55 protein-coding genes and 1 tRNA gene (2 of these 56 cut by a window edge) are annotated in these 57,671 nt (G+C 46.4%); 43 read left to right on the top strand and 13 right to left on the bottom strand.

What is annotated here, in order from left to right:
* On the top strand, positions 1-221 hold the 3' portion of the coding sequence (locus tag ACODJP_RS02355; RefSeq protein ID WP_422478070.1) for an AI-2E family transporter. Its footprint begins 943 nt before the window's first position; 221 of the gene's 1,164 nt are visible here — the last part of the coding sequence; its start codon lies beyond the left edge, outside the window; it ends in the stop codon at positions 219-221.
* Positions 187-1,128 carry a DNA repair protein gene (locus tag ACODJP_RS02350; protein ID WP_422478068.1) on the top strand — a complete coding sequence of 314 codons (942 nt, stop codon included), beginning with the start codon at positions 187-189 and terminating at the stop codon, positions 1,126-1,128. Before ACODJP_RS02355 ends, ACODJP_RS02350 begins: the two co-directional genes overlap by 35 nt.
* Here ACODJP_RS02350 and ACODJP_RS02345 read toward each other — a convergent pair.
* Positions 1,117-2,043: a DMT family transporter gene (locus tag ACODJP_RS02345; RefSeq protein ID WP_422478066.1), complete on the bottom strand. Its 927-nt coding sequence runs from the start codon at positions 2,041-2,043 to the stop codon at positions 1,117-1,119. The two genes, ACODJP_RS02350 and ACODJP_RS02345, sit on opposite strands and share 12 nt — an antisense overlap.
* Before the next feature lie 113 nt (positions 2,044-2,156).
* Here ACODJP_RS02345 and ACODJP_RS02340 point away from each other — a divergent pair, with 113 nt between their 5' ends.
* From ACODJP_RS02340 to ACODJP_RS02310, 7 genes are all read left to right on the top strand, one after another.
* Positions 2,157-4,076: a bifunctional metallophosphatase/5'-nucleotidase gene (locus ACODJP_RS02340; protein WP_422478064.1), complete on the top strand. Its 1,920-nt coding sequence runs from the start codon at positions 2,157-2,159 to the stop codon at positions 4,074-4,076.
* A gap of 90 nt (positions 4,077-4,166) precedes the next feature.
* On the top strand, positions 4,167-5,261 hold the full coding sequence (gene cobT / locus ACODJP_RS02335) for a nicotinate-nucleotide--dimethylbenzimidazole phosphoribosyltransferase (RefSeq protein ID WP_422478062.1): 1,095 nt from the start codon (positions 4,167-4,169) through the stop codon (positions 5,259-5,261).
* Positions 5,245-5,793 (top strand): bifunctional adenosylcobinamide kinase/adenosylcobinamide-phosphate guanylyltransferase, encoded by a 549-nt coding sequence (cobU, locus tag ACODJP_RS02330; RefSeq protein ID WP_422478060.1) that lies wholly within the window; start codon positions 5,245-5,247, stop codon positions 5,791-5,793. Before cobT ends, cobU begins: the two co-directional genes overlap by 17 nt.
* Positions 5,790-6,542 carry an adenosylcobinamide-GDP ribazoletransferase gene (cobS, locus tag ACODJP_RS02325; protein WP_422478058.1) on the top strand — a complete coding sequence of 251 codons (753 nt, stop codon included), beginning with the start codon at positions 5,790-5,792 and terminating at the stop codon, positions 6,540-6,542. The genes cobU and cobS overlap by 4 nt, the downstream gene beginning before the upstream one ends.
* Before the next feature lie 23 nt (positions 6,543-6,565).
* Positions 6,566-7,570, top strand: a complete 1,005-nt coding sequence (locus ACODJP_RS02320; RefSeq protein WP_422478056.1) for a Gfo/Idh/MocA family protein — start codon at positions 6,566-6,568, stop codon at positions 7,568-7,570.
* Between the two features lies 1 nt (position 7,571).
* The gene (gene thrH, locus ACODJP_RS02315; protein ID WP_422478054.1) at positions 7,572-8,183 is read left to right on the top strand and encodes a bifunctional phosphoserine phosphatase/homoserine phosphotransferase ThrH; all 612 of its coding nucleotides are present in this window, start codon (positions 7,572-7,574) and stop codon (positions 8,181-8,183) included.
* Between the two features lie 63 nt (positions 8,184-8,246).
* Entirely contained in the window at positions 8,247-8,633 is a 387-nt protein-coding gene (locus ACODJP_RS02310) for a TraR/DksA family transcriptional regulator (RefSeq protein ID WP_422478052.1), read from the top strand.
* A gap of 34 nt (positions 8,634-8,667) precedes the next feature.
* Here the strand turns inward: ACODJP_RS02310 and ACODJP_RS02305 are convergent, their stop codons facing one another.
* Together ACODJP_RS02305 and ACODJP_RS02300 are read right to left on the bottom strand one after the other, a co-directional pair.
* Positions 8,668-9,318: an MBL fold metallo-hydrolase gene (locus tag ACODJP_RS02305; protein ID WP_422478050.1), complete on the bottom strand. Its 651-nt coding sequence runs from the start codon at positions 9,316-9,318 to the stop codon at positions 8,668-8,670.
* A gap of 2 nt (positions 9,319-9,320) precedes the next feature.
* Complete coding sequence (locus ACODJP_RS02300) at positions 9,321-10,889, bottom strand: DbpA RNA binding domain-containing protein (RefSeq protein WP_422478048.1); 1,569 nt, start codon at positions 10,887-10,889, stop codon at positions 9,321-9,323.
* A 135-nt stretch (positions 10,890-11,024) separates the two neighbouring features.
* On the opposite strand from ACODJP_RS02300, the gene ACODJP_RS02295 reads away from it, so the two are divergent.
* The 8 genes from ACODJP_RS02295 to ACODJP_RS02260 all read left to right on the top strand — a co-directional run bounded on the left by ACODJP_RS02295 (position 11,025) and on the right by ACODJP_RS02260 (position 20,659).
* The gene (locus ACODJP_RS02295; RefSeq protein WP_422478046.1) at positions 11,025-12,167 is read left to right on the top strand and encodes a hypothetical protein; all 1,143 of its coding nucleotides are present in this window, start codon (positions 11,025-11,027) and stop codon (positions 12,165-12,167) included.
* Between the two features lie 2 nt (positions 12,168-12,169).
* Positions 12,170-13,639, top strand: a complete 1,470-nt coding sequence (gene mltG, locus ACODJP_RS02290) for an endolytic transglycosylase MltG (RefSeq protein WP_422478044.1) — start codon at positions 12,170-12,172, stop codon at positions 13,637-13,639.
* 61 nt (positions 13,640-13,700) lie between these two features.
* Positions 13,701-13,784 (top strand) — tRNA-Leu (locus ACODJP_RS02285).
* A gap of 164 nt (positions 13,785-13,948) precedes the next feature.
* A complete protein-coding gene (locus ACODJP_RS02280) occupies positions 13,949-15,493 on the top strand; it encodes a diguanylate cyclase (protein ID WP_422478042.1) in 1,545 nt (514 codons plus the stop codon).
* A gap of 429 nt (positions 15,494-15,922) precedes the next feature.
* Positions 15,923-16,948: a rod shape-determining protein gene (locus ACODJP_RS02275; RefSeq protein ID WP_422478040.1), complete on the top strand. Its 1,026-nt coding sequence runs from the start codon at positions 15,923-15,925 to the stop codon at positions 16,946-16,948.
* 14 nt (positions 16,949-16,962) lie between these two features.
* Complete coding sequence (locus tag ACODJP_RS02270; protein ID WP_422478038.1) at positions 16,963-17,991, top strand: rod shape-determining protein; 1,029 nt, start codon at positions 16,963-16,965, stop codon at positions 17,989-17,991.
* 12 nt (positions 17,992-18,003) lie between these two features.
* Positions 18,004-19,050: a rod shape-determining protein gene (locus ACODJP_RS02265; RefSeq protein ID WP_422478036.1), complete on the top strand. Its 1,047-nt coding sequence runs from the start codon at positions 18,004-18,006 to the stop codon at positions 19,048-19,050.
* Between the two features lie 106 nt (positions 19,051-19,156).
* Complete coding sequence (locus ACODJP_RS02260) at positions 19,157-20,659, top strand: EAL domain-containing protein (RefSeq protein ID WP_422478034.1); 1,503 nt, start codon at positions 19,157-19,159, stop codon at positions 20,657-20,659.
* 8 nt (positions 20,660-20,667) lie between these two features.
* Here the strand turns inward: ACODJP_RS02260 and ACODJP_RS02255 are convergent, their stop codons facing one another.
* Both ACODJP_RS02255 and ACODJP_RS02250 read right to left on the bottom strand, forming a co-directional pair.
* On the bottom strand, positions 20,668-20,970 hold the full coding sequence (locus ACODJP_RS02255; RefSeq protein ID WP_422478032.1) for a cupin domain-containing protein: 303 nt from the start codon (positions 20,968-20,970) through the stop codon (positions 20,668-20,670).
* 4 nt (positions 20,971-20,974) lie between these two features.
* The gene (locus ACODJP_RS02250) at positions 20,975-21,451 is read right to left on the bottom strand and encodes a pyridoxamine 5'-phosphate oxidase family protein (RefSeq protein WP_422478030.1); all 477 of its coding nucleotides are present in this window, start codon (positions 21,449-21,451) and stop codon (positions 20,975-20,977) included.
* Between the two features lie 211 nt (positions 21,452-21,662).
* Here ACODJP_RS02250 and argC point away from each other — a divergent pair, with 211 nt between their 5' ends.
* The 7 genes from argC (at position 21,663) to zupT (ending at position 29,451) form a co-directional block, all read left to right on the top strand.
* Positions 21,663-22,721 carry an N-acetyl-gamma-glutamyl-phosphate reductase gene (gene argC / locus ACODJP_RS02245; RefSeq protein WP_422478028.1) on the top strand — a complete coding sequence of 353 codons (1,059 nt, stop codon included), beginning with the start codon at positions 21,663-21,665 and terminating at the stop codon, positions 22,719-22,721.
* A 20-nt stretch (positions 22,722-22,741) separates the two neighbouring features.
* Positions 22,742-23,962 (top strand): bifunctional glutamate N-acetyltransferase/amino-acid acetyltransferase ArgJ, encoded by a 1,221-nt coding sequence (gene argJ / locus ACODJP_RS02240; RefSeq protein ID WP_422478026.1) that lies wholly within the window; start codon positions 22,742-22,744, stop codon positions 23,960-23,962.
* A gap of 2 nt (positions 23,963-23,964) precedes the next feature.
* Positions 23,965-24,825, top strand: a complete 861-nt coding sequence (argB, locus tag ACODJP_RS02235) for an acetylglutamate kinase (protein ID WP_422478024.1) — start codon at positions 23,965-23,967, stop codon at positions 24,823-24,825.
* Positions 24,826-24,846: 21 nt separating this feature from the next.
* Positions 24,847-26,037: an aspartate aminotransferase family protein gene (locus ACODJP_RS02230; RefSeq protein ID WP_422478022.1), complete on the top strand. Its 1,191-nt coding sequence runs from the start codon at positions 24,847-24,849 to the stop codon at positions 26,035-26,037.
* A gap of 32 nt (positions 26,038-26,069) precedes the next feature.
* A complete protein-coding gene (locus ACODJP_RS02225) occupies positions 26,070-28,133 on the top strand; it encodes a patatin-like phospholipase family protein (RefSeq protein ID WP_422478020.1) in 2,064 nt (687 codons plus the stop codon).
* Positions 28,133-28,561: a DUF1893 domain-containing protein gene (locus ACODJP_RS02220; protein WP_422478018.1), complete on the top strand. Its 429-nt coding sequence runs from the start codon at positions 28,133-28,135 to the stop codon at positions 28,559-28,561. The genes ACODJP_RS02225 and ACODJP_RS02220 overlap by 1 nt, the downstream gene beginning before the upstream one ends.
* 77 nt (positions 28,562-28,638) lie before the next feature.
* A complete protein-coding gene (zupT, locus tag ACODJP_RS02215; RefSeq protein ID WP_422478016.1) occupies positions 28,639-29,451 on the top strand; it encodes a zinc transporter ZupT in 813 nt (270 codons plus the stop codon).
* A 55-nt stretch (positions 29,452-29,506) separates the two neighbouring features.
* On the opposite strand, the gene ACODJP_RS02210 is transcribed toward zupT, so the two are convergent.
* Positions 29,507-30,052, bottom strand: a complete 546-nt coding sequence (locus ACODJP_RS02210; RefSeq protein WP_422478014.1) for an epoxyqueuosine reductase QueH — start codon at positions 30,050-30,052, stop codon at positions 29,507-29,509.
* A 104-nt stretch (positions 30,053-30,156) separates the two neighbouring features.
* Between ACODJP_RS02210 and ACODJP_RS02205 the strand changes: the two genes are divergently transcribed.
* Together ACODJP_RS02205 and cls are read left to right on the top strand one after the other, a co-directional pair.
* Positions 30,157-31,245: a tetratricopeptide repeat protein gene (locus ACODJP_RS02205; RefSeq protein ID WP_422478012.1), complete on the top strand. Its 1,089-nt coding sequence runs from the start codon at positions 30,157-30,159 to the stop codon at positions 31,243-31,245.
* A 6-nt stretch (positions 31,246-31,251) separates the two neighbouring features.
* Positions 31,252-32,790 carry a cardiolipin synthase gene (gene cls / locus ACODJP_RS02200; protein WP_422478010.1) on the top strand — a complete coding sequence of 513 codons (1,539 nt, stop codon included), beginning with the start codon at positions 31,252-31,254 and terminating at the stop codon, positions 32,788-32,790.
* Here cls and ACODJP_RS02195 read toward each other — a convergent pair.
* On the bottom strand, positions 32,774-34,075 hold the full coding sequence (locus ACODJP_RS02195) for an FAD-dependent oxidoreductase (protein WP_422478008.1): 1,302 nt from the start codon (positions 34,073-34,075) through the stop codon (positions 32,774-32,776). The two genes, cls and ACODJP_RS02195, sit on opposite strands and share 17 nt — an antisense overlap.
* Positions 34,076-34,175: 100 nt before the next feature.
* On the opposite strand from ACODJP_RS02195, the gene ACODJP_RS02190 reads away from it, so the two are divergent.
* Positions 34,176-35,711: an N-acyl-D-amino-acid deacylase family protein gene (locus ACODJP_RS02190; RefSeq protein ID WP_422478006.1), complete on the top strand. Its 1,536-nt coding sequence runs from the start codon at positions 34,176-34,178 to the stop codon at positions 35,709-35,711.
* On the opposite strand, the gene ACODJP_RS02185 is transcribed toward ACODJP_RS02190, so the two are convergent.
* The 3 genes from ACODJP_RS02185 to ACODJP_RS02175 are packed head-to-tail and all read right to left on the bottom strand — an operon-like array spanning position 35,708 to position 37,948.
* The gene (locus ACODJP_RS02185) at positions 35,708-36,469 is read right to left on the bottom strand and encodes an amino acid ABC transporter ATP-binding protein (RefSeq protein ID WP_422478004.1); all 762 of its coding nucleotides are present in this window, start codon (positions 36,467-36,469) and stop codon (positions 35,708-35,710) included. The two genes, ACODJP_RS02190 and ACODJP_RS02185, sit on opposite strands and share 4 nt — an antisense overlap.
* A 16-nt stretch (positions 36,470-36,485) precedes the next feature.
* Positions 36,486-37,121 (bottom strand): amino acid ABC transporter permease, encoded by a 636-nt coding sequence (locus ACODJP_RS02180; RefSeq protein WP_422478002.1) that lies wholly within the window; start codon positions 37,119-37,121, stop codon positions 36,486-36,488.
* A 17-nt stretch (positions 37,122-37,138) separates the two neighbouring features.
* Positions 37,139-37,948 (bottom strand): amino acid ABC transporter substrate-binding protein, encoded by an 810-nt coding sequence (locus ACODJP_RS02175; protein ID WP_422478000.1) that lies wholly within the window; start codon positions 37,946-37,948, stop codon positions 37,139-37,141.
* Between the two features lie 198 nt (positions 37,949-38,146).
* Between ACODJP_RS02175 and ACODJP_RS02170 the strand changes: the two genes are divergently transcribed.
* From ACODJP_RS02170 to ACODJP_RS02160, 3 genes are read left to right on the top strand one after another with little or no spacing between them, the layout of a single operon-like run.
* Positions 38,147-39,286: a sodium ion-translocating decarboxylase subunit beta gene (locus ACODJP_RS02170; protein WP_422477998.1), complete on the top strand. Its 1,140-nt coding sequence runs from the start codon at positions 38,147-38,149 to the stop codon at positions 39,284-39,286.
* 15 nt (positions 39,287-39,301) lie between these two features.
* A complete protein-coding gene (locus tag ACODJP_RS02165; RefSeq protein WP_422477996.1) occupies positions 39,302-39,427 on the top strand; it encodes a hypothetical protein in 126 nt (41 codons plus the stop codon).
* 60 nt (positions 39,428-39,487) lie between these two features.
* Positions 39,488-39,889, top strand: coding sequence for a metal-dependent transcriptional regulator (locus ACODJP_RS02160; protein WP_422477994.1), 402 nt, complete (start codon positions 39,488-39,490; stop codon positions 39,887-39,889).
* 18 nt (positions 39,890-39,907) lie between these two features.
* Here the strand turns inward: ACODJP_RS02160 and ACODJP_RS02155 are convergent, their stop codons facing one another.
* Positions 39,908-41,365: a hypothetical protein gene (locus tag ACODJP_RS02155; RefSeq protein WP_422477992.1), complete on the bottom strand. Its 1,458-nt coding sequence runs from the start codon at positions 41,363-41,365 to the stop codon at positions 39,908-39,910.
* Positions 41,366-41,591: 226 nt separating this feature from the next.
* Here ACODJP_RS02155 and ACODJP_RS02150 point away from each other — a divergent pair, with 226 nt between their 5' ends.
* From ACODJP_RS02150 to ACODJP_RS02135, 4 genes are all read left to right on the top strand, one after another.
* The gene (locus ACODJP_RS02150) at positions 41,592-42,887 is read left to right on the top strand and encodes an ABC transporter substrate-binding protein (RefSeq protein ID WP_422477990.1); all 1,296 of its coding nucleotides are present in this window, start codon (positions 41,592-41,594) and stop codon (positions 42,885-42,887) included.
* Positions 42,888-42,983: 96 nt separating this feature from the next.
* Entirely contained in the window at positions 42,984-43,898 is a 915-nt protein-coding gene (locus tag ACODJP_RS02145) for a carbohydrate ABC transporter permease (RefSeq protein WP_422477988.1), read from the top strand.
* Positions 43,899-43,901: 3 nt separating this feature from the next.
* Positions 43,902-44,753 (top strand): carbohydrate ABC transporter permease, encoded by an 852-nt coding sequence (locus ACODJP_RS02140; protein WP_422477986.1) that lies wholly within the window; start codon positions 43,902-43,904, stop codon positions 44,751-44,753.
* Positions 44,754-44,757: 4 nt separating this feature from the next.
* Entirely contained in the window at positions 44,758-45,381 is a 624-nt protein-coding gene (locus ACODJP_RS02135) for an HAD family hydrolase (protein WP_422477984.1), read from the top strand.
* Here ACODJP_RS02135 and ACODJP_RS02130 read toward each other — a convergent pair.
* Both ACODJP_RS02130 and ACODJP_RS02125 read right to left on the bottom strand, forming a co-directional pair.
* The gene (locus ACODJP_RS02130; protein WP_422477982.1) at positions 45,332-46,096 is read right to left on the bottom strand and encodes a response regulator transcription factor; all 765 of its coding nucleotides are present in this window, start codon (positions 46,094-46,096) and stop codon (positions 45,332-45,334) included. The two genes, ACODJP_RS02135 and ACODJP_RS02130, sit on opposite strands and share 50 nt — an antisense overlap.
* A gap of 6 nt (positions 46,097-46,102) precedes the next feature.
* The gene (locus ACODJP_RS02125; RefSeq protein ID WP_422477980.1) at positions 46,103-47,833 is read right to left on the bottom strand and encodes a cache domain-containing sensor histidine kinase; all 1,731 of its coding nucleotides are present in this window, start codon (positions 47,831-47,833) and stop codon (positions 46,103-46,105) included.
* Between the two features lie 458 nt (positions 47,834-48,291).
* Here ACODJP_RS02125 and ilvN point away from each other — a divergent pair, with 458 nt between their 5' ends.
* The 9 genes from ilvN to ilvD all read left to right on the top strand — a co-directional run.
* Positions 48,292-48,804, top strand: a complete 513-nt coding sequence (gene ilvN, locus ACODJP_RS02120; RefSeq protein ID WP_422477978.1) for an acetolactate synthase small subunit — start codon at positions 48,292-48,294, stop codon at positions 48,802-48,804.
* 30 nt (positions 48,805-48,834) lie between these two features.
* Complete coding sequence (gene ilvC, locus ACODJP_RS02115; protein WP_422477976.1) at positions 48,835-49,827, top strand: ketol-acid reductoisomerase; 993 nt, start codon at positions 48,835-48,837, stop codon at positions 49,825-49,827.
* Positions 49,828-49,893: 66 nt separating this feature from the next.
* On the top strand, positions 49,894-51,552 hold the full coding sequence (locus ACODJP_RS02110) for a 2-isopropylmalate synthase (protein WP_422477974.1): 1,659 nt from the start codon (positions 49,894-49,896) through the stop codon (positions 51,550-51,552).
* Positions 51,545-53,176, top strand: a complete 1,632-nt coding sequence (cimA, locus tag ACODJP_RS02105; RefSeq protein ID WP_422477972.1) for a citramalate synthase — start codon at positions 51,545-51,547, stop codon at positions 53,174-53,176. Before ACODJP_RS02110 ends, cimA begins: the two co-directional genes overlap by 8 nt.
* Positions 53,177-54,445, top strand: coding sequence for a 3-isopropylmalate dehydratase large subunit (leuC, locus tag ACODJP_RS02100; protein ID WP_422477970.1), 1,269 nt, complete (start codon positions 53,177-53,179; stop codon positions 54,443-54,445).
* Positions 54,446-54,448: 3 nt separating this feature from the next.
* Entirely contained in the window at positions 54,449-54,943 is a 495-nt protein-coding gene (leuD, locus tag ACODJP_RS02095) for a 3-isopropylmalate dehydratase small subunit (RefSeq protein WP_422477968.1), read from the top strand.
* Positions 54,940-56,004, top strand: coding sequence for a 3-isopropylmalate dehydrogenase (leuB, locus tag ACODJP_RS02090; protein WP_422477966.1), 1,065 nt, complete (start codon positions 54,940-54,942; stop codon positions 56,002-56,004). The genes leuD and leuB overlap by 4 nt, the downstream gene beginning before the upstream one ends.
* 40 nt (positions 56,005-56,044) lie before the next feature.
* On the top strand, positions 56,045-56,929 hold the full coding sequence (ilvE, locus tag ACODJP_RS02085; RefSeq protein WP_422477964.1) for a branched-chain-amino-acid transaminase: 885 nt from the start codon (positions 56,045-56,047) through the stop codon (positions 56,927-56,929).
* Positions 56,926-57,671, top strand: the start of a protein-coding gene (ilvD, locus tag ACODJP_RS02080) for a dihydroxy-acid dehydratase (protein WP_422477962.1). 925 nt of this gene lie beyond the right edge of the window; 746 of the gene's 1,671 nt are visible here — the first part of the coding sequence; it begins with the start codon at positions 56,926-56,928; its stop codon lies beyond the right edge, outside the window. The genes ilvE and ilvD overlap by 4 nt, the downstream gene beginning before the upstream one ends.

The following is a 57,671-nucleotide window of genomic DNA, read 5'->3' as shown; positions in this document are numbered from 1 at the left end:
TGTTCCTAGCGGTTCCTATCACCAGCGTACTCCAGATTGTTTGTGCAAACGTGAATTCCCTCAAACCGGTAGCAGTCATGATCGGTAGTGGAAAATCCTACAGGAAAGTAGTTGAGGAGGAGCGTCGAAGGGCACGTGAGCGGGCAAAGAGAAGGGCAGCACGGGAAAAACGCAGAAACGGACGTCATGAAGCCAAAGAACCCACGAAAATCTCCGACTAAACCAACAAAGGAAACCGATTCCTGGCTCTTCGACCCGGTTTCTTATACATCGCTCAAAGAATCGGATCGACAGGAAGCTTTGCAGTATTTCAGTGATCGGATCTGGGTATATTATGATCTCCATGGCCGACAATTCCCGTGGCGTGAAACGACAGATCCCTACCGGATACTCCTTTCCGAACTCATGCTCCAACAGACACAGACCGAACGTGTCCTCCCCAAGTACCAGCTGTTCCTTGAGAAGTGGCCTGACTTCCACGCTATGGCAAATAGCGGACTATCGGATGTGCTCGCCGCTTGGCGCGGACTGGGATATAACAGACGGGCTCTGGCAATCCGGAATATTGCTTTGAAAAGTGAAGATTACGGTTGGACCCTACCTGCCGATTATGAGCAGTTGCTACAGTTCCCAATGATAGGACCTGCGACGGCAGCGGCAGTAATGGCTTTTGCCTATGGAAAGGAGTCGATCTACTTAGAAACAAATATCAGGCGGGTATTGATCCACCAATTTTTCCCATCCATGGATAAGGTCGCCGATAGGGATCTTCAAAAGATCTTGCGCGAGCTGCTTACTTTCCAATCAGACGTAAAGCAATGGTATTATGCACTTATGGATTACGGAGTCTATTTGAAAGGTCATCTGGTAAATCCGAACCGAAGGAGTGCACACTACCAGAAACAAGCAACATTTGCCAATTCTAACCGTCAGATCCGGGGTCTTCTTCTCGTGGTGTTCACCGAACAGGGATCACTTTCTCTTCCTGATGTGCTACAGCGCTTGCCATTTCCACAGGATCGGGTGCTCTCCTGTCTGAATGCCCTTGTTGAAGAGGGTTTCATAGAGGAGCATGCCAAGATATCGGAGGAGAGCCCCCCAGATTTTGGTATACCGTCAAACCACTGAAGGTTTACCCCGAGCGGTCTTGTCCTGCCAATCTACCCAGACATTACCCATCATTCCCAATAGGATGATCACTGCACCCAGCAATAGCCTTCCGCTGAAAAGATCGTATAGGTAGTAATCGATTACGATCGAGGTGATGATTTGTGCACTGCTGAGCAATAGGGCTGAGTAGAGGGCTGGAATCCGGGGAATGACATGATTTGTTCCTGAGACGACTACAATAGCAAGCAGCCCCCCTCCGAGCATCAGATAGATTGGAACCTCGGCTAGTGAGGAAAATGCGTTGACCGTCTCTTCAGCTGCAGTGAACAGGTATATAGTTATGGCGATGAGTAAACCTGAGAGAACATTGTTCCGGGCACTGAAGAATACCCCTTTATAGGCTGCGAAACGTGAATTGTAGACCATTTGAATCATTGTGATCACACCGGTGAGGATACCGATTACAACGTAGGGAATAGCGAATGTTCCACCTTGCGATGCCATAATTGCGATACCGATGAAACTTACCGATAGGGTGAATGCTTTTTTTCGGCTGATTGGATATGTCTTTCTTCCCATGAATCCGGTTAGATCGAACATGAGTGATCCGAGAGATTGTCCGAACACAGCCGTAGCCATTGCCAGTGATGCTCCAATATTCACAATAGTGATGAAGTTCGCATTCAGGATGAGAAATCCAAAGGCTCCTCCGAACCAAAGGTACCATGGGGCTTTTTGCCGTACTGCTGGCGTACCGCGTCGGATCCGTAGGAATGCCATGATAATGGTAATGATGATAATTCCGATAGAGTGGTTGAAAATGAATGACACAGGCATAGATGCAACTTCGCCGAATCGAGTATTGAACACGACCATAAATGAGATGGTACTACCGATGCCGGCTGCCATGAGATAATCGATTGCCCTATGCATGAAAGTATCCTATCATAAGAGTGTTCTTTGAGAAAGCGGCTTGAGAATATTCCATGGCGGGGATACACTTGTCGTGGGAATGGAAATGTAGTCCTAGAATCCGGGAGGAGTCCATGAAAAAGAAACATATACGTCTCTTATCGTTTGCAATTATTGCGATTATCGCCTTTGCATTCATCGGTTGTGCAACAACTAGCCAAGTGGAGCCTATAGAGCCGACTGCTGCACCACAGCCGGTTGTAGAGGAGGTGCAAGTCCAACCGGTTGAGCAACCAGCACAAACAGTGGTTGAACCGGAGGTTCCTGTAGTCGTTGGGGAAACAACACAAGAGGTCGCTGAAGGCACCAAGGTCGTGAAGATCATTACTACCAGCGATATGCATGGGAATATATTCCCCTACGATTTCATGCGCAATACTGAGGCTGCGACCAGTCAGATGCATGTCTCTGCATATGTAGAAGAGCAACGTTCAAAAGATCAGAGCGTAATCCTGCTCGACAATGGCGATGTGCTCCAAGGGCAACCGATTGTCTACTACTATAATTTTGTTGCGACCGAGACTCCCCACATTGTTCCCAGTGTGATGAATGACATGGGGTATGATGCAGCATCGGTGGGGAATCACGATATCGAAGCTGGTCCAGATGTCTACACAAAGGTCTATGACCAGGCAGATTATCCTTACGTGGCTGCCAATGCCGTGAGTATTGCTACTGGTGAACCTGTTATCGATCCTTATGTGGTTATCGAGCGAGATGGATTGAAGATAGCGATCTTGGGTATGGTCACACCCTATATCCCAAAATGGTTGCCACAGAATCTGTATGAGGGTGTCCGTTTTGAAGATATGGTACAGACTGCGAAGAAGTGGATACCAATTATCCAGGAGACTGAGTCTCCCGACCTGATCGTCGGTCTATTCCACGCAGGAGTGGATGAAACCTACAGCGGAGATGCCGATGAATTGGGAAACGAGAATGCTAGTAAATTGGTCGCCCAACAAGTTGAAGGCTTCGATGTCATCTTCACAGGCCATGATCATCAGGATACCAATATGGTGGTCCAAAGTCCCTCTGGAAAAGAGGTCGTCATTGTTGGGGCAATGAATGGAGGACGTTCAGTGGCGGTCGCCACAGCCAGATTCTCGCCTTCTGGATCTTCATATAGTCTGGAGAGTATTGACGGTTCGACGATAATGATGGAGACCTATGAACCGAATTCCGAACTCATAGCAAAGTATCAGGATGCGATTGATGAGGTAACCACATGGGTGTCCCGGGAGGTCGGCTCTATCAGCGAGACGATATCTTCACGGGATTCAATGTTCGGTGATTCCAAATTCGTCGATCTCATCCACCAGATTCAGCTGGAAAAGACGGGAGCGGATCTTTCGGTATCAGCACCTCTATCGCTCGATGCTACTATAGAGGAAGGGCCAGTCTATGTACGCGATATGTTCAGCCTGTATCCCTATGAGAATCTGCTTTTCACCATGGAAATGACTGGTCGAGAAATTAAAGCTTTTCTGGAATATTCCTACGAGAATTGGTTCAACCAGATGAAATCCCTTGATGACGATTTGATCAACTTCAAGCGTGATGCAGAGGGGAATCTCATTTTCAATACCCGATACAACACCTATGATACAGCTACCAGATACTACAATTATGATAGTTTTGCAGGGATCAATTATGTAGTGGATATAACCAAGCCTGCCGGACAACGGGTTACCATCAAGACTCTCACCAAAGGAAACGCCTTCCAATATGACAAGACCTATACAGTAGCTATAAACTCCTACCGTGCACAAGGTGGTGGTGGGCATCTCGCAGCTGCGGGCATTACTCCTGAAGTCGCTTTAGATAGGATTCTCTTCTCCACGGATAAGGATTTACGTTATTACCTGATGGAGGCTTTTGAGAAGAAGGGTGAGATAGAACCCTCTGTAGACAACAACTGGTTGGTCATTCCAAATCTTTGGGTACAGCGAGGTATGAAGAATTCGTATCCTAAGCTCTATCCGGCTAAATAGTCTGATTTTTACCGATTTTAAGGGCTGTCCGGAAGGGCAGCCCTTAGTACAGTATGGACACCGGGCAGGAGTGCCGGTAGACTGTCGTCCATGGGAAAAGAGATCATATTACCTAAAGTAGAACCTCGATACCAGAAGCTTCGTCCTAAGGCATGGGCAATCTGGGATGGGAAAGTCAAACCCCAACTCTCACTTGGAATTCTGGAACATCTGGTTGTTGATCTCGTAGAAATGACTGGACGGCTCGATCTCGATCTGGGCAGGCCGCAATTGCTCCTTTTTGCGGCAGATCATGGGATTGTCGAGGAGGGAGTCTCCTCCAGTCCACAGGAAATAACTTGGCAGCAATGTGAGAATTTTGTGCAGGGAGGTGGTGCAATCGGACTCCTCTGTGCAATGGAGGAAATGGACCTCCATGTTGTGGATGTCGGTGTTGCTCATGACTTTGGCTCAAACTCTGCGATTATTGGTAGAAAAATTGCTTGGGGGACCAATAATTTTCTCAACAAACCCGCTATGGATCACCAGCAATTACAACAGGCTCTCACAACGGGAGTGGAATTGGTTGGAGACCTTTTTACAACCGGACATAGGATTTTTGCCTTTGGAGAGATGGGTATTGGCAATACTAGTAGTGCTTCTGCTATCATGGCCGCATATACAGGTTTACCACTTGATACTTGCGTCGGTAGAGGTGCTGGAATCGACCAGGGCGGCCTAAACCATAAACGGACTGTGATCGGAAAGGCGTTGGATCATCATGGAAAGCAATCCGATCCATTGGAGATATTGCGAATATTCGGAGGATTCGAAATCGCAGCCATGGTAGGGGGGATGTTGGCGGCAGCGCATGGACATTCGGTTATCCTAGTCGATGGATTTATTGCAACAGTCGCTGCTACTATCGCTATCGCTGTTGAACCGCATGCCAAGCAATATATGGTTTTTTGCCATGAATCAAATGAAGGCGGGCATCCCCATCTATTGGCCTTTCTCGATGTGAAGCCTCTATTATCTTTAAAGATGTGCCTGGGAGAGGGAACAGGGGCTGCGGTCGCTTGGCCAATCATTCGACAAGCGCTACAGTTGTTTATCCATATGAACAGTTTCTCCTCTGCTCATGTCACCGACTCGGTTTCATTGTTGAAGGAGAGAGGAGTCGATTTACATGAAAATGAAGTCTAAACCGACCATTACCTTTGTGATTGGTGGAGCTCGAAGTGGAAAAAGCAGCCATGCAGAGTCCCTGGCCGTTCAATATTCGGGTAAACGGGTCTACTTGGCAACGGCAGAACCGTTCGATGATGAGATGCGAGAGCGGATTGCCCGACACCAAGAGGCGAGACGAGGGAAATTCTTATCCACGGTTGAAGAACCTCTTCATCTAGCCCGAGCACTCTCAAGTGTGGATGATGATGCATCCATCGTGTTGGTCGATTGTCTTACGGTGTGGATGGGAAATCTATTACATCATAAGGGAAGCCTCCCGTCATATGGGGAAGTTGAACAATTTATGCAGTATCTCGAAGCTCCGAAGAATCCATTGATACTGGTTTCCAATGAAGTAGGGCAGGGAATAGTTCCCGGTGATCCCATGAGTCGCCATTTCCGTGATCATGCAGGATGGTTGAACCAGAGTGTGGCACAAATCGCAGATCGAGTCATTTGGATGGTCGCGGGGATTCCGGTAACCATCAAAGGGGAAGCTACCATATGAAGGGGTGTGGGTTAGCCAGTGCTTTCAGGACTTTGACGATACTGCCATTGCCGGGAAGGGAGAGCGATAGTCCAGCTACCGCTCTCTACTGGTTCGTGCCGGTGGGATTGTTCTTGGCTGGAATTCTCTATGGGGTGGCTTGGATCGCCTCCAGTCTTGGCCTTGAGTTGGTCGGAGGTGTTGTCCTGACTGGACTTTTAGCTATTCTGACACGGGCCTTCCATCTGGATGGCTTGGCCGATATGGTAGATGGTTTTGGAGGCGGATGGACGCGGGACCGGGTCTTGGAGATCATGAAGGATTCCCACATTGGTGCCTTTGGTGTGATTGCTCTTGTGTTGGTTCTCATGCTGAAAGCTGTTGCCTTCACGGCTATCATCGAAAATGGTACGATATTTCCCTTACTCTACATTCCAGTGCTCAGTCGATTCTTAGTTGTACTACAATCGGTGGCCAATCCCTATGCGAGAAAAGAGGGTGGAACGGCTGGCCGATTAGTTATCGAATCACGTCCCCGACATATGTTTGTTTCAATTCTTTGGGTCATAGTGGTGGTCATGGTGTCAGGTCAGAAGTATCTCATGACTCTTATCATCATGACTGCTGTTGGACTGTTGGTGACGGTTTTACTAGCTATACGGGCTAGGCGACGCATTGGTGGAGTAACAGGGGATATCCTCGGAGCAACGGTAGAACTGAGCGAATGTACGATGATTGTCGCTCTTGCGATTTTGCTTTATAGTGCTTAGAAATCATGATGAGGAGGCAATAGATGAAGAAAAGTAGATGGGGAATTCTCGGTGCGGCAGGGATCGCGCGGAAGCAACTCATACCCTCTTTGCATGCAAGTGAGACTTGTGAACTGGTGGCAGTGGCCTCTAGGGATGCAGAAAAGGCAGCCACGTATGCGAAAGAGAATAACATTCCCGTATCGTATGGTTCCTACGAAGAACTATTGGCAGATCCTACGATCGATATAATCTACAATCCGCTTCCAAACCATCTCCATGTCGAATGGACACGTAAAGCAGTTGAAGCGGGAAAGCATGTCCTCTGCGAGAAACCTTTGTCGCTCTCGGTTTCCGATGTTGAAGAGCTTATAGCCCTGCGCGATTCATCCAAAAAACTAATTGGGGAAGCCTATGCTATGTTCCATCAACCCCGCTTACAATCATTGAAACATCAATTGGATACCGAAAAGTATGGAAAGTTGGAGAGTGCGCATGGAGTCTTTTATGCAAAGAATCAAGATCCAACCAATATCCGCAATGCCTACGATTATACCATGGGCGGAGGCGCTCTTTGGGACATTGGTGTCTATCCTGTCACAGTGGGAAGGTGGATGTTCGGCGAGGAGCCGACTGAGGTCTCCTGTGTGATGGATTTCGATGAAAAGCTGAACGTAGACCATCATACCACCGGTATACTCAAATTCCCTTCAGGTGGGCAAATGAGCTTCGCCACCGGGATGCGGCATCCATTCCATACCCATATGACATTGTATACCCAGTCTCATCGATTCGAGGTCGCAAATACATTCCATAGTGATGTGAAGAACCAGATGATCTTCGAAGTCTTCGACGGACAAAAACCACCGGTCGCGAAAACCTATAGTTTCGAGCCTGTCGATCAGTATGCACGTGAATGTGATAATTTCGCCAAGGCTGCATTCTCAGGAGAACCGTTTGCCGGTAGTCTGGAACAAACGCTTGCCAGCACAAAGGTCTTGTTGGCATTGTTTAAGGCAGCAAAAAGCAACCGTTTCGAGGTAGTCTGATATGGATATCGTATGTTTGGACCTCGAAGGTGTGCTCATTCCAGAGATTTGGATTAACTTTGCCCAGAAAACCGGAATAGAAGAGCTCCGTCTTACCACACGCGAAGTACCCGATTATGATATCTTGATGCGTGGTCGCCTCTCTATCCTTAAGGAACATGGCCTCACTCTATCCGATATCCAGCAGGTAATAGGAACCCTGTCGCCTCTTGAGGGTGCTCTGGAATTCCTCAATGGTCTGAGGAGTAGAACTCAGGTGGTGATTCTCAGTGATACGTTCACGGAATTTGCCAAACCATTGATGGAAAAATTGGCATGGCCTTCAATCTTCTGCAACGATCTGGTGGTTGATGAATCAGGGATGATCGTTGACTATCGATTACGTCAGACAGATGGTAAGCGTAAAGCTGTCGAGGCTCTCAAGGGTATCGGGTTCAGGGTATTCGCTGCAGGCGACTCTTACAATGATCTTACGATGATCAAAACTGCCGATAGTGGTGCGTTGTTCCGAGCTCCGCAGAGGATCCTGATGGAGGAACCTCAACTTCCTCATGCACAGACGTATGGGGAGCTCAATCGGATAATCGATGATTTTTTAGCTAAAAAAGGGTGAAATCAAAAATTTCTCTTGACGTATCGATAAAACACATCCATCTTTATTGATACTGTTTTAAGTATGATTGCTGAGGTGTTGGTTATGAGTGAAGAATTCAATGCAGAAATGGAGCAGCGCCTTCTTGAGCTGCGTAAGGAAATTTTGGAAAGTATTGCAGCTGAAGACGAGGATTTTCGGGGAATGATCCATTCCATGGGGATCAAGGATCTGGGTGATATAGCCGCCGATGATATCGCAAGCAAGAAGATGGAGGCTCTGAACCAGCATGCCGCCAATCGTCTCAAGAGTGTAGAGGCCGCATTGACGAGATTGAAGAATGGTCGTTATGGTGTCTGTCTCCAGTGTGGTGCTAAGATTCCCGAGGAACGGTTGAGGGCGATTCCCTATGCCGTATTGTGTGTAGCATGCAAGACCGGTGAAGAGGGACCCAAACGTCGTTCATGGTAGGACTTCATGGAGTACCGAAGAGACCCCTGGTAAACTAAAGCCAGGGGTTTGACTTTTCTCTACCGATTGTTGTGGTTGGCCCATGCCCTGGATATACTATAGTTTCGTAGGGCAGGGTCATGAATTTCGTTAGAATTCCATCTATGATCAAATCGGGTTCGCTGTTCGGTAGATCAGTCCGTCCGATCGTTCCCGCAAAGAGTGTATCTCCAGAAAATAGTATTCCTGCTTCCTTGTGATAGAACCCAATTGATCCAGGCGAATGGCCTGGAGTATGCAATACGATGAGCCCTGCATCTTCTATCTTGTCCTGATCTCCAAGTAATGTGGTCGGCTCGGGAATCGCTTCCCATATTTCCAAAGGGATTTTCTCTTGTGAAGGATCAATGGCAACAGCGAATCTACGGAGAAGTCTTCCGCCCTCTCGACCAAGGAACATGGCTTCGGTGTGGTGGACCATCAGTGGCAGGACTCCGAAGCGGTTATATAGCGCGGGTATCCCCAATGTATGGTCCCAATGGGTGTGAGTAAGCAAGATGGCCTTTGGCACTAGATTGGCCAATTCGAGTCTGTTGGTGATGATATCCCCATCTGAGCCCGGATCAATGATCCAGGCTGAGTGGGAATCGTGCAGGATATGACAGTTGGTCTGGTAAGGCCCGAGACCAAGTGTTATGACTTCCATCGTTACTCCTTATTGGAGTAGGTAATGGAGGCTGTCCGGCCTCTGATATCCATGCCGTTCAATTTCTCGATCGCTTTATCGGCATTTTCCTGTGAGAGGGTAATAAACGAGTACTTGTCATGGATTCTAAGGGAATAAATATCTTCACGTGAAATTCCTAGATTGTCCTGGAGTATCTGGGAGAGCTCTTTCGCATAGAGCCTTCGCATTTTTCCAATATTAAGATATAGGGTTCTCGCTCCTTCGGGAATGTCTTGGCTAGTCGGTTTAGCCCCTTGCCTTTTGGCGCGCTGGGGTTTTTCTTGCTTTGCGTCTGACTCACGTGGGGTAGTGGCTTTTGCTGTAGCTGGCGATTTGTTGCTGGAGGTACGTTTGTCACTTCCCAGCAGCTCTCTCAACAAATAGGCAGTGAAATATCCACGACGGTGGAACGGTACATTCTTTTTGAAAAGTTTTCTCAGTGTTTCCAGTTCTTCTGGATTTGAGTCGATAGCAAGTTTGGCTACAAGCATTTGAATTTTTCCAGCCAATACTTCATCTGTCTCTGGGATGGATCGCTTTTCGTTCTTCATAAGCAGGGTCTCCTTGGATGTAATGATTTCTTCCGCTAGGTGCGGTTCTGTGATACAGACGATACGCTGTGGAATGCTATCCCACTCGTGTATATGCCGTATCAAGGTAACGGTTTCCCCACTATCTAGACCGATTGCGACAACAGTCGATGCAACCCCTTTTGGCTTGCTGGTCCTTCGATTTGAATGCAATCGGTCAAAACCGATCTTAGTGATCTCTAGGTGGGGAATAGCATGGGGCAACTTTCTCTCCAAACGTCTGGCTGCACTGTCATTCTTGTGCACTATGATATATCGATGCTCCTGCATAGCATACAATATATCCAGAATGGTATCGGTTGCATCTGTTGGAACTGCGTAACACTCGAGTGGCAATCGTGGCCGTTCCCAATCGGCCATGGTGATTATCGTCGGTTGTCCGAGCAACTCCTGTGGTGATCTTGATAGATGTGAAAGAGTATCGAGAAAAAGTTCTATGTGGGTGTTTGGATTGAGTTTGGTAAAAATAAACCTGCAATCATCAAGGAACGCCTGTTCTCTAAAAAGCAATTGTTCCTGAGTCTCCTGTTCTTCTAGGTCAAAACTATAGGCTAAGACCACAGCTTTTGTATGGGATAAAAAGATGTTGTCTCTTCGGATATGGTCGATAGCCCTTTGTGGAGTGGTCGCCAATACTACCGATTCATCGTTCAATGCGGACAAATCTTGCCTAGGGGATTGGGTTTCCGATAAACAGGTTATGTTCTTACATGTCGAGTCATCCAAAAAGGTTTCCAGCTTTTCCTGTGAAAGCAAGAGCAGTACGGACGGCTTGCTGGCCGAGATTTCACTCTTGGGTTTCTTGGAGGACTTGAGGAATCGGGTGATCTGCTGGGATTGTTCCACTGCAATGGTGACAGAATCACCGCCCACCTCGATAATTGAGGGGGAGCCGAATTCGGTAGCCATCCGTTCTTGCAGTTTGCTTTGAAGCAGGGAGGGGATTACCAACGTGTCCATTCCACCTCCACGGAGAATTCATTCATGCGATGCTCTTTTCTATCATCTGGGAAATAGGATATAGAGTGAAGCTTGCTTTGTCAAGGAAGTGCCGTTATGGTAGTATATCGTTACGGTGGTAGGTAAGGAGCGCTAATGGGGCGACAACGGAGCCAAATAGAGACAGTTGAGAGGCAAATTGCAGTAGTCGACCACGACATAGGTGTGTTGCTGGCCGAACTTGGCATGCATATACTCGCTCTACGGCAACCAGTAGTTGCTCGTGATACCGTAGGAGCCTATCAGCGGTTGGCAAAAGAGAAGTCGGTTTTAGATGATTATGATGCTCGTATTCTCCATATGCAGCAATTGGGTCAAAGCTTACAGGATGCGAATGTCAGAATTGCGCAGCTGAAGGAGTTGTTGGCAAATCAGGAAAAAGCCCTCAGACTCGTCTATGGAAGGGTTGGGGTGATCGCCTGGGAGGAGGCTCTATCTGGAGCCCTCTCTGACGTCATCCGAAAGGTCTTGCCTGATATCGATCAGATGCAACAGCGGGCAGCTGCTTTACGGCAAAACAAGGAGATTGTTAGCCAGAAGAGTCGTGAGTCCTCATCATTGTTTAGACTCCCTTTAAAATTACAGGAATTAATCGCAACCCGAAAGTTGGATCGGTTTGCGCGTGGACATGAAGAGTTTTTTGTCCAGACAGGTCAGATCATAACCACCCAGGCTTCTATTCGTCATCTACAAAGCAAAGCCGCAGTCGACTTAGATAACAATTACCACACATTGAATAGGGAAATTGCTGTATGGCGAGAAGAGATGGCCTTGTTACAACAACGGATATCTGAGGATAAGACTAGCTTGGAAGAGGTTGGAGTCGCAGGTTCGGTAGAGAGAAAAATTATTGAATTGCAAAACCTGCGTAATAGCCAAGCTGAATCGGTCAATCGTCTTGCGATTGAATATGGTCGGATGATATGTGCCTTGGATAATCCATGGACGTCGATCGATGTCAATGCCGAGACATTACGGTGCTATGACCAGATACGCCGTCATCAGCGGATTCGACTCCAATTGGAAAAGAGGATAGGAGATTTGCAGATTGAACAACAAATCGGCGAACTCATTTTCCTTATCGAGGAAGACGAGGAGCGTATCGGGCATCTTCGTCAACTTATAGACCAGAATAACCGGCAAATTGAGGAAATCCAAAAGAATATTGTCCAGCGGAGAGAGCAGATCGTTGAGATGAAACATAACCTTGCCAAGAGTCTTGAACGGGAGGAGTTGTAGGGATGGCACCGAAGAGACCCCATACCCAGAAGTCCCTCTCTGAGGCGAGATCCCGGGAAAACCGGTACGATGAGCTACAAAAGAAGACCATGAGGAATCCCCAACAGATGAATCTCGGTTTCGATGCTATACCTCCATCCCGATCCGATGCCGAGCATCTCGTGGATGAAAGGAGAAAGCAGAAGGCTCAATTCGCAAAACCGAGGGCTAAGACGGTACCAAAATCTCAACCTAAGGGTAGCTCCCAAACAAAGCCATCCACGAAAAAAGAGAGTCCTCATCATGCACAACCGATCCATTCATCGGAAAAGACAAAAAAAAGGGAAAAAACGATATCTAAGAAGAAGAGCACTCCATCGACCTCCAAGCAACCGAAAAAAAGAAAAGCCGATTCTAAAAAACCAGTAAAAAGAACCAAATCAAAACCAGCGAAGAAAGGTCGATCCACTCGAGGATCTTTACACATTCAATTATCCCTGCCGATTTTTATTGTCATGGTGGTAGTCATAGCATTGCTCAGCGGCTCTTTGATTGCTTGGAAAATCGTCGATTTCCGTCACACCAAACCAGTAGCATCCACGAGTCTTTCCACAACGTCTGCTACAGTCGTTATAGAACCAGGAATGTCAGCACGTGCTGTCTCACAACTGTTAGCGCAGCATGCCGTAATTACCGATGCAAAAGATTTTGAACGATATTTGGAGTCTATCGGCCATTCCACGCGAATCCAAGCCGGTACCTATGAGTTCACTCCTGGTCTCACCCATGCCTTGGTAGCCGAGATGTTGGTTGATCCCAACACGCAATCCAGTGTCGGAAAAGCAATTTCTGTATTTCCGGGATTCACTCTAGAGGAAATCGATAACCGCTTGGCTGAGATGAGTGTCATTGAGGCTGGTACCTTTATCGATGCCGCTGCCTATGTTGTACAGGAGCGTGGATTACCATTTGCAGAAGGGTGGTTCTTGAGTGGGAGCTATGACTTGAAAACCGAGGGTTCTGTGAGTTTGGCGTTGGCTCGCACTATGCAGGACGCCTGTAACAATGCGTTGCGGCCTTACTTGGGGGAATTGGAGAACATGTCAATCACTCTTGCCGATGCCGTTGTTATCGCATCACTGGTACAACGGGAAACGAACGATCCCGAGCAGATGTCCGAAATCGCGGGAGTGATCTACAATCGACTGCAAGCAGACATGAGTATTGGCATAGATGCTTCTTTACGCTATAGGTTTGATGCATGGAATCGAGACTTGAATACAGCTGAGTTGGCTTCCAACGATCCATACAATGTCAGACGGGTAAAGGGATTACCTCCGACAGGAATAGGAGCACCTAGTCCTGCAGCAATTCAAGCGGCGATGCAACCAGCCTCCCATGATTGGTTGTACTATCTTCATGATAGGGAAGGGAATCTCCATTTTGCCGAAACTTATGTAGGCCATCAGGATAATATAGAGAAGTTTTTTTAGTGATATTGAGTTTTTTTCTCTGATAGTGTAAGGTGTTTCTCGACCGTTGAGGTTATTTCCTGCCGGCGTGGTGAAATTGGTAGACACGATAGACTCAAAATCTATTGGGGGCAACTCTGTATCGGTTCGAGTCCGATCGCCGGTAAAACAGCAATACCACATGTATGGTAAACGAGAAAATCCACTGCAATAGCCAGTGGATTTTTCTGTTCTTCCACTGGGAGCTGTCAATTTGGTCGAAGGAGCATTGTAGGGTTGAGCCGGTTAGGGTATCTGGATATACTCTGTTCTATCTTAGGAGGTTCACAGTTGGTTCCAGGACTCTGGATTTTTATCACCTCCATCGTAATCCTCACCGTAGTCCTGTTTTATACCCTAGGGAAACGAGGAACCCTCATTGGCAGGGCTTTCCTATTTCTACTTGCCTGTGCATGGATATGGACAGCGGCTTTCATCTTGGAACTAGTGTCTACGACATTGGAGATAAAACTACTGTTCGCAAAGATCCAATTCATCGGAATCGTATTGATACCAGTCGCATGGCTGCATTTTGCTTTGGTTCATGTTGGTCGTCGATTGAAAATCCATTTCTGGATTCTTATATTTCTTGTCGTTGCACTCTCCCTTATATTCGTACTTCTTGTTCCAATGCCTAATCTATTTTGGGGTTATCCGTCACTCATACCGGTTAATGGGACATTCAATGTGGTTGATTATGATTATGGGCCGCTTTTTACCTATGTTCTCATGCCTTTCACCAATATCCTTATCCTTTCCTCACTTGGTCTATTGGTGCATCTGTTATTGGAGCATCACACACTGTACAAACAACAGACGTTGTTGATCATCGTAGGTACGTCCATACCTTTGGTGATGAATATACTCTATATCTTTGGAATTACTCCCGTTACCCATCTGAATTATTCGACAGCTTCATTGAGCATTACCGGAGTGTTGTTCGGTTATGCGCTATTCAAATTCCGTTATCTGGACGTATATCCTTTGGCTAGGGATATAATTTTCGAACAGATGCAGGATCCTGTCTTGGTACTCAATGAACGTAAAGTAATTATCGATGCAAATCGAGCTGCAATCGGTCTGGTCCCAGTTTCTGTTGATCTGGTGGGTTCCGACTATCACAAGTTGGAATCCCTCTATTTCCACGAAGGTCTCATGGATTCACTTTCCGATACGGGAAAGTCCGGTCCGGAAGATTCGGTGGCGATTGAAAGTCGTCTGTTCGATGTGACGGTCAAACAGGTTGAAGATATTAGAGGGCAGGGTGGTTGTACTATCATCTTGTTCCATGATGTCACCGACAGAGAGAACCTCCACCGAAAGATAGAGGAGTTGGGTAGAAGAGATCCCTTGACCGGCGTTTTTAACAGAAGAGAGCTGATTTTCCATATAGAACAGCTATATGAAGAGGCTTATGATAAGCGATTACCACTTTCCCTGTTGATGTTGGATATCGATAGTTTCAAACAGGTAAATGATACCTATGGCCATGATATGGGTGATAGAGCTCTGGAAACATTCGCAAAGGTCCTTTTCCATTCGATTCAACCTACCGATATTGTCGGAAGGTATGGTGGGGATGAATTTATCATAGTATCGCTTGGAACTTCTCTTGATCGTGCTATTGTGATGGCTGAAGAAATTAGGAGAGAGGTCTCTTTACAGAAGCTTCCTACCACCGTTGGTGATATGTCCCTGCGAACAAGTATTGGAGTTAAGACATTCGACTTTTCGGGTGAAAAGAGGCTTTCCAATCCAGCAACCAAGTTGTTGGCTGAAGTCGATGAAGTCCTTTATATCGCAAAACGTGAAGGAAAAAATCGCATCTCTTATTGAAAAGAGCTAAAAAAGACCAGAAAAATTTACCAATTCTTAATAAAAATCAATTACAAAAATGTAAATGGTAAAAATTTGACTGTCATGAGTCATTGATGAAATCATTACATATACAACATCTGTCAATAATATAATGAAATACTTACAAATATCATATCACTATAAATTTATCGTATAGTCATATAATTACACATTTTACTATGTTGGATGCGTGTGCCAGCAAGGTGAGCAATGATGTACATTAGGTGTCCTTTGGTTAGTACAATCTGTATTCTTATGTCATGACAAATAAAAAATAGCCTCAGAAAGCTGTCATAGGGTAAAAAGGTTACAAAAAATTACAGAAAAAAACTTGACAGGTCCCAGTGCCCATGGTTCAATGATGCTTGAAGTTTTTCACGGAGCCCATGCTGACTAAAGGAGTATGACATGAAGGACAAGACAAACCTGTCAGTAGGTATCGACCTTGGCACATCGAACCTGCTTATCTATGTTGAAGGCCAGGGAACACTATTCAATGAGCCCTCCATCATTGCAATCGACAAAGCAACGGATAAAGTCGTCTCCGTTGGTCACGAAGCCGCCAAACTCGTAGGCAAGACACACGACAAGGTGGAGGTGGTGCGACCTCTCCAAGGAGGAGTAATTTCTGATATCAAATTGATACGGGAAATCCTCCTGTTTACCTTGGAGAAAATTTTTGTTTCTGACTTGCAGACCATTGGTAAATTGATGATCTGCATACCTTCTGAGATCACCAACACAGAAAAAGAGGCTATTGTCGAATTAGGCCATAGCTTGGGGATCAAGAATACGGAGATCGAAGAGGAGATAAAAGCAGCAGCGCTAGGATCCGGTGTCGACATTTTCGCTCCTAAAGGCCACATGGTGATCGATAGTGGTGGAGGAACAACCGATTTTGGAATCCTCTCCCTTGGAGATGTCGTACTGTCTAAATCGATAAAGATCGCTGGAGACTTCTTTGATCGGCAGATTATCGACCATGTCAAGACTGTACATAAACTCGAAATTGGCAATCAGACTGCAGAGCGGATAAAGATCAAACTCTCATCACTGACTGGACCCTATCCAATAGATGAGGATGGGAATCCTATTGTGTTCGAAGCAATGGGTAGAGATTTGGTATCCGGACTACCGAGACGTGTTGTCCTGGGAACAGAAGAGATTCGAGAGGTATTGTTGAATTGTTTCGAGGCAATCAAATCGGTTCTTCTAACTACCTTGGAAGAGACCCCTCCCGAATTGGCTGGAGACCTGGTGGATAATGGGATTCTTTTAACGGGAGGCGGTTCGCAGATTCCGGGTATTCGCGAATACATCGCTGAAATTGCCCAAGTTCCCGTCTACTTGTCTGAAGTTCCCATCACAGCAGTTATCGACGGGTGTAAAAAAATGCTCAAAATGACGAATAGACATTTCTACTCCGAAGTATAGGGAAGGTATTTAGTATGAGTGCAATTGGTACAAATCAAAAATTGGGTCTTGGTATAGACTTGGGGACCGCAAATCTATTGGTCTATCTGGAGAAGAAAGGAATTATTTTCAACGAGCCTTCCGTTATAGCTTTTGATCGTGAATCGGGAAGAATCGTTGCAGCTGGAGAAGATGCCCACAGGATGCTGGGAAAGGTACACAGTAAGATTTCTGTGATAAAGCCTTTGCGCAATGGTGTTATTTCTGACATGAGGGCAGCGAAAGCACTGCTTACGTATGTGTTAGGAAAAGTGGAAAACTTCACGGAAAAGAACATGAATAAGATCACCTGTGTGATCTGCTGCCCCTCCGAAGTCACAAAAATCGAACGGGATGTCATGATAGATCTCGCTGCGAAAATGAACATCTCTGATGTATTCATTGAGGAAGAGATTAAATCGGGAGCTCTTGGAGCTGGTGTGGATATCTTCAAATCCAAAGGCGTCATGGTGGTTGATATTGGTGGTGGAACGACCGATGTTGGAGTCATCTCATTCGGAGATATCGTGTTGTCAAGGACAATCAGGAAAGCAGGCAGCTTCATGGATGATGAGATCGCCAAATACGTGAAAAAGACACAAAGTGTCGAAATAGGTGAACTGACCAGCGAGCGGACAAAGATGGAGTTAGGCGATTTACATGCCTCTGCGAAATCTGTGACAAACAAATATGCTGGTCGAGATATGGTCAAGGGAATTCCCAAATGGGTCAACCTTACTACAGAAGAAATCCAGAATGTTTTGGTGCCTGTTTTCGATGATATTGTAAAACTGATATCTGCTGTATTGAAGGATACTCCACCCGAACTTTCTGCCGACATTTACCAGCACGGAATATTGCTGACGGGAGGTTGTTCCTTAATACGTGGAATAGACGAGTACATTGGGAATAGGATCCAAGTACCTGTCCACGTAGTGCACAATCCGCTCACTTGTGTTGCGGAAGGAACGAAGTTTCTCTTGAAAAATCGCGGTGACTATCTGGTCAATCCGCTGCAGTTGTAGGAGGTTCGCATCATGGCATTTTCAATCGGCAAGCAAGAGAAGGCGAAAGCTACCACAGGAAAGAATATTGGCATAGATTTGGGTACGGCAAATATCCTCGTGTATGTAGAAGGTGAGGGAATTGTAACCAATGAACCATCGGTAATCGCATTCGACTATGAAACGAATGAAGTCTTGGCCACCGGTCAGATGGCAGCCGATATGATCGGCAAGGGACATCACGGAATAAGAATCGTGAGTCCTCTGAATCAGGGAGTTATCTCAGATATTGAAGCTACGAAAAAGTTGATAGAGATATCCTTACATCGCGTGGAAAACATCAATCTGGAACTCGCTGAATCGACTCTGCTACTCTGTTGTCCCTCTGAAGTTACCCAACTGGAACGTGATTCGTTCATGGATCTTGGTTCCAAATTGGGAGTCAAAGATATCTTTATCGAGCAGGAGGTCAAAGCTGGAGCCATAGGATCGGGACTCGATATCTTTAGTAGCAATGGCTCAATGATAATCGATATCGGAGGAGGCTCTACCGATGTGGGGGTTCTCTCTCTTGGTGATATCGTAGTTTGCGAATCGAATAGGATCGCAGGAAATTATTTGGATAATGAAATCATGAATTACATGCAGTATGTGCATGGATTACTGATTGGAAAAAAGACTGCTGAACGGGTCAAGATTGAGATAGGCTCCCTACGGGAGAAAATTGAAGATCCTCGTAAAACGTATGTGAATGGTCGTGATGTCGTTACCGGTCTCCCCCGAAAGATCTTCGTTGACGAAGCCGAGATTCGCGACGTTCTAGCCAAACCATTCGAATCGATCGCAACCATGGTATTAAAGGTGTTACAGCAGACGCCAGCCGAATTGTCGGCAGATATCATTGTGAATGGTATCTACATCAGTGGTGGGGGTGCTTTGATCGATGGAGTGGATGAGTATTTGCACAAGAGGATCGGTATGGATTTCCACATTTCAAGGCGGCCACTGACCGCTGTTGTGGATGGCACAAAATTATTGTTGAAGAACAGGGGTAGTTATTTCGTTAAGCCTACTGATTGAACATAAAAGGCTATCCCTGATTCTATAGTTCGGATCCTCCACTCCGAAAATTCCTTGACTGGGGTGGGGATCCGGCATTTTACACTGACGAAGGGGACTCAAGGTTATGGGCGATATGAACAAGTTGTGGTTGAGATTGGGTTTCTGTGCGTTGATTGTATTATTGTTCAGTCTCTGGCAAGAGCTCTTTCCCATTGCAGTGGTAACTGCAGTCTGTCTGGCATCGTGCCTGATTGGGATCTGTTTCTCACAAGATGAAGATCGGATGTTCGATCATAATTCCTCATTCAAAACCTGGTTACTCTCACATGAGAAGAGGCTTCCTTTACACGGGTTGGATAGCTATTTCTGCCTATTCATCCAATCATTACCAAAGGGACTTCACCATGCAATTATGGACCATCGTCTCTTAGATGAGTTGTATGCCTCTATGATGAGGGAGTTGGGTGTATTCTTGGGTAGTTCCCATGTTAAGCGGTTATCCCGAGAACAGTTTGTGATTATCAAGGAATTCCCTTCACCAGAGAACCTGGATTTCAACCAAAGGTATCTCTATCAACTGGAAATGACTAGTCGGATAACAAATATTTTGGATGATCTGATCGCCAGCAGTGATGTGCAGGTAGGCCGTTCGATCGAGATTTCTGTCGGTTGTGCAAGTGGCGGGATCCGTTATCGTATCGAAAGAATCGAGGATCTACTGGAATTATCCTATTTTACCATGAAACTTGCTCGTGAAGAGGACCGGATGAGCTTGATTGCAGACGAACATATCCGTGCAAGGAAATACGATATTGATGAATGCAAGGCAGGGTTCAACAGGAAAGGTTGGGAACATGAGTTCAACCCCTTTTTTCAACCGATTATCGATCCGGCCTCTTTCAGGATAGTGGGGTTGGAAAGTTTGGCACGATGGCAACTCGGTGGATTTCGGGTGATGCCTGCAGGTGTGTTCAAGGATCTAGCCTACGAGATCGGCTGTCTCGGAAGAATCGATGCAACCATTATAGAGAAGACCTTTTCGACAGTAAGGACATTATATGATGAAGGCCTTCTGCCATATGGTTTTAGGATCGTATTCAATGTAAGTGCTTCAAGCCTGAACGCATACTCCGCTGAATGGTTGGGCAATATGGCCGCTGGATTTGGACTGCATCCTGAACATATCGAACTGGATATAAAGGACTCCATACTCTCGGACCCGATCGTCGCCAAGGCAATAGACGCATTGAAGGCCTATGGGTTCAGAATAGCGCTCGATGCCTTTGATGAGAAGTCTTTCGATATAAGGACATTCTTCAATAGTTGCTTTGATATCATCAAGTTGGATTATTCCCACTCGGGAGATGATTCTAAAGTATTCCAAGATCAGCAGAGACGAGTTTTTAACTCCCTTACTTTCTTGGGAGACAGTCTCTCGATGCAAGTATTGGCAAAGAATATTGAAACCAAGGAGCAACTCGAGTGTGCACGACAACAAGGCGCACACTATTTGCAGGGCAACTACTTTACACCGCCTGTACCAGAAACCGAATTCAGGAACTTCTTGAAAAAATACCGCGAAGGACTATATCTGGATGCCTATGTAGGAGCATCTGAACTGGCTTAGCGTCCAGATTAGGCCGATTTTATGACAAACAAGTGCATTGTGCCTTCACCAGCATTTCTGATTCCCAGTTTCGTATTCGCTGGAATTCCGACAATAGCACCTTCTGCATACTGGTGTTCTTCTTGGCTATCCAAGGTCAAACCGAGTACTCCCCGTGTTATGATCATATGTGCAGCTTCTGCAGTGGGGTGTGGATCGACCGATTCCCCATGACCGAGGCTCAGGTGGTTTATACGGACGGCAGGCCCTCCGATGATCCTTTCAACAGCGGTCATATCTTCAGTACTGTATGCGTATACTTTCTCTATCATAAGATTACTCCTGTATGGGTTGTTTTGGTAATTTTGCTTTAGCCGTTAATGATTCGATAGAAATTGCGATAACGGCTGTATGATCGAGAGCCCGATCCACATAGGCTTTCGCTTGGATATCGAACTCAGGTGAATATTTCATTGCGAGTAGCAAGAGTGCTCTCCTCTTCTCCTGGACATCGGTAACAATGGATGCCAAACCATAAGCGATTGCTGACTCATACTCGGTGGAGAATTGTTCAGGTAGGATATTGGTCCTCCCTACACAGGTGAATACTGCATTGGTGTTCTGCTCTAGAATACGCAATTTTGCACCTTCTGTAGCTCCATGGATATAAATGATGTCGTCCGATAGCACGAATGATAAAGGGACGGCATACGGCTTTCCCTGTTGGTCAACGAGAGAGAGTACACCATATTCGGCATCGGTGAGAACTTTTCTGGCAAAAGCTTCATCCTGTTTACGATCAGATCTTCTCATCTTGTTCCTCCGATTATATGAATCTATCATATTGTCAGGTGTTTTGTCGTTACATTTGCAACGTATTTTTCCATACCACGTGGTCAAACTATTTTTTATAATTTGCATAAATATACATAAAAGCCCTGTACAAAAATGGAAAATGAATATATATACAGATAATAGGAGAGAATCTTACAAGATTAGATTCTATAGAAGAAGGAGATTCGCAATGCTTACAGTTGGAGTAATCGGAGCTACAGGATATGCGGGAGCAGAGTTGATGCGCCTTCTATGTCGGCATCCCCAGGTGGAAAAGATACTAGCGGGTTCTCACAGCCATGTGGAAACCCCCTATTCCTCAGTGTATCCCAATTTTTCCAAGATATTCGATTTCTCCTGCCATGATGCCGACATATCCGCATTCGCAGCCAAGTGTGATGTGCTATTCGTTTCCCTTCCACATGGGATAGCCTCACAACATGTTACCGAGGCTGTTCTCGACCAATGTGTTGTGATTGATCTTGGCGCAGATTTTCGGTTGCATGATTCCCAAGTCTACGAGAATTGGTACAAGACAAGTCATGGAAATCCACAACTTTTAGAGAAAGCTGTCTATGGTTTGAGCGAGTTGCATAGAAAAGAGGTTGCTTCGACTAGACTTGTTGCGAATCCAGGATGCTACACCACCTGTTCAATTCTTATAGCTCATCCACTACTGGCACAAGGATTGATCGATCCGGAGAGTCTGATAATCGACGCTAAATCTGGTGTTTCAGGGGCTGGTCGTTCCGAAAAACTCGGTTCTCTATTCTGTGAAGTCGATGGATCCATCAAACCCTACGGAGTAGCTACACACCGCCATACACCGGAAATCGAGGAGCAACTTTCGTTGACCCATTCGCATGGAATGAAGCGCAGCGGAGTGGTGGTTTCGTTCACTCCTCACCTTGTACCGATGAATCGTGGAATTCTTGCTACTGTATACGCGAAACTGAAACCAGGAGTTACGAAGAGAGAACTCGAAGAAGCCTACAGTCTCAGTTACGCGGATGAGCCGTTCATCCGGCTTCTCCCCTATGGCACATTCCCGGAAACCCGCTGGGTGAAAGGTTCCAATTATTGCGATATTGGTTATACATTGGACGAAAGAACAAACCGAATCGTTGCATGTGGAGCTTTGGATAATCTGGTCAAGGGTGCAGCTGGGCAAGCTGTTCAGAATATGAATATTGTATTTGGTCTCCCTGAACAGACTGGGTTGGATGCCGTCCCTGCATTTCCCCTCTAAAACCATACGAAGGAGTAGCTATGAAAACTATTGAAGGCGGAGTCACTGCTCCAAAGGATTATCTCGTCGGTTCTGTTGCTGCAGGAATAAAAAAGAAGAAAAAGGATATGACTGTCCTAGTATCAAAAACGCCCGCATCGGTTGCCGGTGCATTCACGACCAACGTAGTCAAGGCAGCTCCTGTGACTTGGGACCAGAAGATTGTCTCTCTCAAGGCTCCAGTACGAGCCTTGGTGGTCAATAGCGGTAATGCTAATGCGTGTACTGGAGAGCAAGGAGAGAGGGATGTTCAAGCTATGGCGAACAGGGTCGGATCCAAGCTGGGCATTGCGGACGAGTCCATTTTAGTCTGTTCCACGGGAGTTATCGGTGTTCCGCTGCCCATGGATAAGATTCTTGTTGGAATCGACAATTGTCTTGCGAATCTAGATAACAATGTACAATCGGGGGTAGACGCTTCAGAGGCTATCCTCACCACAGATACCTTTACCAAATCCTTGGCAGTCGAGATAGAGATCGATGGAGTTTCCATAAGGATAGGAGGAATGGCAAAAGGATCGGGAATGATTCATCCTAATATGGCTACTATGCTTTCTTTCATCACAACTGATGCCGATATTGATTCCGAATTTCTGCAGGACATGTTGGGACATACTGTTTTGGATTCCTACAACATGATTTCCGTAGACGGAGATACGAGCACAAATGACACTGTCTTGGTCTTTGCTAATGGAGCGGCTCAAGGAGAGAAGATTTTACCTGGGACACCAGGAGCAAGTGTATTCGAAGAAGCTTTCTCCTATGTGCATACTGAGCTGGCAAAGATGATTGTAATGGACGGCGAAGGAGCCGGAAAATTTATAGAGGTTTCGGTAACTGGAGCACCAACGAAAGAGGATGCTCGCCTTATGGCCCGCTCGGTGATATCGAGCAACTTAGTGAAAACCGCATTTTTTGGAGCCGATGCGAACTGGGGAAGAATGCTCTGTGCGATGGGTTACAGTGGAGCCGATTTTGATCCGGGAAGAGTCTCAATCACCTATATGAGCGAAAAGGGAATGATTGCGGTGATGAAAGAGGGTGTCCCTGTCGCTTTCGATGAAGATCTGGCGAAACGGATTTTACAGGAGAAGGTGGTTCATGTAGCCGCTCAAGTAGGTACTGGTGATGGAGATGCCATGGCATGGGGTTGTGACCTATCCTATGAATATGTACGGATAAATGGAGATTATAGAAGTTGACAATGAAACGGGAAATAGAAAAGGCTAATGTTCTCATAGAAGCTCTTCCCTATATCAGACGATTCGCCGGTAGCACAGTTGTCGTCAAGTATGGTGGGAGCGCCATGGTCGATGATGAGATCAAATTATCCGTGATTCAAGATATCGCGATGATGAAAAGGATCGGGATGCGCCCTGTCGTTGTTCATGGAGGAGGCAATTCAATTACCGAAATTTTGGGAAAGTTGGGTAAGAAGTCGCAATTCATCGATGGACTAAGGGTAACAGATAGGGAGACAGCTCAGATTGCTGAAATGGTTCTTTCGGGTTCCATCTCAAAGGAGCTGGTTCAATGTCTCCAGTCGCAGGGTATTCCAGCTGTAGGAATCAATGGAAAGGATGGAGACACTCTGGTAGCCAAAAAGAAATTGACCAACGGTAAGGATCTCGGTTATGTAGGAGAGGTCGTGAAGGTCAATACGGGTTTATTGGACTCGCTGATGGCTAATGATTTCATTCCTGTCGTTGCCCCTGTAGGAACCGATTTTGCAGGCAATACCTATAATATAAATGCAGACTATGCTGCAAGTGCGATAGCTGGAGCCCTCAATGCTCAAAAATTGGTTTTTTTGACCGATGTAGAGGGTATTCTCAAGGATAAGGATGATCCTGATTCGATTCTGAGACAGCTGACTCTCGTAGAGGCGGAAAATTATATCGAGGATGGAACCATAAGTGGAGGGATGATTCCCAAAGCCCAGTGTTGCATGGATGGAATCCGTCAGGGTGTCCAGAGTGTGCATATTCTTGATGGAAGATTGCCCCATGCACTCTTGTTGGAAATTTTCACGAACGAGGGTGTCGGAACCATGATGACTCGCTGATATGAATGGAGGATTGCAAAGATGGACAAGACAATAGAGTTAGGTAAATCGGTATTCATGGAGACGTACGCCCAGTTTCCGATCGTACTCGCCGGAGGCGATGGACGGTATGTGTTCGATACCCAGGGTAAACGATATCTCGATCTGGTAGCTGGAATAGCAGTTAATATTCTTGGGTATGGAGATAAACGTCTCTCCAGTGCGCTCCATAAGGTTATCGACAATGGCCTTTTGCATTGTTCTAATCTCTATTGGAATTCCTATGCAGTTACAGCAGCCTCACGGCTGGCAAGACTCAGTTCCATGGAGAAAGTCTTCTTCTGCAATAGTGGGACTGAAGCCAATGAAGGGGCGATCAAACTAGTGAGAAAGTACGGTTCTTCCCTAAAGGAGGGAAGGACCGATATCATTACCATGAAGCAGTCATTCCATGGACGGACATATGCATCAATGACTGCCACAGGACAAACAAAGTATCAGAAATCATTTTACCCCTTGGTGCCGGGATTCTCCTATGCTCCTTTCAACGATTATGATGCCCTAAAAAACATGGTTACCGATACAACTTGTGCGATTTTCATTGAGCCAGTCCAAGGAGAGGGTGGGGTAGTTCCTGCCGATGCTTCTTATCTAAAGAAGGTCCGCCAACTTTGCGATGATCGAGATATTCTCTTAGTATTCGATGAAGTCCAGTGTGGCATGGGCCGTACCGGAAAGCCATTCGCCTGGCAAAAATCGGGGGTAAAACCAGATGTCATGACTCTAGCCAAAGCTCTTGGAGGTGGGGTACCGATAGGAGCTGTAGTCGCTACCGGAAAGGCAGCTACCGTGCTACAGCCAGGGGACCATGCCGCAACGTTTGGTGGGAACCTGCTGGCAACAGCTGCCGCCGATTGCGTGTTGGAAGTTCTGGAGGATGGAGAGCTGCTGGAACATGTTGAGAAGGTAGGTTCCTACCTGCGCAATAGTCTTGAAGCTCTGAAAGAGCGTTTTAGCCAGATAGTCGAAGTTAGGGGTGCCGGCTTGATGCTTGGTGTGCAAATGAGTATTCCGATCAGGCCAATATTGGATATGTGCATGAAAGAGGGGCTCATACTCGCAAATGCTGGACCTGAGATTCTCCGTTTCGTACCACCACTTACGATAACTGAGAGCGAAATTGATGAGGCGATAACTATTCTTACCCGCGTTTTGGAAAAAATACTGGATTAACACAAGAATTGTCAGTATCCTCCGAATCAGCTATGATGGATCGTGGAGGAAATGTAGTGCGCATGGGGAAGCGACATCGTCTGTACATCGAAAGAGTGATTGCAATACTCCTCGTGGCCTTTTCTGTAGGTGTGGTAGGTGCGCAGGATTCGTCAGAAATTCCTACACTCAACAATTCTAATAATGTTCTTTCCTCCACAGTTCCGGTAGTGTATGGAGATACGAATTTCCGGGAGCGAATCCTACAACGAACCAAAGGCGAGCGGGATCCTATCGGACTAGTTTTATCTGGAGGCTCAGCTCGGGCTTTCGCCCATATCGGTGTACTGCGCTATATAGAAGAACAGGGAATAGTCCCCGATTTCATTATATCGAACTCCATGGGGTCGATTGTAGGAATCCTTTACGCTGCCGGGTTTTCACCTGAACAGATCTTCTCGTTATCTTCACAATTGGATATTTCCCAATTGTTCGATTTATCGTGGCCATTGGCAGGAGGATTTTTGGATACCTCCCGTTTTAGCTCTCTGGTAGCCGCATATCTAGGTGAAGAACTGAAACTTGAAGAGTTGCCGATTCCTGTCATGATCGTAAGTGAGGATTTGGTCACGAAGCGTCAAGTGAGGATAATGGAAGGCGATGTGTTGACCGTATTTGATGCCGCATTTGCTCTTCCAGTCTACTTTCCCCCAGTAGAGTATAGGGGGCACTTGTTGGTAGATGGGGGTATGACAAACCTGGTACCTCTCGAGATAGCCTACGAATACACAGATACCACCATTGTCTCGACAACCTTCTATGAAGGCCAGGATATTAATCTCCGTAATGCCCTATCCGTATTGAATATATCCATCGATTTAGGGAAACGTCGTGAAGGTGTGGCTGCCCTCCAAAAACATCCCGATACCATCTGGATCAGATGCGATGTCGAAGATTTCTCTTTTATGGATTTCGGTGCGATCGAAGATCTCACTGAACGGGGCTACACTTCCGCCAGTCTCCATGAAGAGGCTCTGAATGGACTCGACGCACGGGGCACGACTGCTGAAATCCGGCAATTTCGTTCCAGCTTTTCGTCTCGGGAAGAACAGGTCCTCAGGAACTACCAATTGTACAAGCGAGTCCCACAACACTCGCTTTCACAACAACTGTTCATGGGAATGCGTAGTTTCAATTATCTTGATGACCAGTGGTACTTGCGTGATGATTCGCTATTCGGACTCATGTATAACCTGCGTTGGAAAGATCTTTGGCTCTCGCTTCACGGTGGTATGGGGTGGAAAACCTTCTCTCCTATGGCAGTATATCCAGGAATCTCGGCGCGTATTTCAATCCAACCAATCGCTCCTTTATTGCTGGAGGCCGATTTCGTAGTTGCTTCCGATGAAGATATCGTTCCCTCCTGGTACCATAACCTAGGGGTGCAGTTTAGACAGAGTTTCTTCTCAAATACTTTGATGACGAGCATAGACTTACAATGGGAACATCAACTCGATTCTAGTTTTTCCCTAGCATCGATGTTGGTCCATAGTGGAGTCTCCATTGATTGGAATTCCTCCAAAGAACCCCAGACTGTAGTCCATGCAGAAGGGGCTTGGCAGCTCGCTGGAGACTGGGACCGGCAGTTTATCCATACCAAGCTTTCTGGTATTGTTCCACTTCCACTCGATTTCAGGTTCCATGCTGGGTACACTGGACGATATGCGCTCGATGGTAAGGGTAATGTTCCCATCTATATTGAGGATGGATTCCTAACTGCAGATGCTCTCCTGCTTGATCAGGGTTCGCTCGCTTCGACAGTCAATTCTCCAGCAAATTTCTTGATTGTCGGTAGATTCGGAGTCGATTGGCAACCTCGATGGTTCAAGCCGACAGCCGGTGAGTTATTGATCTTTCATGACTCAGCCATTGGTCTTTTTGGTGATTTATTGTGGAATGACGATGCATCATTCATCCCTGAGGTTGCCTACGGAGCTCGCTTTTCAACGAAAGTTTCATTGTTGGGATTGAATTCCCTACCAACTTCGTTGTATGTAGGGTATGACGGTCCCTCAAATGGTCTTATGTGGGGCTTTATGTTCGGCAGGAGATTATAATGCAATCAATGGAAATTGAAGTTCCCCTCTGGTTACTGGGTCGGACATTACCCGACTCCCTATCCTTACAGATACTGGATACCAACCAGCATGTTCTGTTTTCCAGTTCAGGGAAATGGCTCCATCCATTATTCGAAGCCGAATCATTCATTAAGGCAAATCGGCTTTCAGCACCTGATTTAATCCTTCATGACAGGATAGCCGGCCGGGCAGCTGCCGCCCTTGCTGTCCATATCGGCTTCAAAGCGGTTCGGGTATCTCTAATGAGTCGCCTTGCACAGTCTGTCTATATTCGTTATGGAGTTCCTTATAGTGCCGATGTCTTGGTGGATCGGATCGCTTGTCGAACTGAAGACCTTATAGATGACACCATGACCTTGGGAGAAATATATTTTCTCCTATCTGAGAGAGCAGGAAGGGTAGGATAATAGCATCTGTGTTATAAGTTAGACTTGCCGAACAAATTTAATTGACATCGCTTATCGATTTTGGGTATGGTGCAGCTATGAACCCAGTAACAGTCGCAACCGCTTTGTTGCTCACTTTGATCGCTGGTCTTTCGACGGGTATCGGTGGGTTGCTGAGTATGTTCCAAAAACGATCCAGCTCCCACTTCCTCTGTGCTTCCTTGGGGTTCTCGGCCGGGGTTATGGTCTATCTTTCGTTTATGGAGATTCTTCCCGAGTCCTTGCACTATCTAGAACAATTCTACCCAGACACTCGTGCCAACGTGGTTACGGTGATTACCTTTTTCATAGGAATCTTGGTTATTGGACTTATTGACCGTTTTGTTCCATCAAGAGACAATCCTCACGAGATTCCCGATGTGGTAACTCTTGCCAATAAAGTCCAAGCAGGTACGGATCACCATCTTTTCAGGACTGGGATACTATCAGCACTCGCAATTGCGATTCACAATCTTCCTGAAGGTTTGGCAACTTTCACCAGTTATATGGCTGATCCTCAGATCGGTATCAGTATCGCTATCGCTATTGCCATCCATAATATTCCAGAAGGAATTGCTGTTGCGGTTCCTATTTATTTTGCAACGGGCAATCGTGCGAAAAGTCTGGGCATTGCCTTATTATCGGGGTTGTCGGAGATGCTGGGTGCTCTGTTAGGGCTCATGCTGTTCTCGTTTTCAAACGCGGATCTCATGCTGGGGTTGGTTCTGGCTTCCACTGCAGGTGTCATGATCTACATCTCTTTCGATGAACTATTGCCAACAGCAGAACGGTATGGGGAGCACCACTTAGCTATCTATGGAATCCTCGGGGGTATGGCGGTGATGGCGGCAAGTCTAATCATCCTCACCTAATTTCCAAACGAATGCCGGAAACGAAAGCTTGCTTGCATACCATTCATTCTTGTTATTAGGGCTCTACAGGGCTCTTTTCTCTACGGGAAAACTCGCATCCACAGTAATCTTGACGATAGAGATCCAATAATCTGGAGAGTTCTATACTTCTCTGGTAACCGGCCTTCTTCTTAAAATCGATAGCAACAAATTCATCCCAGGTATCACCAATGGAAAAAATTGTAGGGGCACTCTTATGAGGGCTGACTGTAAGGGTCGTAGTGAAGTAAGGGATTCCTTGTTTTACAGCCTCGTCAGCAGCCTCTTTGAGATTGTAGGCGAAGCAGATCGAACACCGTTCTCCTCGCTCAGGATCTGTTTCGTGACCGGCAACTTCCTTCAGCCATGCTTTGTGATTGTATTCATGGTGGATGATCCGGAGATCGAAATGTTTTGCAACTGTCTCCAGATTGAGGAATCTCTTTTGTGCCTCCTGTGGAGGATAAATGTTGCTGTTACCGAAAAAAAGCACTGGTTCATAGCCGAGTTCTCTGAGCCTTTCTATCGAGCTAGTGGAACACGGTCCACAACAGCAATGGAGTAACAATGGTTTCCTTTCCATACCTGTACAGTACCTTCGATCCGAGGGTATGACAAGAGCTTGTACGGGTGGCAATACAATGTGAAATATGGCATGATAGGGATAAATCTTACTGGAGGCTTGTTATGAAAAATCCTACATTGCTGGCGTTTCTCGTCGCAATCATAGGGATCATGATTTTACCTGTTGCGCAATCTGTCAGGCTATTGCTTATCATACTCATTTTCGCTGGATTCATCTATTGGAAGAGGGGTTACATTCTGGTGGCGCTTGGATCGAGGGCATTGAGTGCCAAACAACCGGATGCGGAGAAAGCCTGGAGACTCTACTTGAAGGCGTGGAAAGCTGGATTGCCAGCTAATTACACGATTATGTTGGGCAATTTGTTCGTCCAGAGGGGAGACAAGGAGATTGCACTACAAATCTACGATAGTGTCTTAGAGAAGGAACGCGGGAAGCGACAACCGGATGGGGAGATCATTATAAGCGCTAGGATTGCCCGTACCATGGCCCTTTGGGTTCTCGATAGGCGTAATGAGGCCATCGATGAGTTGCAAACGGTATATGACGAGGGGAGGAGAGATAAGACCCTCCTGATCAACTTGGGTACCTATCTTCTTGCTGATGATCGGCTTGATGCTGCTTCTGCCCTTCTGGACGAATGTGAGCAGCTTATAGACCAAAGTCCAGGGCTTACTGATAATAAAGGTCTTTATCTGCTTAAGACGGGGGCTTTGGTTGAAGCACACCAACTCTATGAGGAGTTGCTGTCACGTGACGATATCCGTTTCCCCGAGGCCTATGTGCATGCCGCTAAGGTTATGATAGCACTCGGAAAGATGCGGAAAGCCCGGACATACCTGCAGCAATCCCTAGAGCGAGAGTTTTTCAGAACCTCTACCGTATCTAGAGATGAAGTCGAGCAACTATTGGAAGAGCTCGAGAAGAGACCCGATAGCAAAGATGATGTTGACGATGACGATGTCGATGACGAGTTAGTCTCTACGCTTTATGAGAACGACCTTTTCGATGATAGTCTTCCCAACACGGAAGTAGATGAAGATGACGATTTGGAACCGAATATTGAGCTCGATGCAGAGGATTATGACGATAATGATCCTGAGGTAAACATAGAGGCCGATGAAGAGCCGAGTGTTGAATCGGCGCTATTCGATGATGATTTTGATGATGGAGATGAAGAACATAAGAAGTAGTATGGCATGAAAAAGTTTCTCAAACTCCTTACCGGGAGACTTTTTACATTTATCGCTTTGCTTGCGGTCCAGATTTCGGTGTTGGTCTGGCTGATCATCAACTTTGTGAGCATCAGTGCGTACTATATCCCATTTGTATACACGGTTGCATTTGTTAGTGTCTTTTTCATTGTCAGTAGGGATGACCACCCGGTATTCAAGATTTCTTGGATTCTGGTTATCCTTATAGCACCGATTTTCGGCGTACCGTTCTATATATTGTTCGGGAACAAACGCCTTGGTCGTAGGGTCGCCCGTCAAATGGCCAAGTACCAGGAACATTATGAGAAGGAGATGAGAGCGGTATTGCCGGAACCTGATCCTCAGATCCGCTCAGATCTCCAGGAACGTTCTGCAAATCTCGCCAGACAATCCAACTATATCTATAATCTGACTGGAAGTGCTGCATGGGATAAGACAAAAGTTGAGTATTTCTCCTTGGGTGAAGCTGCGTTTGCCCAAATCCTGGCAGAAGTCGAAAAAGCAAGAAGATTCATCCTATTCGAATATTTTATCGTTGAAGATGGAGAGATGTGGTCTGCGATGCTGACGCTGCTGCGACAAAAGTTAGCCGAAGGTGTGGTCATACGCCTTATGTATGATGATTTGGGAAGCATTCAGACACTCCCTTCCAAATATGAGAAGACTTTGCGCAACATGGGTTTCAAGGTGGGCGTTTTCAATCGTATAAAACCACACCTCAATGCCAAATTGAACTATCGTGACCATAGGAAGATGCTGATAATTGATGGGAATGTCGGATTTACCGGGGGAATAAATTTTGCCGATGAGTACATCAATCGTAAGATTCGGTATGGGCATTGGAAAGACACCACCGTAATGTTGAAAGGCTTTGCGGTATGGAATCTTACCCTCATGTTCTTCCAGCAGTGGATGTTCACTACGGGAGAAGATGTCGATCTCACCGAATTCGTGCCAACAGAGGAATTCCCCTCCGATGGGTACGTACAACCCTTTGGTGACAGTCCTTTGGATGGTGAGAATATCTCTGAGAATGCGTATATCCAAATCATTAACCATGCACGCGATTACGTGTGGATAACAACACCTTATCTGATAATCGATACCCAAATGGTCACAGCCCTCTGTGTTGCAGCTCAAAGTGGTGTGGATGTACGCATTATCACGCCGAAATTTCCCGATAAATGGTATGTGCACCCGGTTTCAAAATCCCATTACTTGACTTTAATGCAAGCAGGTGTCCGGATCTTCGAATATACACCCGGTTTCATGCACGCAAAGATGTTTGTCTCAGATGATGAAGTTTCCATCGTGGGAACAACAAATATGGATTATCGGAGTTTTTACCTCCACTTTGAATGTGGAGTAGTCTTTTTCTTCTCTTCCGTTGCCGTGAAAGTTCGCAACGATATGGTAAGGACCCTCGATCTTTGTACCGAGATTTCATTATCGGAGGAGGAAGAGCGACCATTTCCTGTACGACTGTTTAGGAATATCCTGAAGCTCTTCAGCCCCTTGATGTAGAGGAGAAGGATTTCAAGATCCCCTCTGCTGAGCGGATTCCGCTTGCCCATGCTGCTGTGATTCCGCGGCTCGTTCCAGCTCCGTCTCCTGCGAGATAGACCGAATCGGTCACACTGAAGTGGGAATCCTTGAAGACCGGTTTGTTTGCATACAATTTGATCTCAGGGTAATACATGATGGTAGAAGGGTGGAGTACTCCTGGAACAATTGTATCCAGATTTTTCATTGCCTTCCAGATAACCCGAAGGATTTTGGCAGGCATAGCAAGCGAGATGTCACCTGGGCAACAGTCCTTGAGACTCGGAGGGAAGTCGTACAGATCGGTATTGAAACTATTTTCCTTGCTGCGAGAACCCAATCTGAAGTCTCCAACGCGCTGCATGAGCGGTCTACCTCCGCCCATCAATGCCGCTTGCATACCAAGGTTTTCGGCATAGGCTTGTCCACTAGCCAAGGGGGCTGTGAATTTAACAGTTTTCAATATGGCGAAGTTGACCATTCCGTTCGCTTCATGGGTGGCTGCAGAATAGGCGTGTCCGTTCACTGAATACCAGATATCACCACGGGCGCTGGTATATTTCTCCTTAACCACGTGGGCATCCCCACTATTGGTGCAGAAGGTACGTACCTTCTCGGGGAAATAGAATTTTGGGTCGTAATAATCCTTTACGATAGGATAGTGTTCCAATCTCGTCTCTACTCTAATTCCGATATCAACAATATTATCAACGAACGGTACTCCGAGACTTTGCATCATCATCTGGAGAAAATGGAAGCCCCTTCGCCCTGGTGCTATCAACAGTTTTTTGTATCCTATATCCCGTTTATCGGTGACAATATATTTCTTCACATCATCTACCGACAACATACTCTCCCCCAGTGCGAGGTGGACACCAAGTGAATTCAATTCGGCGAGCAGACGCTTGATAAGCAAGAGTCCTCCGTCAGTTCCTAGGTGAGATTGCTGAATTTCCAGAAGCCGACACCCCAAACGTTGAGCCCTACGTTGGTAAATGGAAATATTGCTTTTATCCATGATATCTGGTTTTAGAAATTTGGTGACACCCGCAAGATACTGTTGTGCCTGTTCCTTGGTCCAGTATTCTTCGGGGAATCCTATAGGGTAGGTGAAGTTCATCTTGCAGTCGTTTCTCATGCCGCCGGTGGAGAATCGTTCCTGGTCGAGTATGAGTATAGAGAGGTCGGATTTTTTGGCGATCAATTCGAAAGCCGCACCCATACCTGCCGGTCCAGAGCCGATTATCACCACATCATATGCATCCACGTTTATACCCCTTTGTACCCATAAGTATACACAAATGAATCGATTTATTGAATACTACCCGCATCTTCTCCAAGTTTGAGCAAAGGAGTATCATAGGGCAATGGAGACTTCAATACTGCTCTTCAATGCCAAGATAATCGATGGAACAGGTACTCCTCCCTATCCTGGAATGGTTGCGATCGAAAAAGACAAGATCCTCTATGCAGGTCCCCGAAGAGAAGGACTTCAAGCCAAGAAAACGATCAATCTGAAGGGAAGGCTTTTGGTACCGGGTTTTATTGACATGCATGGACATAGTGATCTCCATCTCATGAATAATCCCGAGATGGAAGAAAAGATAACTCAGGGAATCACTACCGAGGTGGTGGGCAATTGTGGAATGGGAGTCTATCCCTTGTCAGAGAACCAAAGCAAGCGCGAGCTCCTTTCTCAAATGGCTACTGATATCCTTGGGACGTTCTCTAAGCCATGGCCTTGGCATGATGTGGCCACGTATATGGAATTTTCCCAAAAACAGGGATGCCGGACCCGATTAGTACCCTTGCAAGCCCATGCTCCTCTCAGGATAGCGGCCATGGAGGGTAATCCCAATAGAACGGCTACACAGAGGGAAATCGCTACCATGGTCGAATTGTTGAACCAATCGTATGACCAAGGTGCTGCTGGATTATCTAGTGGGTTGTACTATGCTCCCTGCCTATTTGCAAACCGTGATGAAATCTTGGCATTATTGGATGTTACATCAGACAGGGATAGGCTGTTCGCAGTGCACCATAGATGCGAAGGAGACGGTGTCCTCGATTCGTTGGAAGAGGTTCTTGGTCTAGCTTTCCAATCCCATGTTCGGATCGAGATTTCACACCTTAAGGCAATTGGGAAGAGAAACCAGTACCTTGTTCCCTATATGCTGAAGCTATTGGACTCCTATGCAAACAAAGGTCTTGAAGTAGGCTTTGACCAGTATCCCTATACCTTTGGATCGACTTCGCTCTATAGTCTCTTACCTCCCGAACATCTGAGTCTATCCAGAGACGATTTGATGGCAGCACTTGGAGAGCGTTCCGAACGGGAAAAGATAAAAAGGAAAATCATCTGTGCAGATGGTTGGGATAGTATTGTTTCTCTCTGTGGTTGGGAGGCCATCTCGGTCATGCATCTGGATGGTAAGGAGGAGATGAAGGGTCAGAGTCTATCTTCTCTGGCTGTAAGGAGGGGAATAGACCCCTTCGACCTTCTTTTCGATCTTTTAATGGAAGGCCCCCAGACGGCAGTCATGGCCGATATCACCCAGACCGAAAAATCGCTTACGACTATTCTTTCTCATCATCTCGGATGTTTCGGAACCGATGCCCTATATAGTGGAAAGGTGCGTCATCCTCGTTCTTATAGCGCTACAAGACATCTACTCACCCGTTATGGCAAGGAATTGAAAACAATTCCACTAGAACAGCTGATAGCCAAGATGACATCGATTCCTGCTAAGCGACTTCGTTTGGACGATAGGGGAATCATTAAGAAGAATCTCCTAGCTGACCTAGTTGTGTTGGATATGGATAGTATGGATGACAATGGGTATCCGGGTAAGGGAATAGATTTCGTGGTGAAGGGCGGAGAGGTAGTTTTCGAGAACGTCTAGGAACTGAATCGATTGAGGAAGCGTTTGGTTCTCTCATTTTGAGCCTCTGAGAATACCTGCTGGGGAGTTCCTTCTTCTACGATAAGGCCATCGTCCATGAAAATCACCCTATTGGAAATATCACGGGCAAAAGCCATTTCATGGGTCACCACCATCATGGTCATGTGCTCTGCAGCCAAGTCTTTTATGACAGATAGGATTTCACCGGTGAGTTCAGGATCAAGAGCACTGGTAGGTTCGTCAAAACAAAGTACTTCTGGACGTAGTGCCAAAGCCCGAGCGATAGATACCCTTTGTTGTTGTCCCCCAGAGAGTTGGTACGGATAGGCTTTCGCCTTGTCCCCCAGCCCCATTTTACGCAACAGTTCGTGTGCTTGCTCGATTGCTTCATCTTTTGGGGTTTTCAACACATGTACCTGTGCTTCTGTGATATTGCGGAGTACAGAGAAGTGGGGAAAAAGATTGAAATTCTGGAATACCAGACCGACACGGAGTCTGATACGGCTGATTGTTGCTTTATCGGCATAATGGGCTGATCCATCGACTCCATCGGTCACCAAAGTGTCCCCACCTATGGTTATGGTACCCCGATCGATTTGCTCGAGATTCGTTATGCACCGCAGAAGAGTCGACTTTCCAGAACCGGAAGGACCTATGATAGAAAGGACTTCCCCCGCATTTAGTGAAAAGGAGATGTCTTTGAGGACCTCCAGGGTAGAGAAAGATTTTCTCACATGTTCTACGGTAATTACTGCCATGATGGATCTCCTCTGTTCACCGGTAATAGTCTAGCTTGCGTTCAATGAAATCGAAGCTTTTTGAGACGATGGCATTCATAACGAAATAGAACACTCCCGCAATGAAAATCGGCATAGTGGAAAATTCCCTAGCAGCGGCGTTCTGTGCGACCCGGAACAATTCAGCTACTCCAATGGTTTGGGCAAGTGCTGTGTCTTTTACTAATGTGATGACCTCATTACCCATAGCAGGCATGATCCGTTTTACCACTTGTGGCATCACAATATGGGTAAAGGTGTGGATCTTGGTGAACCCGAGTACAGATGAAGCCTCTAATTGTCCTTGCGGTATGCTTTGTATACCTCCCCGATAGATTTCGGCAAAGTAGGCGGCATAATTGATTACATATGCGATTACGACTGCCGTAAATCGATCTGCCGATGCTCCCAACACATAGTAGGGAGCAAAGTAGACAAATATCAATTGCAGGATCAATGGCGTTCCGCGCATGATCATGATATAACCGTTGACCACTGAGCTGATGATGCGGTGCTTACTCATGCGCCCTTTGGCTACCAATAGTCCGAGAGGAAGCGCGAAGAGAAGCGTGAGGAAAAAGATACGCAAGGAGGTAAGTGTTCCCTCCAGCATCAACAGCAGCAATTTGGTCATCGGAAGACTCCTGGAAACTATTTGCCGATTACTGTGATATCACCACCAAACCAATCGGTGGAAATTTTGGCCAAGGTTCCATCGGCAGCCATCGCTTCGAGTGTCTTCTGGACTTCGTCCCGTAGAGCTTGGTCATTCTTCCTGAAGCCGATACCGTATTTCTCGGAAGAGAGGTGTTCGTCCAGAATCCTGAAATCCTTTCCACTTCTCTTGATATTATCATTTGCCACGAAAAGGTCGAGTACGACAGCATCGACACCACCGATCTCAAGATCCATGAGAGCCGTGAGGTTGTCTTTCACTTCAACGATTTCATCCAGTGAGTTGGCGAAGGCCTCGTTTCCATTGACTGCATCTGCAGCACTCGAACCGGCTTGGAGACCAACTTTCTTACCAGCTAAATCGCCAAGGGATTGTACGGGACTATCGGATCTGACTACCGCCACTTGCGCATTGTCTACATAAGGGTCGGTAAAATTGATCACCTGGGAGCGTTCTTCTGTGATAGTGAAGCCGTTCCAGATACAATCGATATTGCCGGTATTCAATTCTTGTTCCTTTGCATTCCAATCGATTGGCTGGAGTTTGAGCTGAACACCCATCCTTTTGGTTACCTCTTTCGCAAGATCGATATCGAAACCGACGATTTCGTTATTTTCGTTGCGGTATCCCATGGGAGGGAATGAGTCATCGAGACCAAGTACGAAGACACCCTTGTCCAAGACTTTCTGCAATGACTGGTCGCCCATTTGTTCCTGCGTTCCAGCTGCACCGAGCATGGAGAGGGCGATACAGGAGAGTGCGATGATCAACAGAGCTTTTTTCATGGTTTCACCTCTTTCTGTGTTTCGGGAATGCAATCCATTCCCCGAATGTTTTTGGCATGATAGAATGTTTTAATAGTTTTGGAAAGAGATATATGCATATAAATAGAATAAATATACAATAGACAGGCGTGTGGAGTCTCGTTGACCGCAGGTGCTGCACAGTGCTATATTCAGACAGTACTCCAAGGAGGATCGCGCATGGACTTCTTATTGCTTGGCATCACTGCCACTACCTGGCAGCAACTAGTCATGTACCTTATCGGTGGAATTCTCATCTATCTCGCTATCTCAAAAAAACTTGAACCAGCATTGCTGTTGCCGATGGGGTTTGGTGCAATATTGGTGAATATCCCCTTTTCAGGCGCTCTCAACACTACATTGCCAGGGATTGGGGAGGTTGCGGGAATCCTCGAATGGTTGTTTGAAGTCGGTATAGAAGCCTCTGAGGCCATGCCACTACTGCTTTTCATCGGTATCGGAGCAATGATTGATTTTGGGCCTCTTCTCAGTAACCCAAAATTGGTACTTTTCGGTGCAGCTGCCCAATTTGGAATTTTTGCGACAGTCTCCATTGCCGCATTGATGGGGTTCCCTCTCAAGGATGCCGCATCGATTGGTATCATTGGGGCTGCTGATGGACCTACATCCATTCTGGTTTCCCACGTACTCGAGAGTGAATATGTGGGTGCGATTGCGGTAGCGGCATATTCATACATGGCGTTGGTTCCAATTATACAACCTTTTGCTATAAAATTGGTTACTACAAAAAAAGAGCGGGCTATCAGGATGCCATACAATCCAAAGTCGGTCTCTAGGATGTCTCGATTGTTGTTTCCCATTGTGGTGACCATGATTGCCGGTTATGTTGCCCCAGCCTCGGTAAGTTTGGTAGGTTTGTTGATGTTCGGTAATCTGATTAGGGAGTCGAGTGTGTTGGGGAGCCTTTCGGAAACCGCCCAGAATGTCTTGGCGAACCTCATAACCCTACTTCTCGGAATCACTATTGCAGCTTCCATGCAGGCCGACAGATTTGTCCGCTACGAGACTATGCTTATCATGGTACTTGGTCTACTAGCGTTTATCTTCGATTCGATCGCAGGTGTATTGTTTGCAAAATTACTCAATCTTTTTTCCAAGAACAAAGTCAATCCTATGATAGGAGCTGCTGGGATATCGGCCTTTCCCATGTCTGCCAGAGTAGTGCAGAGGATGGGCCAGGAGGCTGATTCACAGAACCATCTTCTCATGCATGCAGTGGGAGCGAATGTCGCCGGACAGATAGCCTCTGTAATCGCCGGTGGTGTTATTCTAGGCCTCGTACCTAGGATGCTCGTTTGAAAGGGAGGTTATATTATGATGGATGTTTTCAGACAATCACTTACCCTGATGTGGCAAGGTATGCTAGCGATCTTCGTTGTCATATTCCTGATATTCCTCGTTCTTTCGGTCTTTCCGAAGATCTTCAAGAATACTAAGTAATACTCACTGCGCCATGTGTAGACAGCAGTCGTTGATTTGCAAGTCCTACCGTGGTACCATATGATACTTTTTGGTTTGGAGGATCTGATGCGGGAATCGGGCGAAGATTATTTAGAGGCTGTACTCGAGCTTGAACATGAACATGGGACGGTACGTCTTACCGATGTCGCCAAGAAAATCGGTGTAACCAAACCCAGTGTAAGTAGGGCTATGAAGATTCTACAGTCAGACGGATATATCCACCAAGAGACCTATGGAGCGATTGAACTCACTGCCAAAGGTCGCTTGAAGGCGAATCAAGTCTATCATAGACACAAGACACTTACTGTTTTCCTTGAGGACGTATTGGGAGTATCCCCTGAAACTGCTGAGAACGATGCTTGTCGTATGGAACATATCCTTAGTGCCCAAACGATGGAACGTCTCTCCGCTTTTGTGGAAGAGCAGAAGAAACAGGGATAATTCTCCATATTAAGGATATCAGAGTAGATCCTTAATCGCACTGCCAGCCAATTTGCCCGCTTTCCTGTATCCTATACCTCCACGATCCTTGGCTTGTTCAATCAAAGTACGTCCAGTGTAACTAAGTGCATTCATGATGGCACTATTGATCTTGGAACGCCTTATAGCCTCATCTAAAGATGGGCCGACCATAAAATAGGTATCGCTGGGGGAATGGTGGACAACCTCGGTAGCATAGAAGAGCTGCCTTCCACTTTCATTTTCTGCGAACGTTCGGAAATCGTCATACATGTCGCTAAAGTAGGATATCCACTGTGTCTGGTCTGTGGGATTAGTTATCTCGACAGGGATGGGAATACTCTCATAATCCCACCGTAAGGAACCTATTGCCGAGTTTGTTGTTATATCATCAGTTTTGCTCGTTACATAGCGAAGATTCTTCTTGCCGGTACCTCCGAGATTCAACTCCCGAAGTCCTTCTGCGCCTACATAACTGAACGTATATTCATAGGGTCCGTCGATCTCCCTTACACCATCTTCCAGTACGATTGAAACTCCTTCTTTAATATCGAACAGACGATACGAGATAGAAGTTTCATATTGGTATCCCATCGTCTTCAAAATTCCAGAGAATAGGGGTAGGTCGTAGGGTAGCCGAACCAGGTCCTCTTTATTGATCTGTTCGAAACTCTGGTGAGCGTACACCTCGAGAACGTAGTCCCAACCCTCTTGCATCCCAGTCATGATCGCAATATCCGTAGGTCCGACCATAGAACCTTCTCCTCCAACAAAATCATGTTTTTGGATGACTTTTACAAAGCGATCGCCGGAAAAAATCGTATTTACATCATCAAGTACCATCTGGGAGAAATTCGTTACTCCCGATCCAAAAGCAACGACAGCCAAGGTTATCGTCGCCCTCTCCATAGCATCTGTGATCAAAGCATCCAATCCTTGAATGTTGGCATTTCTTCCCCGGGCTGTCTCATAGGCTGCGACTGCCTGTTTCAGACTCTCCCGATCACCTTTCTCATGAAGGGCCTGCCCATACGAGAACCACAAGTTTCCCGATATAAGACGAGATTCATCTAATTCTTTCGAGTAATCTTCAATGGTCAACCCTTTCTGGCCGGATGATCTGGCTATCTCGTGAAGCTCCTGTAGCCGTGAATAGGCATAGTAGACACGATCAGCTGATTCCTTATTCTCTTTCCCGCTATATTCGGCTATCTGGCTCTTGTAATAGGTGGATCCTTCGTTGAAGACGACAGGATAAAGTTGTGAGGCCTCCACGAATTCGGGGTTCACCGAAAGAGCTGCAGTTAGGTAGCGTAACGATGAGACATATTCTTGCTTATCGTATGCTGCGACTCCACTTCTATAGTCGCTTCCACCTTTGGTCAATAAGGTACCGCATGAAGTGAATAAGATTGAAATCGATATCACTATAGCTACAATTGTCGCTGTTCTTCTCATGTTCTCTCCTTTTTCCGTGTTACCGCTTGAAATTACTAGTATATAGTATTTTTAGCCCATGGACTGTGACAAATCAACAAATAATTGCAAAATTTGTCATATATCAGTCCTTGGCAAGGGAGAGCAGTATAGCAAAACTGAACCATCAATGGCAAAAATGTTTTATTGCATCACGCCTCAGGACAGGGGAAAATAAAGACAGAGAACACTATGTGGAGGTAGTGATATGAAACGAGTATTGATTCTGATCGTAGCTTTGACCATGATGACATCTCTCGTATTCGCGCAAGGAGCGAAAGAGGATGAAGGCCCGATCGTATTACAGTATTGGACCCACGAGGATCCCAATAGGACCCGTATCGAAGAACGGTATATCCAAGAATTCGAAGCAGCCAATCCCAACATTACAATCGAGAGGACGACACAGTCATCCACCAAGATGATCGAGTTGGTACAAACAGCTTTTGCCGCGAATTCAGGTCCCGATATCTTCAACCTCTCTATTGAGGATGAGTACCAGTATATCGTCAATGGTCGTGTTGCACCGGTAAATCCCCAAGCCGCGGGATATGGGAATGTCCAGGAGATGATTGACACATATGCTGCAGGTATGTTGGACCCTGTCACCGTCAATGGCAAGATCCATGGGCTTCCTCTCGAGCTTACCAACTGGTGTATCTTCATCAACAAGAATGTCTTCAAGTCGGCTGGATTGGATCCTGAAACCGATTATCCGAAGACCTGGGAAGAGATGGCGGATGTATCGGAAAAACTGGTAATCCGTGATGGAGACATTTTGGTTCGTCGTGGATTCGATTTCAGGTATCCCTACTATTTGGTAGCTATGCTTCCCATGGTTGAACAGTTGGGCGGTCAGTTGATCAGCGATGATGGCAAGACAGCTATTGTCAATGACGAGGCATGGCTCAAGTTCCTTACTTATATGCAGCAGTGGGGTCCCAGTGGCAGGAATCTCGGTTCTCCGACCTATAAGAATGCACGCAAATTGTTCAACATGAACAATGACGACATTGCGATGGCACACACCGGTTTGTACCAGATTGGACGTATCCGAGCCGATAATGCCGAGTTCTACGATAGTGGTGAATGGATGATCGTTCCCTTCCCAACCTTCGAGAATGCGGTGAAGGATGTTGCCGCTTCCTATTATGGCCACTACCTGATGGTCAATGCGCAGAGTACTAAGGCAAAACAGGATGCAGCATGGAAGTTCATCGCTTATATGCTCAGTCATGCCGAAGAGTATTTGGAAGAGGTTAGTCTCATTCAGCCTACTAAGGAGCTGTTGGCTTCCGATACCTATGCGAATATTCCCTATTCGGATGTATTCACCAAGGATTTCGATCGTGGCCACATTGTTTACTACGGAGCTGCCAGCGCAGAATTCCAGACATTGATCCGCAGCGCTGTCGAGTCGGTCATGCTTTCTGGAGAGACTCCCGAGAAGGCCCTCGCCACTCTCAAGAGAGCCGCACAAGAGTTATTGGACGAACAACTGTAATATTTTTCGACAACTTGTATTGGGGGAGCCGAAGTCCCGCCGCTTCGGCCCTCCTTCCGTATCCATGCCACTCGAGGTGATTTCAAGAGGATCTGTATGAAGAAACGAAAATATATCGGTATCGAAAAGAAAGAGGCACGATGGGGGTTTGCATTCACTGTTCCAGCCATCCTGTTCTTTTCGCTTTTCAGTTTTTATCCTATTATCAATGCCTTGTATACGAGCCTTTTCGATAAACGGGTACTCTCATTGGCACCTCCCGATTTCATGGGATTGGGTAATTACACCTATATCTTCTCCTCTCCCGACTTCTGGAACTCTATCCGCGCTACATTCGTGTTCACATTGGGAACGTTTATACCTATCGTGATATTCTCACTTATGTTAGCCGCATTCCTGACGAATATCAGCAGCAAGAAGATGCGGGGAGTTTTTCAGATCGCTTTCTACACACCCGCAGTCATATCCTCTGTGGTTGCAGCAACTATCTGGCTCTTGATTTTCGATCCAAGAGGATTGGGTAACCAGTGGGTCAACTTTATCCTGAATACTCCCGGGGTGGACCAGAAGTGGCTGGCTGATCGTACGATGGTTCAGGTTTCTACGATGATCGTCTATTTTTGGAAGTATATCGGTTATTTTGTTGTTCTGTTCATTACCGGTCTAGCGGCCATTCCCCCTGCCATCTATGAAGCCGCAACAATCGACGGTTCTTCCAAATGGCAGAGTTTCTGGCGAATCACGCTTCCATTGTTGAAACCTACTGTAGTCTTGGTTTCGATTATGGCGATGCTTCAATGCTTGAAGACTTTCAGTACGCAGTATCTGTTTGTCCAAGGTGGAGCACCCCGTGCACCTATCAATGTAATCACGCTCAACATTTACACTACCGGGATTCGTAATCAAAGGATAGGTAGGGCGAGCGCGATGAGTATCGTACTCTTTCTCATTATGTTGCTGTTCACTTGGATGCAGTTTCGTTTCTCCAAGAGTGAAGAAGTGGAGTATTGACATATGGAAATCCAACCTAGACGTTTCAATTGGAGTGGAGCTCTCATATGGGCTGTACTCATCTTTACGTTGATCTTCACCGTGATGCCACTGGTGTTCATGATCACCAGTTCCTTAATGGAAAGAAACCAAATCCTCCGAATGCCCTTTAGTTGGATTCCTGAAACCTTCCGTTATCAGAACTATATGAAGGCATTGGAAGGCAATGATGGCTCCTGGATTTTTCCAAGGAACATCTTCAACTCCCTGTTTGTTTCCATTACTGTCGCGATTACCACCGTGCTCATCGCATCAATCACCGGTTATGGTATCGCGAAGTTCAAATTCAGGGGAAGGAACTTGGTTTTCATGATGATCATGGCTACGATGATGATCCCCTTCGAGGCAATCATGATACCACTGTATATGGTGGCGACCAGCTTGAGGATGCAGGATTCCTACGCTGGATTGATCATTCCATTCTTGGTCAGTGCTTTTGGTGTCTTCCAGATGAGACAATACCTAACCACGTTCCCCACGGAATACCTAGATGCATCACGAGTCGATGGATTGGGAGAGTTCGGCATATTTTGGAAGATCGTGTTTCCCAATTGCACTCCTGTCATTGCTACACTTGGTATCCTCTCTTTCAGGGGGCAGTGGGACAACCTGTTGTGGCCATTGTTGGTTACCCAATCAGAAAAAATGAAAACAATTCCCCTTTACATTTCGAAGTTTGCTGAGGAAAAGCTTACTGATGAGGGCGCAATGATGGCAGCTGCGGTGCTCGCCAGTCTTCCCATGTTTATGATGTTTGCAGCACTTTCCAAGTATTTCATCGGTGGTTCAGCTGTATACGAATCACGGAAGGGGTGAGTGAATGAAATCCCCATTTGCCTACGACCTCTATATCTTTGATATGGGAAATGTGGTTATCAAGGATATCGAAGTAATCGACAAGATAGCCTCCCATTATGGATTCGATTTGGAACAACTACAGTTGGATTACGCTCACTATGCTTTCCCCCTGATGGATGGGACGATCGATTCCAAACTCTACTGGTCTCATGTGGCACACCAGTTTGGTATCATGGTACAGGGAGATCCACTAGCCGATTTCTTTGATCCGAACTGGAATGAACCAGTTGTCAAGATTGTGGATTATGTGAAAAGCATGGGGAAAAGGGTAGTGTGTGGTTCGAATACCTATGCTCCGCATTGGGGATTCCTTCGAGAAAAAGGATTTCTTGATATTTTTGATAAGACCTATGCATCCCATGAAATGGGAATATCCAAACCGTTCCCACAATTCTTCTCCTGTATATTGGAAACGGAGTGCGTCAAACCCGAAGACGCATTGTTCATCGATGATTATGAAGAGAATATCATCACTGCCAAGAATATGGGGTTAGATACCATCCAGTATGCTTTCGATGATTCTCTTATCGGATTTTTCAATGATTTGGATTCGAATCACGAAATTGACTCGGACTCGAACCGATAAAACGTCTGAAGATCTTTGAGAAGTAACCAGGGGAAGGAAAGCCGCAGCGATGGCAAATCATGCTGATATTCATGCTGGGATCGTGCAACAGTTCGATGGAACGATTGACTCGGTAAGCCTGGAGATATTGCAGAAAGTTTATTCCTGTCTGATCCTTGAACAATCTACTCAGATGACTTTCCGATAGGCACAAAGAATCTGCGATTTCCCGTAACCCGATACACTCTGCAAACCGTTGGGTGACCATGGAGATCGCGGAGTCTACGATATGGTTCCCTACGTGTTCGGGAAGGTCTATCATCCAAGACTCTGATCGATGGTTGCCTAAGGAGGCCATTTCCTTTTCTTCAGACACCAATTTTTCTACCAAAGAAGCAAGTGCCTGTATTAGTTCCTCATCGTCGAATGGTTTGAGCAGGTAGTCGAAAACTCCTAATTTGATGGCGCTTCTCATATAATTGAAATCACTATGACCACTGAGTATAATGGCATGATCCACAGAGCAGGATTTCAGCATCTCAAGTCCATCCCGACCAGGAATACGGATATCGGTAATCACGATATCGGGGTTATGGAGATTGATTAATTTGGCGCCACTAGGACCATCGGCAGCAGTTGCTATGACTTGTAGGCCTAATTGCTCCCATGGGGTACAGTGTTCGATTTCATTTCGGATCAAATCTTCATCTTCGACTATGATCACGGTATATGGCATAGTATTTCAATCCTCCCTTGGAAATGGGATATGGATGGTGACGATCGTCCCCTCGTGGGGCACGGAATCCACAGATAGGTCTGAGAGCTCTCCATAGCGGAGTTTCAACCTTCTTTGTATGTTAGAGAGTCCTACATGGTTGGCCTCATCGAGTGAGAATCCATTTTTAAAACGGATATTACGGGAAAATCCAACACCGTTGTCGGCTACCGAGATAATAACCATTTTCGCTTCCAATCTAGCCCTTACCGTAAGCCGCCAGATACCGATTTTAGGTTCTAGCCCGTGGATAATGGCATTTTCCACTAGGGGCTGGATTATCAGTTTGGGAGTTTTGAGTGAGGCTATGGTTTCATCGAGCTCAACAATGGTATGGAGTTTCTCACCATAGCGAATCTTTTGGATAGTGAGATAGTTCTCTACAAGTGAAAAGCTTTCTGCGAGGGTGGTCTCTCCTTCCCGGTTGTCTATGGCATCTCGAAGGAGCTTTCCGAGTTTAGTGATAATCGTATAGATTTCCTGCTCATCGTGCATCCGGGCAATCGATTTTACGGTATTGAGTGTGTTGTAGAGAAAATGGGGATTCATCTGCGCTTCGAGAGCCTTTCTCTCGGCCTCTTGGAGTTTGGATTCTTCCTCTCTTGTGAGTTCCATGAGTGTGGTTATTTGTCGGACCATCGTATTGAATGAACGCTGCAATTCACCAATCTCTCGAATCTTGGACTCTTCGACCCGGGTTTCGAGATTTCCTTCTTCCACACGGTGCATCGATGTGGCGAGTTTGTCGATAGGGCGGGAAATGGACTTGCTGAAAAAATAGGCTAGGATTCCTGCCAGAATTGCTCCAATAGTCAGTACCAGTGCGACCACCATTACATAGTCTTCGACATTCCTACGGTAGATTCCCATATCTGTGATGCCGGCTAGATAGAGCTGGGTATTGGGAATCGCCTTCAGGGACACCAGCTTGCCTCCTGTGTTAAAACTTCCCTCCTGAAGAGGGAATGTGATTGAGGTGAGTTCAGGAAATTTGCTGAAATCACCGTGTTTATCCATATGGACGAGTGAGGAGCCTGTATAGGATTCCGTATCGATGAGCACGATATCGGAAAAACCGGAATTCGAGGAGATGTCACTGATAGTATCTTGATAGATATCTACAGCAACATATCCTATGACTTGTCCAGCGTCATCCCGAATTCTCCTTAGGATGTTAAGGAATACGAAAGAGTTGTTTCGGGTGGCATATCGGTTTTCCATGGTAATCAGGGATGCGGTTCCCGCTTCAGCACGGGAGAGATTGAAAAAAGGGTTTGTGTCGTTTCCTTGATACCTGAGATCGTATTGGGATGGGAACAGGTGGGTAGACAACCGTACTTTGCCCGAAGCACTCACTACTGATGCGGTCGCTAGGTAGGTGTCACCACGCATGATGGTGAAAAGGCGTTCATAGATTGGATTGAGACTCTCTTGTTTTTCCGGTGAATCATATGAAACTAGCTGTCGAATTCCTTCATCGATACTGATGCTATATGCCTTATGGCGATATGATTCGACCATGGACTGCATCCTGTGTGCAATATTGCGGATAGTCGCCTCTCCTTGCTGCGCAAGATTACTCTCCAATGTCCTTGTTCCTGTGGCAACATACGAGAAGGCCAATAGGAGTACAGGAACCAGCATGACAATCAGGAAAAAGAGCATCAATCGGGCGAATAGCGATGAAATACGCAACATAGAAAGAGTGTATCAGCATACTGGAATCAAATCCATCTTCTTTTTTTTTGTGTATAAAAAATGTATATTTATAGAAGAAGTGTGACCAATGGAGTTGACATTTATTTCGTAGACGTTTAAAACAGAAGGCAATCTTAGCGTAAGAGGTGCCAGTCATGGGAACGGCAGGGAAACGAAGCACATGTGCTACACAAAAAACCGATAGGAATCCGGCATATCATTGTGCGCGTCAATCGGCTAGTTTGATTTCATCCCTCTCCTCCATCAGCTCCATTATCCTCCTACCTATCATTACCCTCCTATCTGTAATTATTATTCTATAACTTCACGGTACACCGATTCGAGTGCAACCGTGGAGTAACTCCTTCACGGTGAATCGGTGTAACCTCACAATCGAAATCGGCCTTCAAAATGAAGTCGGATTACCAGCACACTTATTCCGAAGGGGGAATTGAAATATGGAACGGTACACATTAGGAATTCTAGTCAACAACCATCCGGGAGTCCTCAGTCGTGTTGTAGGATTGTTCAGTAGGCGGGGATATAATATCGACAGCCTTTCGGTAGGAGAGACTGAGAAGTCTGAGATCAGCCGTATCACGATTGTGGTCACAGGTGATCGGGCGATTGTGGAACAGATTGAGAAACAGGTCGCCAAATTGGTAGATGTGATTACCGTAGTTGAGCTCACATTGCAGGGAAGTATTCAGAGCGAGTTGGTAATGGTCAAAGCCCACACAACCGATAAGACACGCGCTGCCGTAGTTGAGCTCTCTGAAATTTTCAAAGCCAAGATTATGGATGTCACAGAGTCCACTATCACAATGCAGATAACCGGGAATATGGATAAGTTGTCCTCATTTCTCCATTTGTTGAAGCCCTATGGGATCACTGAATTGGTGCGAACTGGTATGACTGCGATGGAGCGGGGTAGCCAAGCGATGATAAATCATCGTGAAGAGGATGAATAATAGAGCCCAAAGGGCAAAAGGAGAAATTCGATGAGTACCATGTATTACGAAAAAGATGCCGACATGTCGGTATTGGAGAGCAAGACTATCGCAATTATCGGGTATGGAAGCCAGGGGCATGCCCATGCCTTGAACCTACATGAATCGGGAATGAAGGTTATTGTAGGACTGTACAAAGGCAGTCCCTCTTGGGAAAAAGCAGAAGAGGCCGGTCTCCAGGTCATGACCGCAGAAGATGCTGCAAAAGCAGCGGATGTAATCATGATGTTGGTCAATGACGAAAAACAGGCAAAGCTATTTACCGAGAGTATTGAAAGTGGTTTGACCGCAGGAAAATACTTAGCGTTCGCCCATGGATTCAATATCCATTTTGGCCAGATTGTTCCCGCGAAGGATGTCAATGTTATTATGATCGCTCCAAAAGGCCCTGGCCACACGGTACGGACCCAGTTCCAGGAAGGTAAGGGTGTTCCGTCACTTATTGCCGTACATCAGGATCCTTCGGGAGATTCCAAAGCAGTTGCTCTCGCCTATGCAGTAGGATTGGGAGCTGGAAGAGCTGGCGTCTTTGAGACTTCATTCAAAGAAGAGACGGAGACCGATCTCTTCGGAGAGCAGGCAGTTTTGTGTGGCGGTGTCTCTGCATTGATCAAAGCAGGATTCGATACGCTCGTGGAAGCCGGATACCAGCCTGAGATGGCCTACTTCGAATGTTGCCATGAGATGAAGCTCATTGTCGACTTGATCAATCAGGGAGGACTCTCCTACATGCGCTACTCGATTAGCGATACTGCTGAGTATGGGGACTATGTCACCGGAAACCGGATTATTACCGATGAAACTAAAAAAGAGATGGGAAAGGTTCTATCGGAGATTCAGAATGGTACATTTGCCCGTAACTGGCTTGTGGAGAACCAGGTCAAGAGACCATTCTTCAATGCAAAGAGAAGGATCGAATCGGAAAGTCTACTCGAGTCTACCGGAAAGCGTTTGCGGGCTTTGATGAGCTGGCTCAAGAAATAGATGATATGCGGTGTGATACACCGCTAGATCCTACCGGGGTATCCCGGAATTACTGCGAGGTATACGATGGCTGAACATATAGCGATTTTCGACACAACGCTCCGTGATGGAGAACAGGCTCCTGGATATAGCATGAATCTTGAGGAGAAGCTCAGATTCGCCAAGCAGCTTGAAGAATTGGGTGTCGATGTGATCGAGGCAGGGTTTGCGATCGCTTCCCCTGGAGATTTCGCTTCTGTACAGGCCATCGCCTCGGCAGTACAAACATGCACAGTCGCTTCACTATCCCGAGCTCTTACGAAGGATATCGATTGTGCATGGGATGCTGTTAAAGCTGCTGCAAAACCTCGAATACATACGTTTATAGCAACCAGCGATCTTCATCTCGAGTACAAACTTAAAATGTCCCGGGATAAAGCATTGGAGCAAGCAATCGCTATGGTTTCACATGCTCGGAACTTGTGTCCTGAAGTAGAATTCTCTGCTGAGGATGCTGCCCGAACAGACCGCGATTATCTTTGTAGAGTTGTGGAAGCCGTCATAAAGGCGGGGGCACAGGTAGTGAATATTCCGGATACTGTGGGCTATAGCATGCCTCAGGAATTCGGAGATCTTATTGCATATTTGATGAACCATGTTCCCAACATCGATAAGGCAATCATCTCTGTTCATTGCCATAATGACCTTGGTCTTGCGGTAGCGAATTCTCTCGCTGGATTGAAAGCAGGAGCGCGACAGGCAGAATGTACTGTCTGTGGGATTGGAGAGCGAGCTGGCAATGCGGCTGTAGAGGAACTAGTGATGACCATGAGGACACGAAAAGATCTCTTCGATTTCTCGTATGGCTTGAAGACCGAAGAGTTGTACAAGACGAGTCGCTTGCTCTCTAGCATAACCGGAGTAGCGATAGCCCCTAATAAGGCTATTGTAGGTGCAAATGCGTTTGCTCATGAGTCTGGAATCCATCAGCACGGTATGATGGCCCATGCCCAGACCTATGAGATCATGACCCCTGAATCTATTGGTCTCAAGAAGACTACCATGGTGCTTGGCAAACATTCCGGACAACATGCTTTCGTTAGGAGAATGGAGGATCTGGGGTATACGCTTTCGCAAGAAATGGCGGGTAAGTTGTTTGCAGATTTCAAAAATGTCGCCGATAAGAAGAAAGAGATAACTGATCGCGATCTCGTCGCATTGATGGAGAGCGGAACTCATGCCGCACCTCAAATCTATGAGTTGGATAACTTCGTAGTAAATAGCGGTAATAATATGACTACAACAGCTTGTGTTACCCTTCGGAGGGATGGTCGCAAAATGCAAGCCGTGGAAATGGCTACAGGACCAGTGTATGCCTGTTATAAGGCTGTTGAGAAAATCATCAAGCACTCCTATGTTTTGGAAGATTACCAACTGCGCGCAGTTACTGAACATAGAGATGCTCTGGGTGAGGTCATGGTAAAGATAAGCGACAACCATGGAGTGTACCGTGGCCGTGGAGTCAGCACCGATATCATAGAAGCGAGCATGCAGGGATTGCTTGCTGCCGTGAACAGGATGGTCGAAGTCGCAGAGAGCAATCGGAAGGAGAGTGAGGAGAGTGACCATAGTGCCGGTCGAAAGGCAAAAGAGTGGGTGCCCCTCTCTGAAGAAGCTCGTTCGCGGGATATGAAAATGTCAGGGACCATCGATGAGGATGTGACGAAGGAGCTCTATCATGTCTGATAAACAAAAGAGCGTAGCCTTATTTGATTCGACTCTCCGTGATGGAGCCCAAGCTGAAGGAATCTCTTTCTCTGTCTTGGATAAGTTGAAGATTGTAAAATTATTGGATGATCTGGGAGTAGATTATGTTGAAGCCGGTAATCCAGGCTCCAATCCAAAAGATCTGGAATTCTTCCACCAAGTCGCCTCTATGAAACTCGAACATGTCCGATTAGTAGCTTTTGGCGCTACACGTCGAAGGAATACTGCTGTAGAAGATGATTCAAATATCCAATCACTGCTCTCGGCTGGTACTCCGGTCGTATCTATTTTCGGTAAGAGTTGGGACTTCCAGGTAACCGATATTATCCGTACGACGCTGAAAGAGAATTTGGCGATGATTCATGATACCATCTCCTTTTTGGTAGGACAGGGTAAAGAGGTCGTATTCGATGCTGAACATTTCTTCGACGGATATACGGAGAACCCGCGTTATGCCATGGAGACTGTGATGAAGGCTGCAGCTGCTGGAGCCTCTTCTATAGTCCTGTGTGATACCCGAGGTGGCGCGGTCCCCTCCCAAGTTCGTGATGCAACTGCACACGTAGTAGAAGAATTGTCCAAATCCTATCCTCACATTATTGTAGGTATTCATGCACATAATGATGCTTCATGTGCCGATGCCAATTCCATTGTTGCAGTAGAGGCAGGTTCCCGACAAGTCCAAGGTACGCTTGTGGGTTTTGGCGAGCGTTGCGGTAATGCATGTCTAGCTACAATAATTCCTACACTTCAGCTGAAACTTGGATACGATGTTGTGGAAGATGATGCTTTGGCACACCTGACATTGGTTTCCCACTCAGTTGCTGAGATTGCCAATGTCTCCATTCCTCATGGAACCCCCTATATTGGAAGAAGTGCATTTACTCACAAGGGAGGAATGCATATAGATGGGATTTCAAAGAATCCCCGCTCCTTCGAACATATCAACCCGGAATCGGTGGGTAATGAACGAAGGATGTTGATGAGTGAAGTAGCCGGACGGGCTACGATATTGAAGCGTATCCAACGCTACGCTCCCGAATTGGGAAAAGAGGCTCCTCAGACCAAGCAGATCATCGATGCACTCAAGCATCTGGAGATGTCTGGGTATCAATTCGAAGGCGCCGAGAGTTCCTTTGAACTGGTGATTGCGAAGCATTTGGGCAAATACAAACCGTATTTTGAGTTGGATCATTATAAGACACTTGGAGAGCGGCCCTTGATGGGAGACCCCTTGGCAAGCCATACTGCAGTGGTGAAAGTGGCTGTCGATGGACAAATGGCTATCGCCGTCGCGCAGGGCGATGGTCCGGTGCATGCGTTGGACAAGGCTTTGCGAAAGGTGTTGGAAGATTTTTACCCGCTTTTGGGTATCGTTCACCTCACAGACTATAAAGTTCGTGTTCTCGATTCTAAAGATGCCTCGGCAGCTAAGGTTCGCGTCCTGATAGAGACTACTGATGGTGAGAATTCCTGGTCTACAGTTGGAGTATCTACGGATATCATCGAAGCAAGCTGGATGGCGCTTGTGGATTCAATAGAATACAAATTGATGAAGGAGGGGGTTGTTCCCCCTGCCAGTCATGAACAAGGAGAAAAATAGATGAGTATGACCATGTCGCAAAAGATTTTGGCTGCCCACGCGAATTTGGATGAAGTACGTTCTGGTCAGCTGATCATGGCAGATCTCGATCTCGTACTAGGCAATGACATAACTGCGCCTGTAGCGATAAAGGAATTCGTCAAGTTCGGTGTGGATAAGGTCTTTGATACCAAGAAAGTAGCGTTGGTGCCTGACCATTTTACCCCAAACAAGGATATCAAGGCAGCCCAGCAGTGCAAGATGATGCGGGAATTCGCCACAGATAAAGAGATCGAGAATTACTTCGAGATCGGTCAGATGGGGATCGAACATGCCCTGCTACCTGAACAAGGACTGGTAGATGCTGGTGATCTGATCATCGGTGCCGATAGCCATACCTGTACCTATGGTGCTTTAGGGGCCTTCTCGACAGGAGTTGGTAGTACTGATATGGCAGCTGGCATGGCTAGTGGTAAAGCTTGGTTCAAAGTTCCCTCAGCGTTACGATTCAATCTCACCGGGAAGCTTTCTCCATGGGTATCGGGTAAAGATCTCATTCTCCATATCATTGGTATGATTGGAGTCGATGGTGCTCTTTACAAATCAATGGAATTCACCGGTCCCGGAGTATCTTCATTAAGTATCGATGATCGGTTCACCGTATGCAATATGGCGATAGAAGCTGGTGCGAAAAACGGTATTTTCCCCGTTGACGATGTTGCTCTTGCATATCTTGCTGAACATTGCAAGCGCAAGCCCGTGATATTCGAAGCCGATCATGATGCCTCCTATGACGAGACCTATGAAATAGATCTATCGAAGATTAGGCCGACCGTTTCATTCCCCCATTTACCTGACAACACCAGGACAATCGATGAGGTTGGGGAAGTTAAGATTGATCAGGTTGTGATCGGTTCCTGTACGAATGGGCGGATCAGTGACCTTCGCGTAGCTGCGAAGATTCTCAAGGGAAGGAAAGTCGATCCTCGAGTTCGGACAATCGTGTTCCCCGCAACCCAAGAGATCTATCTCCAGGCTATGGATGAAGGTCTACTTAAGATCTTTGTCCAATCTGGTGCCGTGGTGAGTACACCGACTTGTGGTCCTTGCCTTGGTGGTCATATGGGTATTCTTGCAGAAGGTGAGCGGGCTGTAGCAACGACAAATAGGAATTTTGTCGGCCGCATGGGCCATGTTGGTAGCGAGGTCTATTTGGCAAGCCCAGCAGTTGCAGCAGCTTCGGCTTTGACCGGATTCATTAGCAATCCAGAAACCATTGAGGAGAAGTAACACATGAAAGCACAAGGAAAAGCCTTTCGTTATGGTGATAATGTAGATACAGATGTGATCATTCCTGCCCGATATCTCAATACGATCGATCCTAAAGAGCTAGCCAGTCATTGCATGGAAGATATCGACGCGACATTCATTGATGCAGTAGAAGATGGCGATATTATTGTCGCAGATCGGAATTTCGGTTGTGGTTCATCACGAGAACACGCACCACTAGCAATCAAGACAGCAGGAATCAGTTGTGTGATCGCAGTCTCCTTTGCCAGGATATTCTACCGGAATTCAATAAATATCGGCTTGCCGATACTCGAATGTCCGGAAGCTGTAGCGGGTATCAAAGCTGGAGACAAGGTAAGCGTGGAATTTTCTACCGGAAGAATTACCAATGAGACCTCGGGAAAGAGTTGGTCTGCCGAACCGTTTCCTCCATTCATCCAAGAGATGATAGCTGCTGATGGTTTGATCAACTATATGAAGAGGGAGGTGATGGCATGAAAATGCGTTTAGCACTGATTCCTGGAGATGGAATCGGTCCCGATATCGTTGCAGAAGCCGTCAAGGTGATGGGAGCTGTCGGGACAAAATTCGGCCATAAATTCGACTATTCATTCTATCTTGCTGGTGGAAGTGCGCTGGATAGTGTAGGCGTCCCGCTTCCAGAGTCTACCCTGCTTGGTTGTCAGGATGCCGAGGCTGTTCTTCTTGGAGCGGTAGGGGGTCCCAAGTGGGATCACCTTGCAGGGGAACAAAGACCTGAAAAAGCTCTTTTGGGATTACGTGGAGGTTTGGGATTATTCTGTAATCTACGACCAGCCTTATTATATGAACAGTTATCCGATGCTTGTCCATTGAGAAAAGATCTGATCGCCGGAGGTCTCGATATCATGGTTGTCCGGGAACTCACCGGAGGGATCTACTTTGGCGAACGAGGCCGTAACGAACATGGCGATACCGCGTTCGATACCATGGCCTATAGCATACCTGAGATTGAACGCATTGCCCGGATGGCATTCGAGATTGCCATGAAGCGGAATAAGAAACTGATGAGCGTCGATAAAGCCAATATTCTCGAAACTTCCCGCTTATGGCGTTCAGTCGTCAATTCCATGGCTTCCGAATATCCTGAGGTGGAAGTAGATCATATGTATGTCGACAATGCCGCCATGCAGTTGGTTCGTAACCCACGACAGTTCGATGTGATAGTAACCGAGAATATGTTCGGTGACATCTTGAGCGATGAGGCGAGTATGATTACCGGATCAATCGGCATGCTTCCCTCTGCCAGCCTTCGATCTGATAGTTTCGGTATGTACGAACCTATCCATGGTTCTGCTCCCGATATCGCGGGTAAGGATCTCGCGAACCCGATAGCGACGATACTCTCGGTTGCCATGATGCTCCGGTATACCTTCACATTATCAGAAGAGGCCGACGCAATAGAGCAGGCGGTTGGAAAGGTTCTGGACGAAGGATGGAGAACCGGTGATATCATGAGTGAAGGGATGAAACAAGTCGGTACAAAAGAGATGGGTTCGTTGATAGCCCGCAATATCTAGCTTTGGATAACCAGTAGCCAAATGGTAAGGAGAAAATACGATGAGTGAACAGGTTGTGTATCTTGAAGGAGCATATGTTCCGCTGAGCGAAGCAAAAATTCCAGTGATGGACCATGGATTGTTGTACGGGGATGGGATTTTTGAAGGTATCCGTGCATATGGCGGTAGAGTTTTCCGTCTTGATGACCATATGAAGAGATTCCAAGCTGCAGCCCGTGCGATCAATCTGGAGCTCCCGCTCTCCATTGAAGAGATCACTTCAATCGTATTGGAGTCCTGCCGTCGTAATGATATCGTCGATGGATATGTTCGTCTTGTCTGTACCCGAGGCGCTGATGGTCTGGGATTATATCCGAAGCCGGGTTCCGCAAAACCACGGTTGTTCTGTATAGCTGGTCAGGTTGCCTTGTATAGCGATGAGGCATATAAACGTGGATTGAAGGTCATTACCAGTCATTTACGAAGGAACAAGGCTACAATTGTCGACCCCCAGATCAAGAGTCTGAATTACCTGAACAATATCCTTGCTTCGATAGAAGCCCATCGCTATGGAGCTGATGAGGCATTGATGTTGAATGAAGAGGGTGTGGTGACTGAATGTACTGGAGACAATATCTTCATTGTGAAGAATGGAGTTATCAGCACCCCTCCAGTTTGGCTTGGGACTCTGGATGGTATTACGAGACAAGCTGTCATACGTATAGCCCGCGAGATGGGATATGAAATGAATGAGACACCATTTACCCACTTCAATGTCTTGAATGCCGATGAAGCATTCCTTACAGGAACAGCAGCCGAGATTATCGCTTTAACTGAACTTGACGGCCAGAAAATTGGCTCCGGTGTGGCCGGTGAAGTTACCATGAAGTTACTTGCTGCTTTCAGGGATTACACGAAAAAACCGGAGAATGGAGCAAAGATATGAGAAGCGACCAGATGAAGAGCGGCAACGCGAGAGCGCCACATCGCTCATTGATGAAAGCATTGGGATTGACCGATAGGGAAATTTCTTCTCCATTGATAGGAATTGTCAATTCAGCCAATGGGATCATCCCTGGACATGTCCATGTGGATAGGATTGTCGATGCTGTAAAAGCGGGAGTGAGATCGGCTGGTGGAACTCCTATTGAGTTCTCCGTTATTGGAGTTTGTGATGGTATCGCAATGGGGCACAAAGGGATGAAATACTCTCTTGCCAGTAGGGAATTGATTGCTGATTCGGTCGAAGTCATGGCTACAGCCCATCCATTTGATGCTCTGGTCATGGTACCGAATTGTGATAAGATTGTCCCTGCCATGCTTATGGCTGCTGCAAGGATAAATATCCCGACCGTTTTTGTCTCGGGAGGTGCGATGTTGGCCGGGCATCTTCCAGGGCAGAAGAGCGCTATAGATCTCACTAGTGTCTTTGAAGCCGTTGGCGCTCATGCTGCCGGCAAGATGAGTGATAGTGAACTTCTCGCTTGCGAGAATTCCGCATGTCCCACCTGTGGGTCGTGTTCCGGAATGTTCACTGCAAATAGCATGAACTGTCTCACTGAAGCATTGGGTATGGGACTTCCTGGTAATGGCACTATCCCAGCTGTCTACGCTGAACGCGATAGATTGGCAAAAGAGGCCGGTTATGCGGTTATGGAACTCTATAAGAAACAGATCAAGCCCTCAGA

This window comes from Pleomorphochaeta sp. DL1XJH-081 (assembly GCF_049310885.1).
Lineage (GTDB): Bacteria > Spirochaetota > Spirochaetia > Sphaerochaetales > Sphaerochaetaceae > CAYZJV01.
This window is presented reverse-complemented; position numbering and strand designations above follow the sequence as displayed.

What these genes read in the sequence shown, in the direction of transcription:
- ACODJP_RS02310 (WP_422478052.1), top strand. Translation starts at nt 8,247, where the DNA reads ATGATTGCTGAGGTGTTGGTTATGAGTGAAGAATTCAATGCAGAAATG.
- leuD (WP_422477968.1), top strand. Translation starts at nt 54,449, where the DNA reads ATGAAAGCACAAGGAAAAGCCTTTCGTTATGGTGATAATGTAGATACA.
- argC (WP_422478028.1), top strand. Translation starts at nt 21,663, where the DNA reads ATGCTTACAGTTGGAGTAATCGGAGCTACAGGATATGCGGGAGCAGAG.
- ACODJP_RS02205 (WP_422478012.1), top strand. Translation starts at nt 30,157, where the DNA reads ATGAAAAATCCTACATTGCTGGCGTTTCTCGTCGCAATCATAGGGATC.
- ACODJP_RS02210 (WP_422478014.1), bottom strand. Translation starts at nt 30,052, where the DNA reads ATGGAAAGGAAACCATTGTTACTCCATTGCTGTTGTGGACCGTGTTCC.
- ACODJP_RS02170 (WP_422477998.1), top strand. Translation starts at nt 38,147, where the DNA reads ATGGACTTCTTATTGCTTGGCATCACTGCCACTACCTGGCAGCAACTA.
- thrH (WP_422478054.1), top strand. Translation starts at nt 7,572, where the DNA reads ATGGATATCGTATGTTTGGACCTCGAAGGTGTGCTCATTCCAGAGATT.
- ACODJP_RS02160 (WP_422477994.1), top strand. Translation starts at nt 39,488, where the DNA reads ATGATACTTTTTGGTTTGGAGGATCTGATGCGGGAATCGGGCGAAGAT.
- ACODJP_RS02265 (WP_422478036.1), top strand. Translation starts at nt 18,004, where the DNA reads ATGGCATTTTCAATCGGCAAGCAAGAGAAGGCGAAAGCTACCACAGGA.
- ACODJP_RS02250 (WP_422478030.1), bottom strand. Translation starts at nt 21,451, where the DNA reads ATGAGAAGATCTGATCGTAAACAGGATGAAGCTTTTGCCAGAAAAGTT.
- ACODJP_RS02340 (WP_422478064.1), top strand. Translation starts at nt 2,157, where the DNA reads ATGAAAAAGAAACATATACGTCTCTTATCGTTTGCAATTATTGCGATT.
- argB (WP_422478024.1), top strand. Translation starts at nt 23,965, where the DNA reads ATGAAACGGGAAATAGAAAAGGCTAATGTTCTCATAGAAGCTCTTCCC.
- zupT (WP_422478016.1), top strand. Translation starts at nt 28,639, where the DNA reads ATGAACCCAGTAACAGTCGCAACCGCTTTGTTGCTCACTTTGATCGCT.
- ACODJP_RS02165 (WP_422477996.1), top strand. Translation starts at nt 39,302, where the DNA reads ATGATGGATGTTTTCAGACAATCACTTACCCTGATGTGGCAAGGTATG.
- ACODJP_RS02275 (WP_422478040.1), top strand. Translation starts at nt 15,923, where the DNA reads ATGAAGGACAAGACAAACCTGTCAGTAGGTATCGACCTTGGCACATCG.
- cobU (WP_422478060.1), top strand. Translation starts at nt 5,245, where the DNA reads ATGAAAATGAAGTCTAAACCGACCATTACCTTTGTGATTGGTGGAGCT.
- ACODJP_RS02230 (WP_422478022.1), top strand. Translation starts at nt 24,847, where the DNA reads ATGGACAAGACAATAGAGTTAGGTAAATCGGTATTCATGGAGACGTAC.
- ACODJP_RS02270 (WP_422478038.1), top strand. Translation starts at nt 16,963, where the DNA reads ATGAGTGCAATTGGTACAAATCAAAAATTGGGTCTTGGTATAGACTTG.
- ACODJP_RS02125 (WP_422477980.1), bottom strand. Translation starts at nt 47,833, where the DNA reads ATGTTGCGTATTTCATCGCTATTCGCCCGATTGATGCTCTTTTTCCTG.
- ACODJP_RS02260 (WP_422478034.1), top strand. Translation starts at nt 19,157, where the DNA reads ATGGGCGATATGAACAAGTTGTGGTTGAGATTGGGTTTCTGTGCGTTG.
- ACODJP_RS02180 (WP_422478002.1), bottom strand. Translation starts at nt 37,121, where the DNA reads ATGACCAAATTGCTGCTGTTGATGCTGGAGGGAACACTTACCTCCTTG.
- ACODJP_RS02145 (WP_422477988.1), top strand. Translation starts at nt 42,984, where the DNA reads ATGAAGAAACGAAAATATATCGGTATCGAAAAGAAAGAGGCACGATGG.
- ACODJP_RS02220 (WP_422478018.1), top strand. Translation starts at nt 28,133, where the DNA reads ATGCAATCAATGGAAATTGAAGTTCCCCTCTGGTTACTGGGTCGGACA.
- cls (WP_422478010.1), top strand. Translation starts at nt 31,252, where the DNA reads ATGAAAAAGTTTCTCAAACTCCTTACCGGGAGACTTTTTACATTTATC.
- ACODJP_RS02130 (WP_422477982.1), bottom strand. Translation starts at nt 46,096, where the DNA reads ATGCCATATACCGTGATCATAGTCGAAGATGAAGATTTGATCCGAAAT.
- ACODJP_RS02295 (WP_422478046.1), top strand. Translation starts at nt 11,025, where the DNA reads ATGGGGCGACAACGGAGCCAAATAGAGACAGTTGAGAGGCAAATTGCA.
- ACODJP_RS02255 (WP_422478032.1), bottom strand. Translation starts at nt 20,970, where the DNA reads ATGATAGAGAAAGTATACGCATACAGTACTGAAGATATGACCGCTGTT.
- leuB (WP_422477966.1), top strand. Translation starts at nt 54,940, where the DNA reads ATGAAAATGCGTTTAGCACTGATTCCTGGAGATGGAATCGGTCCCGAT.
- ACODJP_RS02345 (WP_422478066.1), bottom strand. Translation starts at nt 2,043, where the DNA reads ATGCATAGGGCAATCGATTATCTCATGGCAGCCGGCATCGGTAGTACC.
- cimA (WP_422477972.1), top strand. Translation starts at nt 51,545, where the DNA reads ATGTCTGATAAACAAAAGAGCGTAGCCTTATTTGATTCGACTCTCCGT.
- ACODJP_RS02320 (WP_422478056.1), top strand. Translation starts at nt 6,566, where the DNA reads ATGAAGAAAAGTAGATGGGGAATTCTCGGTGCGGCAGGGATCGCGCGG.
- cobS (WP_422478058.1), top strand. Translation starts at nt 5,790, where the DNA reads ATGAAGGGGTGTGGGTTAGCCAGTGCTTTCAGGACTTTGACGATACTG.
- ACODJP_RS02190 (WP_422478006.1), top strand. Translation starts at nt 34,176, where the DNA reads ATGGAGACTTCAATACTGCTCTTCAATGCCAAGATAATCGATGGAACA.
- leuC (WP_422477970.1), top strand. Translation starts at nt 53,177, where the DNA reads ATGAGTATGACCATGTCGCAAAAGATTTTGGCTGCCCACGCGAATTTG.
- ilvN (WP_422477978.1), top strand. Translation starts at nt 48,292, where the DNA reads ATGGAACGGTACACATTAGGAATTCTAGTCAACAACCATCCGGGAGTC.
- argJ (WP_422478026.1), top strand. Translation starts at nt 22,742, where the DNA reads ATGAAAACTATTGAAGGCGGAGTCACTGCTCCAAAGGATTATCTCGTC.
- ACODJP_RS02150 (WP_422477990.1), top strand. Translation starts at nt 41,592, where the DNA reads ATGAAACGAGTATTGATTCTGATCGTAGCTTTGACCATGATGACATCT.
- mltG (WP_422478044.1), top strand. Translation starts at nt 12,170, where the DNA reads ATGGCACCGAAGAGACCCCATACCCAGAAGTCCCTCTCTGAGGCGAGA.
- ACODJP_RS02155 (WP_422477992.1), bottom strand. Translation starts at nt 41,365, where the DNA reads ATGAGAAGAACAGCGACAATTGTAGCTATAGTGATATCGATTTCAATC.
- ACODJP_RS02135 (WP_422477984.1), top strand. Translation starts at nt 44,758, where the DNA reads ATGAAATCCCCATTTGCCTACGACCTCTATATCTTTGATATGGGAAAT.
- cobT (WP_422478062.1), top strand. Translation starts at nt 4,167, where the DNA reads ATGGGAAAAGAGATCATATTACCTAAAGTAGAACCTCGATACCAGAAG.
- ilvE (WP_422477964.1), top strand. Translation starts at nt 56,045, where the DNA reads ATGAGTGAACAGGTTGTGTATCTTGAAGGAGCATATGTTCCGCTGAGC.
- ACODJP_RS02185 (WP_422478004.1), bottom strand. Translation starts at nt 36,469, where the DNA reads ATGGCAGTAATTACCGTAGAACATGTGAGAAAATCTTTCTCTACCCTG.
- ACODJP_RS02175 (WP_422478000.1), bottom strand. Translation starts at nt 37,948, where the DNA reads ATGAAAAAAGCTCTGTTGATCATCGCACTCTCCTGTATCGCCCTCTCC.
- ilvC (WP_422477976.1), top strand. Translation starts at nt 48,835, where the DNA reads ATGAGTACCATGTATTACGAAAAAGATGCCGACATGTCGGTATTGGAG.
- ACODJP_RS02140 (WP_422477986.1), top strand. Translation starts at nt 43,902, where the DNA reads ATGGAAATCCAACCTAGACGTTTCAATTGGAGTGGAGCTCTCATATGG.
- ACODJP_RS02305 (WP_422478050.1), bottom strand. Translation starts at nt 9,318, where the DNA reads ATGGAAGTCATAACACTTGGTCTCGGGCCTTACCAGACCAACTGTCAT.
- ACODJP_RS02110 (WP_422477974.1), top strand. Translation starts at nt 49,894, where the DNA reads ATGGCTGAACATATAGCGATTTTCGACACAACGCTCCGTGATGGAGAA.
- ACODJP_RS02225 (WP_422478020.1), top strand. Translation starts at nt 26,070, where the DNA reads ATGATGGATCGTGGAGGAAATGTAGTGCGCATGGGGAAGCGACATCGT.
- ACODJP_RS02300 (WP_422478048.1), bottom strand. Translation starts at nt 10,889, where the DNA reads ATGGACACGTTGGTAATCCCCTCCCTGCTTCAAAGCAAACTGCAAGAA.
- ACODJP_RS02350 (WP_422478068.1), top strand. Translation starts at nt 187, where the DNA reads ATGAAGCCAAAGAACCCACGAAAATCTCCGACTAAACCAACAAAGGAA.